Here is a 55,736-nt window from a genome sequence, read left to right on the forward strand (position 1 = left end):
GCAGTCGCGCTGCTTCATCCGGACGTACGTCTCGCTCGCGGGATCGTCGCTCATCAACACGGTCGCCAGCCCCGGCGTTACCCCCGCCGACTGGAGGCGTTCGACCGTCTCGGCGACCGTCTCGCGTACCTGCGCGGCGACCGCCTCGCCGTCGATTACGTCGGCGCGGTCAGCCCGCCGCTTGATGGCCTCGCTCACGGTTCAAGCGGCGGGCTGAGCGCACTTCAACCCTCGGATACGTGCATAGATAGGCTCCGGGGAAGGAGTGAGTACACAGGAACGTGTATTACTCCCCGGTCGCCCGGCGGATTCGCAGTCGGACGACGGTCCGGTCGTCCCGGCGATCGAAGCCGACGTCGCCGCCGACCGATTCGACGGCCCACCGGACGAGCCACAGGCCGAGCCCGCTGCCGTGCTGTAGCTGGGTGATGTCCCGGGTGCCGGTGACGGCTGCGCGTTCGGCCTCCGGAATGCCGGGCCCGTCGTCGATCACGAGCAGGTCGACCCACTCCTCGGGCGCCGCGTCGTACGGCTCGGCCCGGAGTTCGACGGTCGGCGTGTCACTGCCGTGGACCACGGCGTTCTCGACCAGCTCCTCCAGCGCGAGCCGCAGGTCCGACGTGGCCAACACGGCCAGATCGGCGTCGTCGGCCGCAGCGTCGATCGTCGCCCGGGGGAACCGATCGCGGGCGTCGTCGGCAACAGAGTCCAGCAGCTTCGGGAGTTCGGTCCGCGACCGCTCGTCCACCGGGTTCTCGATGATCCGACGGATCCGCTTGGCGGTGTTGCTGAGGCCGATCAGGCGGTCGGCGGCCTGGATGAGCGAGGTCGCTTCCTCCTCGATCACGGGGTCGTCGGTCCGGTCGATCACGTTCTCGGCCCGGCCGATCACCACGCCGAGATCGTTCCGAAGGTTGTGCCGGAGGAGCCGGTCGAGCACCTTCACGTGACGCTCTCGGCGCTCGATCTCCGTCACGTCGGTGTAGATGCCGAACGCTCTGACGGTGCCGTTCTCGGCGTAGGGGATCCCGCGGAACAGGAACGTCCGCGCGCCGTTTGCGGTCTCCCGGCGGACTTTCGCTCCGGTCACCTCACCCTCCCGGACCTGCTCGTTGATCTCTTCGGGCGGCGTGTTTCCGGCGACCGCCTCCCCGGGCGAGGTCAGCACTTCGTCGATCCGGCAGCCGGCGATCGCCCCGCGGTCGCAGTCGAACACCTCGCTGAAGGCGTCGTTCGCCGCGCGGATCACGGGCCCCTCGCCGACGTGCTCGGCGTCGACAACCGGGTCTGGGAGGTTCTCGAACAGCGTCCACAGCCGCTCGTGCTCCCGACGGATATCCGCCGTCTCGTCGCTCTCACGCAGGTTCCCATCCATCGCCCCGCTGCCATCGGAGACGACGGGAGCGTCGGTGGCTCGGGCCACGGAGAGCTGCTCGTCGAGCGCATCGACACCCCAGGCCGTGGCATCCTGGGGCAGGACGAAGTCGGCACCGGCCGCCGCGGCCACCCCGTCGGCCGTCGTGGTGGCGGGACAGTACGCGATCGGCGTCTCGGCGACCGTCGCACGCAGTCGGTCGAAATCGACGCCGGTGTCGTCGCCGACGAGGATCGCGACCGACGCCGCAGTGGTCGCGGCAGCGACGCCGTCCCCGGATTCGTCGTCCGAACCGTCCACCCGTGTCGATCCGCGAGACGGGTGACGACGGACGGTGGGTCAGACGACCCGATCCAGCGGAGGCTCTGACTCATCTACTGTCTCCAGTGGGTCCCGGTAAATAAAGGCGTCCGCTCTGTATCGCTACTCGTAAAGTGGGTGTTTCTCGGTCAGTTCGTCGACCGTCTCGGAGACGGCGGCCAGCACCGCCTCGTCCTCGGGCGCGTCGACCACGTCGGCGATGCAGTCGGCGACGGTCCGGCAGTCGCTGGCGGTGAACCCCCGCGTGGTGATCGCGGGCGTCCCGACGCGGATCCCGGAGGGGTTGAACGGCGAGCGCGTCTCGCCGGGCACCGTGTTGGCGTTGAGGACGATGCCGGTCTCCTCCAGCGCCCCCTCGACGTCCTTCCCGGTGGTGTCGGGTGGGACGGCCGGAGGTCCGCGAGCACGAGATGGGTGTCGGTGCCGCCCGAAACGAGGTCGAGCCCGCGCTCACGGAGTCGCTCCGCCATCGCTTCGGCGTTGGTCACGACCCGCGCGGCGTACTCCTCGAACTCGGGGGTGAGCGCCTCCTTGAAGCCGACGGCCTTGCCGGCGATGTTGTGCATCAGCGGGCCGCCCTGCATCCCCGGGATGACCGCCTTGTCGACGGCCTCGGCCCACTCCTCGCCACACATCACCATCCCGCCGCGGCCGGCACGGATGGTTTTGTGCGTGGAACCGGTGACGAAGTCGGCGATCCCGACCGGCGAATCGTGTTCACCCGCGGCAACGAGCCCGGTGATGTGGGCGATGTCCGCGAGATGAAGCGCGTCGACGGCCGCCGCGGCCGACTGGATGCGCTCCCACTCGACCTCGCGGGGGTAGGCGGAGTAGCCCGAGACGATCATGTCGGGGTCGAACTGCTCGGCCTGCTCGCGGAGCCCCTCGTAGTCGACGTAGCCCGTCTCGTCGTCGCACTCGTAATGCTGCACCTCGAAGTGCTCGCCGACGAAGTTCGCGTGGTGGCCGTGGCTGAGGTGGCCGCCGTGGGTCAGATCGAGACTCAGAATCTTGTCGCCGGGCTCCAGCGCGGCGATGTACACCGCCATGTTAGCCTGCGAGCCGGAGTGGGGCTGGACGTTGACGTGTTCGGCGCCCCAGAGCTCCTTCGCGCGGTCGATCGCCAACTCCTCGACGGTGTCGGCGTGTTCACAGCCGCCGTAGTAGCGCTGGCCGGGGTAGCCCTCGGCGTACTTGTTGGTGAGCGTGCTGCCCTGGGCGTCCATCACGGCCTCGGAGACGTGGTTCTCGCTGGCGATGAGCGTGAGCGTGTCCCGCTGCCGGTCGGTCTCGGCTTCGAGCGCGTCGGCGATCTCGGGGTCGACCCCCGGACGTGGTCGTGCTGCATACCCACACCGCGGACCACTTCCGGGTTAAGCCTGACTGTCGGCGTCCCACGTTGCTGGTGTATCGGTCCGCGCGAGCCGTGACACCAGGGGGCGAAGCGACGCGGATCCCGGCGGTTTCACCATCATCGGCAGGGGCAGGAGCGATCGCCGGTCGATTTGCCCCGACAGAGATTTAGCGGCTGACGGGTACCTTCCGGCAGACCGAACATGGAGGTCGAGTGCGACGACGACGGCGTTCGCGCCGTCGACGAAGCCAAAACGAGCGTTCGCGTCGCGGCCGACGGGTGGGCGCCGACAGCGACCGCGCCAGCGCTCGATCCGCCCGTCGACGCCGCCGTCACCGGCCGGACCGACCGACTCGAGTTCCCGCCGGCGTTCGCCTCCGTCACCGAGGTCGACACCGGGGAGTCGACGACGATTGGCGGCCGCGAGGGGCCGATCTCGTTTCCCGCGGGCGCCTACGAGATCCGGATCGCGGCGCCGGTCCGGGCGTACGTCCGCGTCAACGGCGAGTTCAGCCTCGCACAACCGGAGTTCGACCGACTGGTGCTCTCGTTCCCGGCGCCGACGGCGGTCTGTCTGGGGTTCCGCAGCCGGACCGGCACTCCGGAGTCGTCGGTGACCGTGCCGCCGACGCCGTCGGGGTGGCGACGGCACTGTCGACGTTTCCGGCGGCGTTTCAGTCGACGACGGCCGATCGGTCGTTCAGTTCGATGCGGACGCGCCCGCCGCGGCTCCGCTTCGGCGACCGCACCGAGATTCCCGACACCGTTCGGGAGCAGGTTCCCGACACCGGGATCGAACTCCGGCTCCCCCGATCTTTGTCGGCGCTGCTGCCGGCCGCCCCGCTCGCCCACTATCTCGGCGCCGAGGTGACCGTCGCCGACGGCGCCGAGCCGACGCTTCGAGCCGCGGACGAGCGGGTCGGCCTCGGCACGGGACGGGCGTACGAACAGCGGGTGGCATCGCTGCTGCGCCGGACGTTCTGGCTCGACTGCCTCGTCCGAACCGCGGGCCCCTACGACGCGAACACGATCGAGACCGACCTGCTCGACAGTCTCGCGATCGACGCCGATGCGCTCTACGACGCCAGTATCGCCGAGCGCCTGCTGGCGTACCGCGGGGTCGACCTCGACCCCGTCGAGGCGACGATGCCGGAGTGGCACCTCTCGCTGTACGTCGAGCCCAGCGAGGAGTACGTTCGGTGTCTCCCGTACCTGCTCGAGGACGTGCCGCAGCTGTTCACCCCGCGGAGCAGCCCGCTGAGCGACGAGGATCGGCTGGATAGCTCCCTGTCAGCGTTCTACCGGGACGGCGAGACGGCCCCCGAGCCGGTCGAACTCCGGAACGCCGACCTCGGCCCGAGCCGGTACCACGGCTGGCTCGCCGACGGCGTCGCGCTCGATACGTTCAAAACGCACCCGGCGGCGTACGAGAACCGGTCGATCTACCGGGAGCGATCCGACGAGGCGATCTCGGTGGTCGCGGTGCTCAACGAGTCCGAGATGAGCGAGGAACACTCCCGCGCCGCCGACATCTACCGGCGCCGGGCCGAACGGCTCAACATCGACATCGACGTGCGCGAGTGGCTGACGACGGCGGAGCTCGCCCGGACGATCGAGCGCCACCACGACCTGCTCCACTTCGTCGGCCACTGTGAGCCCTCGGGGCTGCGCTGTCCGGACGGCACGCTCTCCGTCTCCTCGGTCGATCGCTCGCGGGCGCAGACGTTCTTCCTGAACGCCTGTGGCTCCTACGAGGAGGGCCGGGAGCTGGTCCGGAAAGGCAGCGTCGCCGGCGCGGTCACGTTCGAGAAAGTGCTCGACAGCCACGCCGCGAAAGTCGGGACGATGTTCGCCCGGCTGGTGGTCCACGGCTACGCGATCGAACGCGCGCTCGAACTCGCCCGGCGGCGAGTGATCATGGGCAAAGATTACGCCGTCGTCGGCGACGGCACCCACGTTCTCGCCCAGACGGAGACGGTCGTCGGCGCCCAGGCCGAACTGGTTCACACCGACGACGGGTTCTCGCTGACCTACGGGATGCTGCCACCGGCGCGGGCCGGGGCGCGAGCGTACGTCAACCTCGACCGAGCGGACCGACCGATGCTACTTGGCAACGATCGAACGTTCGAGATGGACGCGACAACGCTCGTCCCGTTCCTCCGCCGCGGCGAGTTCCCCGTCATCTACCGCGGCGACATCCACTGGTCGTCAGCGCTCGCCGACGAACTCGCCGAGAGCCAGATCGACCACTAATCCTGGTCCGGGTCGGGGCCGAAGTCGACGGACCCCTCGGCGGTCGGCTCCGCCAGCGTCCCGTCGACCGCCATCGCCCCGTCCTGAAGCGCGAGAAACACCACTGCCGCCAGCAAGACGGCGACGAGTCGTGGGTGACGCGAGACGACTCCACCGATTCGAGCACTGGCTTCCGAAACCACGTTGTGTGGTGCCATAGTACGTGCACCGGGGCTATTGTAAAAAGAGTTACGTTAGATACACACAGCACGCAGCGACGTTGATTTCACGAATTAATAGAGAAGTAACTTCCGTTAGAAGGGCTGAGACGGCGATATTCCCGTTAATATTAAATACCGTGTGACGCATATACTCTACCAGTAATGAGTTCGAATTTACTCGGCGAGGAAATCGAGGATATCCTCCGGGAGAGCTTCGAAAACGCCGGCGACGAACTCCTGTTCGTCGATCCGTCGGCGGAAGCGATCGAAGCGCTGATCGCACTCGGCACCGAGTTCGAGGGCGAGCTCCCGACGGTGAAGGTACTAGCGGACGAACGCATGCTGAAAGACGTGATGGACGACTTCCTCGTCGCGAGCAACGCCGCCGACCTGGTCGAGGCTGGCAGCCTCGAGCTCCGGAACCTCGACGAGGAAACCGACAACGCGCTGCTGGTGACCGAGGATCGCACCGTCGCGATCGTCACCGCGGGCGACGCCGTCGCGGGGCTGGCGACCGACGACGAGGAGTTCGTCGCACTCGCCCACGACAACTACAGCGAGCGCTTCGATGCGGCCGAGACGTACAACCTCCGGACCCCGCGATCTCGCGCGTCCGTGAGACGATGGCGGCCGATATCGGCGATCAGTCCCGCGAGGACTTCGACACCGTGTTGAGCTCGCTCGAGACCGCCCGCGGCGACGGCGACGGGCTCGACGAGGTGACCATCTCGCTGCTGGTCGCCGCCAAGAACGACGTGCTGCTCTACGACATCAGCAAGTGGGGCGAGGACGTAGGGATCGCCTCGAAAGCGACGTTCTCCCGGACGAAGACCCGACTCGAGGAGCTCGGTCTGATCGACACCGAGAAGGTGCCCATCGACGTTGGCCGCCCGCGCCTGCGCCTGAAGCTGGGCGACGAGCGACTCCACGGCGCCGACGCCGAGGAGCTCGCGAGCGTCGCCCAGTCGATGATCGCCAGCTAAGCCGGCACCCGTTCCTTTTTGCGACGGGCGCTCCCTGCCCCACACATGGATATCGGACTCGTCGGGAGCGGCCCCGCCGCCGAGGCGATCGAGGCGGCGATGGCCGACCTCGACGCCCACATCGTCGACATCGGCAACGACGACTTCGCGGAGGTCGGGCTCTGTTTCGTCGTCGGCGCCGCCGGCGCGGACGCCTTCGGCACCGCCGCCGACAGCGCGCTCGATCGCTGGGTCGCCGTCGAGATCGGCGGCGTCGCCGGTCACACGATCGACCGGGTCGACGCCGCAGTGTCAGTGTTCTCCCCGGAGGCCGGCTGTTACCGCTGTCTCGAACAGCGGGTCGCCGCCACGACCGAGTCAAGCGACGAGAGCCCCTCCGCCCCGACGAGCGCCGTGCGATACGCGGGGGCACTGGCCGGGCGTCGGGCGACGCGGGTTCTCACCGGCGAGCGGTTGGGCGGGACGGTCGTGGAGGTCGGCGACGGCGCCGATACCCACCGCCGGTTCCAGCCGGTACCGTACTGTGGCTGTTCGCCCGGCCGCGACCGCACGCTCTCGCTGGCGTCCGCGGAGACGAGCCTCGACGACGCGGTCACCCGCGCCGAGGCGGCCGTCGACGGCCGCGTGGGGATGATCGAGCAGGTGGGCGAACAGGCGTCGTTCCCGCTGCCGTACTACCTCGCCGCGATCGCTGGGACCGAGGGGTTCTCCGACGCCGGCGCCGCCCCCTACGCCGCCGGCGCGGCCGTCGACTGGAACGAGGCGTACATGAAGGCGCTAGGGGAGGGGCTGGAGCGCTACGCCGCCGGCGTGTATCGCACCGCCGAGTTCCGCCGTGGGCCCGCGACGGCGCTCGACGACGCCGTCTTCCCGACCCGGTTCGTCACCACGGACGAGTTCGACCCGGACCCGAGCGCCGAGCGGCCGTGGGTGCCCGGCCTGGATCTAGCCAGCGAGGAGGGGGTGTGGCTCCCCGCAGAGGTCGTCCAGTACCCCCCGCCCGAGCGGCGTATCAAGCCGCCGATCACCACCGGGCTCGGCCTCGGTAGCTCGACCGTCGAAGCCGTAATCTCGGGCCTCTCGGAGGTGATCGAGCGCGACGCGACGATGCTCGGGTGGTACTCCGACTACGAACCGCTCGGCCTGTCAGTCGCCGACGACCGCTTTTGCGACCTCGAAAAGCGCGCCGCGGGCGAGGGGCTCTCGGTCTCGGTGACGCTGCTCACGCAGGATATCGACGTACCGGTCGTCGCCGCGACGGTCCACCGCGACGAGGGCGACTGGCCGCGGTTCGCCGCCGGGTCGGGCGCCGCGCTCGATCCCGTCGATGCCGCCACCGGCGCACTCGCGGAGGCGCTGCAGAACTGGACCGAACTCCGAGACATGGGTCCCGAGCAGGCGAACCAGGAGGGCGGCGCCATCGGCGAGTACGCCGACTTCCCGGCCCGGGCCCGGGAGCTCACCCACCCTGAGACGACCGTGCCGGCCGACTCGGTCGCCGACGACGCGGCGGGGCTGTCGGGCGAGGCCGCGCTCGACGCGCTGGTCGACCGCGTCGACGACACCGGGCTCACCCCTACGCCGCCCGGACGACGACTCGCGACGTGGCCGCCCTGGGGTTCGAAGGCGTTCGCGTGGTGATCCCGGAGGCCCAGCCCCTCTTTACCGGCGAGCCGTTCTTCGGCGACCGACTGGACCGCGTGGCGGCGTCGATGGGATTCGAGGCGAAGCCGGGGCGGGCGTACCACCCGTTCCCGTAACCAACCACGGCGCGCGACCTGTCGCGCGCTCCGCCGCGCGGCTACGGAGCGTGGTGCCGTGGTTGTGTGTAAAGAGACGTACTGCTCATGACCTGCCGCGCGCTCTACCGCCCGACAACGGAGCAAAATGCCGTGTTAATGTGTCACCCGAAGGATCGCTATAGCATCACGCCCTTTACGTCACCCTCGCCGGCCCGTCGAACTACCGCTCGCACGGGATCCTCGGCGCCGGCGAGGTTGTCCGAGTCACCGTCGAGCGTGAGCAGTTTGGCCGGTCGCCCTTCCTCGATCAGCCCGTACTCCTTCCCCGCGAGTTCGGCGCCGTTGTGAGTCGCCATCCGGAGCACCTCGGTCGCGCTCACGTCGGCGAGCTTGGCGGCGAACTCCATCTCCCGGAACATCGACGGCGAGTTGAGCATCACGTTGTCCGTGCCGAGCGCGACGGTCGTCCGCTCGACCAGTTCGCGGATCGGCGCCACGCCGACGTCGGTTACGAGGTTCGATCTGGGGCAGACGACGACCGGCAGCTGCTCGTTCTCGATCCGGTCGAGGTGTTCGTCTCTGGGGTGGACGACGTGGATCAGGAACGCCGGATCGAGATCCATCGCGGGTGTGAGATCGTGGGGATCGCGCTCACCGGCGTGGATGGCGAACGGTTTGCCCGCCTCGCGGCAGGCCTCGCGGAGATCGCCGAACTCGCCGTCGCGGGCGCCGCTGGCGCCGAACCCGTCGGCGGCACGCATCGCCGCGGCGCTCTCGCGGCCGAAGATCACGGGGTCGATGCGGCGGTCGGCCAGCGCGTCCCGGATCGCGTCGACGCCCTCCACGCCGCCCTCGCGGAACTCCAGGAACGCCGCGGTGCCGGAGTCCTCCATGAACTGGAGGCTGCGAGCCATCGCCCGCACCTTCTCCTCGCGGCTGGCCTGCCGGAGCAGGCGGTGTTTGAGCCCGTCCGGCGGCGCGACGAGTTCGTCCAGCGAGAGGCCGCCGCCGGCCTCCTTCGCGATCGAGTCGCCGATGTGGGTGTGCGCGTTGACGAACGCCGGGAGCACGATGTCGGTCGAGTCGGTCGCCGTCTCCTCGACGGCGGCGATCTCGCCGTCCTCGACGACGACGCGGCCCTCGGCGGGGTCGAACGACTCGCCCCGGAGGATCGTCCCTTCGAGCGTGGTAGCCATAGGCGAGCGTGGGGTCCGGGGGCCCATGAACGCGACGCCACGCGGTCGGCGCCCGGGGGCGAAGGGTAACGGCCTTCCGGACAGGGCGGCTACGGTCAGGTGGCCGATGACGACGGCACCGGGCCGAGCCGGACTCGGCATCCGGCGACGACGAGCCCTATGAGTGCCGAGGCCGACCGATTACCGACCCTTAGACAGGGGCGTTGAGGGCGCCGAAGAACACCTGCCAGGCGAGCAGTGACTTCGCGACGAGGCTGAGGACGATGTAGGTCTTCTCGCCGAACAGGTAGTCCTGCCACTTCCAACTCTCACGGTACTGCAGCACCATGTTGATCGCGAACAGGTTGAAGAACACGAACAAGCTGGCGTAGATCGCCAGCACGAAGTCCGGCGGGCCGCCGCCGTCGCTCCCGAGTACGGTGGCCACGATGGTGATGGCGATGACGACCCAGGGGACGAGGCCCGCAAAGGAGCCGATAACGTAGGCCGTCCAGTCGGTCGTCCCCGTGGTCTGGTTGTGCAGCTCCATCATGAGCCCCATCAGGTTCATCACGGCGACGAGCGAGAACAGCGCCAGGAGGGTCCCGAGGTCCCAGACGCCCGCGAGCATCGCGATGACGACGATCATCACCGACGCGCTGATCGAGTACTCGTACCAGCGATACGGGTTCATCCCGCGTTCCAGATACGCCACGTAGGAGTCGTACAGCACCGTCGCGATGAGGAGATGTGCGAGCGCCGACAGCAGCAGGAAGGCGGCGACGAGGTACGACAGTTGGACCGTGGTCCACGGTTCGAGGACGGGTGTGAGACGCTGGCTGCCTGCCTGGAACTCGAGGCTGGTGACGGTGACGGTCCACTTGAGCGGGGTGCTCAGGTAGATCATCAGCGCACCCTGAACGAAGTGCAGGAGGGCCATCACGGCGTTGAACTGGCGGAGCCGTCGATACTGTGTGGCGGATGTGGCCATACCCCATATTCGTCCCGGGTCGTTATGAGGATATGTTCTCTACCGACAGTTTCGCCGGAGCAATATCCGGAACCGGCCCTCGAACGGCGGTGTGGTGAGAGCGATCGGCCGAGTCGACGACCGGGGGTCAGTGCGTGCCCGGCCGCCGGGCGCCGTTACTGACGACGCCGCCCGGCCGCGAGGGCCCCGGCCCAGGCCGCCGAAACCGGGCCACAGAGCCTGATCTCTGCGGGATCAAGCCCGAACTGGTGTGCCAGCGGTCCCGGCGTGGCGCCGACGCCCAACACAGCCAGCGTCCGGTTTCGGGCCCGGATTTCGAATGCGAGATCGGCCGCCGTCAGCGCGCCGTGTAGGTGCCGGCGCTCGGTCCCCGGGACGCTCCGGAACGCCCGCACCGCGGCGACGAGCGACGGGAACTCGAGGAACAGTCGCTCGCCGGTCGACCGGAGAGTTGCCTCCACGCCGCCGACGGTCAGCGTGAGATCGGCGGCGACGGTGAGCGGTGGTGTCCCGCGATCGGCGCCGTCAGTCACGCTCGCGGGTGCTGATGCGGAGGGTGCCGTCGACCCGCCAGCGGGCGTGCTCGGCGTCGTCGCCGACCTTGCTGGGGACGTCGACCGCCATCTCCTCGAACTCGTACGTTATCTCGGCGCCGCGGCCAGTCAGTTTGTCGTAGAGCCCGACGGCGAGCTCCGGCCACGTCGACGTTTCCATCTCCTCGTCCGCGATTGTTGACTCGGACATACCTAACCTATCACTGCGCAGTAAAAATCAGTATTTTCCAGTTGTCGATCGGGTGGCAACTGTTGTGGACACGCTGGGGACCCGGCTGGACCTATTTCGCGTCGGCGCCAGCGGCCGTCGACGGCGCCTCCACTGTGCGGGCTGTCGCGGTGAACCCGGCGTCGCGGAGCCGGTCGACGAGCGGGGCGCCGATGCCCGAGGCGGGCGTGAGCACGCCGCCATCCAGCGGCGAGTCGACGTGGCCGCGGACGAGACAGACAGCGGACTCGCCGAGCATCCGTGCGGCCGCGCCGTAGCCCGGGTCGAGGTCGGTGCCGAACTCGGCCACGACGCTGAACGAGCCGTCCCGGGCCGTCCCACGGCCGTGAACGGACACCGTGAAGTGGCCGTTCTCGATCTGTTCGGTGCTCGGGCCCTCGCCGGGGGCAGGGAACAGGAACCGACGGACGGCCCGCCGCGCCGGACCTACGGACATCGCCGCCGTGAACAGCCCCAGACCGCCGGCGAGGAGCGTCGCACCCGCCGCGCCGCGCAGCCCGGATCCGGTGGCGACGACCTCCGTACAGCGGAACTCTCGGCCCCAAGGGTAGCCAAGCAGGGCGTTACTGCGCCGAACGACGCGTTCGTTCACCTGCGCCATCGGCGACGGCGCGGTCCAGACCGACCGGGTCGAGTCGTGCCGCGGCAAGCGGTCGCCGCCGGTGTCGACGCCGTCGCGCTCGCCGGCCGGCGCCAGCGAGTAGGGGTTCCGGAGCGTCTCCCGAGCCAGCGGATCGTTCGACGCGGCCTCGAACACCGCGGCCATGCTCGCCAGGGTGCCGCCGCTCACGCCGCCGCTGGCGTCGTCGACGGAGATGCGAACCGTCTCGCACGGCGCGTCGAACGCCTCGAGCGCGTAGGACTGTGCGAGCAGGGTGCCGATGTCCGCGGGCACGGAGTCGAACCCACAGCTGTGGACGATCCGCGTCCCGGCGTCGACCGCCGCCTCGTGGTAGCGGTCGATCATCTCGCGGATCCAGTTCACTTCCCCAGTCAGGTCGCAGTAGTCGGTTCCGGCTTCGACGCATGCCGCGACCAGAGGCGTGCCGTATCGCGTGTACGGCCCGACGGTCGTGCAGACGACCCGGGTACTGCGGGCGATTTCCTGGAGGCTCTCGGGCTCCGTCGCATCGCCGACGACCGTCGGGATCGCCTCCCACGCCTCGCTTTCGTCGGTGAGGTCGGCGGCGACCGACGCCAACCGGTTGGGATCTCGCCCGCCGAGCGCCAGCGAGAGCGTCTCCGGCCTGTACTGCTCCGTGAGGTATGCGGCCGTCAAGCGGCCGGCGAACCCAGTGGCACCCCACACGACGAGGTCGTACTGTCGGGCATCCGCTCCCATTCGTCACCGTTGGGTCCCCGGGAGCAAAACAGGCAGGGGCCCTTCGGAGTGAGCTGTCGCCGGTCGGTCCAGCAGGCGGCCGGCTATCGACGCCGGCGGTGGGGCGGGCAGCCCTACGGGAGTCGGTCGTCGACGCCGTCGGGGAGCACTTTCCGGAGGCCGGCGATGAACGGTCCGGGGTCGTCGAGCGCGAGGTAGTCGAAGCGCGGCTCGCGGGCGATCGAGGACGCGATCTCCCAGACGGTGCCGGGGACCGACGGTCGCTCGACGTGTGGCGACTCCTCGGTGAGCACGCTCGCGAGATACCCCATCTCGCCGCGGAGCATGTGGGTGCCGACGCCGACGTCGTACTCGCAGTCGATCTCGTCGGCACGGCCGGTCGCCGCCAGCCAGTAGTAGTACGGGTAGTCCGCCCCCGCCCACACCGTCGAGGGCAGCGACTGCCACATCCGAGGGTTGATCTCCGTGAGAACGTACTCGCCGGTGTCGGCGTCCCGCATGTACTCGATACAGGCGAGGCCGTGCCAGTCGAGTTCCGCCAGCAGCGCCCGGCCCACCCGTTCCAACTCGGGATCGGCAGTCGAGCGCCGGTAGACGCCGCCGCCGCCGGTGTAGGAGTTGCCCCGGATCTGTCGGTGCTGGAACGTCGCCAGGGGCTCGCCGTGGTCGTACAGCCCGGTGAACATGAACTCCTCGTCGTAGTGGACGAACTCCTGCACGATCGGGTCGTGGCCCATCGAGCGCCGGAGTTCGTCGGGATCCGGAGGGTCCTCGCGGACGACATGGTGGATCTCTTTCACCACGTCGATGTCGTCGGGCGTCAGGCCGTCGATGAAGGCGTCCGTCAGGACGTTGTACCGGGACTTGATCAGCAGATCGTCGTCCCAGTCGTCCACGTCGGCCAGCAGCCGGGTCTCGGGGACGGGCACGCCAGCCGACTCGGCGACGGCAGCCAGCTCGAGTCGGTCCTGGACGGTCGTCAGCTGGGCCATCGACGGCACCACCAGCGAGACGTGCTCGGCGAACGCGTCCTCGTAGCGCGAGAGCACGTAGCAGTCCTCCGGTCGGACCGGGATCACCGTCCGCACGTCCTCGCGTGCCGCGAGTTCGAGGAGTGCGTCGCGGTACGCCACCAGCCCCTCGCGAGGCGGCGGGAGCGACACGAACTCGTCACAGTAGCGGGAGGCAGCGGCGGGCACGCCCGACTTCTCGGAGGCGACGATCGAGCCGACCCCCTGCCGGGCGAGAGACCGGACACAGACGTAACTCGCCGCGTCGTGCCCCGTCGGAATCAGGGCACGTAGGCGGGTCCGGTGGCTGTCGGATAGCTCCATAGCGGCGGTCTTGCAGCCCCCGGCGATTAGTATACACGCACAACCAACCGAATGGACAGCATAACCTCGATCCAACCCCAATCAGCGAGCCGCGTCTCCCCGCAGATCACGAGACGGGTCGCCGAGAGCCGTCGACGCCGCCGGGGGCCGAGCGATCGCGCCCACCGCACGCCGCGCTGTCCGGGTGGGTAGTCGGCTGCGACTGCAAGGACCGCACGCCGACGGCCGCCGGGACGGGAAGCTGGCGACCGTTCCGGTGCCCGCCGGGGCGGTGGATACCGTGCTCGCGGCGCTGTACGGCGCCGGCCTCGACGAGACCACCTCCACCGTCGTCACGGACGTGCAGCGGGCCACCGTCCCGAACGTCGAAGAGATAACGGACCGGTACGTCGAGGGGCCGAGCGGCGACCGCGGCGTCTCGAACGATCAAGTCCGCGAGCGAGCGATCTGACGCCGGACACGGTGACGTATCTCGCCTTCGCTATCGCCAGCGCGGTCGTCGCCAGCGCAACGTCGACGACGAACAGCAACACCCACCCGAACGTGACGATCTCGACGAACGGTGGCCACCAGCGTTCGGCATCCATTTACGGCGCATCGGCGCTAGCGACCCAAAACGGTGCGTCCGGCGAACGTCGCCCTGAAAAAGCGCGCTGGCTACGTTACTGGCTCGGCGTCGCCGTCGCGGTGTCCTCTGTCGTCTCCGAGTAGGAGACCTCGGTGCCGGATGCGACCGGCTGGAGGAGGTACGAGCCCGTCTGGCCGCGTTTCACCGGCGTGAAGTCGGCGGTGAACGTCGTCCGCTGGTTCTCGCGGATCTCGAACGGCTCCTTGAACTGCAGCGGCGCCTCGCCGGGCGTCCCCACGTCGGCGTCACCGCCGTCGGAGAGCGTGGCGTCGACGCCCGACACGTCGAGCTGGAGGTACGCGTACGTGCCCGTCTCGAGTTCGCGTTCGTCGATGAGCGCGGTGTTGCCGTCCTGCAGCTGGACGAGGTCGGCCTCCTGGGGCTCGTCGTACTCGTAGTACGTACGTTCGTCGCTCCGGTCGATGTCCTCCTCGTCCTGCTGTTCGACCGCCTCGGTCGACTCGGTACTCTCGCTCGTGTCGGTGCCCTCGGGTGTATCAGTAGTCCCCTCGGTCTCTGTCCCCTCGCTCTCCTTCACCCAGAACCCCTGGACGGTGACGACGCAGCGCTCGAAGTCCGAGATGTCTCCCGGTGCGTCCTTCACTTTGGTCGCGAGCGTCCCCGTCGCCGACCCTCCCGAACAGCCGGCGAGCGCCGTCATGCCGGCGAGGCCGACTGCGGCCGCCGCTCGGAGGTAGGTTCGTCGTGATGTCGTTGTGTCGTGCATGCAGGCTGGACGAGTGGCCGGGGAGGGGTAAACCATCGAGATACTCGGCCGGGGTTTGGGGCGCGTTTAGCCCAGTTAACCACGGATTAAGCCGCAGAAACCGCCAGCAGCCGGGCGGGCCGACTGAACACACCGGTCGTCGCGGTTCGGCCCGCCTCGCACGCGCAGTTCGAGGCCGCGGTCGGTGGGCTCGGACCGCGTTCAGTACCCCTCGCCGAGCAGTTCGCGGGCGACGATGTTCTTCTGGATCTCGGTGGTCCCCTCGTAGATCTGGGTGATTTTCGCGTCGCGGTAGAGCCGCTCCACGTCGAAGTCGTCGACGAAGCCGGCGCCGCCGTGGATCTGGACCGCCTCGTCGGCGGCGTCGGTCGCCACGTCGGAGGCGAACTCCTTGGCCATCGACGCCAGCATGGTGAGGTCGTCCTCAGCGTGGTCGACGCTCCAGGCCGACTTGTACGTGAGCTGGCGGGCGGCTTCGGTTCGGGTGTGCATCTCCGAGAGCTTGTGCCGGATCGCCTGGAACTCCGAGATCGGGCGGCCGAACTGCTCGCGTTCCTCGGCGTAGGAGAGCGCCCGTTCGTTGGCGCCCTTGGCGATGCCGACCGCCTGGGCGGCGACCATCGTTCGGGTCTCGTCGAAGAACTGCATCAGCTGGGGGAACCCCATCCCGCGCTGGCCCACGAGGTTCTCCTCGGGCACGCGCACGTCGTCGAACCGGAGCTCCGCGGTGTCGCTCGCGCGGATCCCCAGCTTCCCGGTGATCTTCTCGCTCTCGAACCCGTCGCGGTCGCGCTCGATCAGGATCTGGGAGAAGCCGGTGTAGCGGTCGCCCACGTCGGGGTCGGTCTCGCACATCACGACGAAGTAGTCGCCGATCGAGCCGTTGGTGATCCACATCTTCGAGCCGTTCACCACCCACTCGTCGCCGTCCTTCTCGGCCCGCGTCGACAGCGAACTCACGTCCGACCCGGCGTGGGGCTCGCTGATCGCCGCGCCCATCACCGCCTCGCCCTGGGCAATCGGCGGGAGGTACTGCTCCTTCTGCTCCTCGGTGCCGAACTCCATGATCGCCTCGGCGCCGAAGCCCGCGCTGGTGACACAGAGCCCGATCCCGGGGTCGACCGCGAACAGCTCCTCGGTCACCAGCGCCATATCCAGCGTCGAGTAGCCGACGCCGCCGTACTCCATCGGGAAGTGGGCGCCCGTCAGCCCCATCTCGGCGGCTTTCTCGACGATCTCGGCGGGGTACTTCTCCTCGCGGTCGTACTCGTCGGCGACGGGCCTGATCTCGTTCTCGGCGAACCGGCGCACTTCCTCGCGAAGCTGCTCCTGCTCCTGGGTCAGTCCGTAGTCCATGCCCTATACAACGAGAAACACGTGAAGAATTTTTCGGCGAGCACGGCCGCCGAGCCGATATCCGGGACGGCAGCTCCCGACCGGGGCTCGGGTTGTGAGTCCGGTAAACCGGGGAAGGGCGAGCCACAGGAAATGTTTAGATGCGACAAAACAATTGATTCACCGAAGCTATTTTGAGTGTTCAGTTCCCCTCTCTACTCGACAATGAGTAACACGAACCGATCGTCGACGACGACACGACTCTCGCGACGAGCGGTCCTCGCCGCCGGCGCCGGAGCGTTCTCGGTCGGTCTCGCCGGCTGTACGAGCAGTGCGGGGAGCACCGCGGCGGCGGACGGGCCGGTCGTGACGGCGTCGTTTTTCAGCTTCTACGACTTCGCACGCGTCGTCGCCGACGGCACCCCGATCCAGGTCGAGAACCTCGTGCCGACGGGGCTCCACGGCCACGGCTGGCAGCCCAACGCGAGCATCACGCGAGAGATCATCGAGTCCGACGCGTTCCTCCACGTCGGCGAGGGGTTCCAGCCCTGGGCCGACCGGGCCATCCAGACGATGGACGACGACGGCGTCGACACGGCACTCATCAACGCCCGCGAAGGGGTGGAGCTGCTCGATCTCGCAGCCAGCCTCGACAGCGAGGAGGAGGGCGTCGGCGAACAGCAGGGGAAAGACCCCCACTTCTGGCTGGACCCCCAGCGCGCCAAGCGGGCGATCGACAACATCACCGAGGGGCTGGTCGACCTGCTGCCGGACGCCGAAGCCACGCTCCGGGAGAACGCCCAGCGCTACAAATCCGAGACCATCGACGACATCGACGCGTCCTACCAGGCGATCTTCGACGCCGCCGACCGGGACGTGGTCCAACTGGCGGCGCACAACGCGTTCCAGTACATCGGCGCGCGCTACGACGTGAGGATGCGGCCGATCGTGACGAACCTCGCCGCCAGCGGCGAAGTCGCCCCGAGGACATGCGGCAGGCCCAGGCGGTCATCGCCGAGAACGACATCCGCTACGTCGCCAACGGCGTGTTCGAGTCCCGCCGTCCCGCGAGACAGTTGATCGAGGAGACCCAGGCGGAGGCGTACTTCCCCGTCACTCCCTACGCCGGCGTCCGCGAGGGCTGGGTCGAGCAGAACTGGGGGTACGCGGAGATCGCGTACAACATCAACATGCCCACGTTCGAGGTCGTCCTCGGCAACAAATCGCCCGCGGAGGCCGGCCCCGATGGCTGGGCCGACCAGTGGAGGAACTTCGAATGACCGACGACACGGTCGTCGATCTCTCGGGCGTCGCGTTCGGCTACACGGCGACGCCGGTGGTCCGGGACATCTCACTCCAAATCGAGGCCGGCGAGTACGTCGCCATCGTGGGCCCGAACGGCTCGGGCAAGTCGACGTTGATGAAGCTGATGCTCGGCCTGCTCCAGCCCGATACGGGGACTGCTCGCCTGTTCGGCGAGCCGTCCCACGAGTTCGACGACGGCTCGCGGCTGGGCTACGTCGCCCAGCACGCCAGCGCGTCGAAGGAGATGCCCATCACCGTCAGAGAGGTCGTCAAGATGGGGCGGTTCCCGCACGTCGGCTTCGGCCTGCTCTCTGATTCGGACTGGGAACGCGTCGACAGGGCACTCGACACCGTGGGATGACTGCGTTCGCCGACCGCCGAGTGACCCAACTCTCCGGCGGGCAGCGCCAGCGGGCGTTCATCGCCCGGGCGCTGGCGAGCGAGGCCGACCTGCTCGTGCTCGACGAGCCGACCGTCGGCGTCGACGCCGAGTCCGTCGAGGCGTTCTACGACCTACTGAACGGGCTGAACGAGCAGGGGATCACCATCCTGCTGATCGAACACGACCTGAGCGCCGTCACGAACCACGCCGAGCGGGTGGTCTGTCTGAACAAGGAGGTGTACTTCGACGGCCCGACGAGTGCGTTCGTCGACAGCGACGCACTCACCCGGGCGTTCGGCCGTGCCGCCGGCGTCGTCGGGGGGCAAGAATGACCGCGGCCGCGCTACAGGCAGGGGCGCTCGACGCGCTGCTCTCGCCGCTGTACTGGTTCCTCGACGCCTGGTCGACGCTCCTGTCGTGGGTGGGGGAGCTGACCGGACTGGGGCTGCTCCAGTACGGCTTCATGCATCGTGCGATCCTCGTCGGCCTCTGTGTCGGGATCATCGCGCCGCTGATCGGGACGTTCCTCGTCCACCGCCAGCTGGCGCTGATCGGCGACGCGCTCGCACACACCGCGTTCGCGGGCGTCGCCGTCGGCCTGTTCCTCAACGCGGTCATCGATCTCGGGGTGAGCCCCTACCTGACGGCGGTCGTCGTGGCGATGATCGCGGCGTTGCTGATCGAGCTCATCTCGGAGACGACCGACGCGTACAACGACGTGTCGATGGCCATCGTGCTCTCGACGGGGTTCGCGCTGGGGACGACGCTCATCAGCATCAACGCCGGCGGCCTGACCGTCAGCGTCGATCAGTACCTGTTCGGCAACCTCTCGACGGTGACCAGCCAGAGCGCCGCGATCCTGCTGGTGCTGTTCGCCGTCGTCGTGGGTGTCGTCGCGGTGACCCGGAACCAACTCCTCTACGTCACGTTCGACGAGACCGCCGCCGAGGTGTCGGGGCTCTCCGTGAGTTGGTACAACCGAATCATGGTGATGCTGACCGCGCTGGTCGTCGTCGGCGCCATGCAGATCATGGGCGTGATCCTCGTCGCCGCGATGTTGGTCGTGCCCGTCGCCGGTGCGGCGCAGATCTCCCGGAGCTTCACCGAGTCGCTCCTGGTTTCGGTGGTGCTGGCGGAGCTGGCGGTGTTACTGGGGATCGCGATCTCCTACTACGCCGGTGCGACGGCTGGCGGCGTGGTGGTGCTCGCCGCAGTCGGGATCTACGTCCTCGCCGTGGTCGCCGGAAAGCTCCAGACCGCGGTCGGCGAGGAGGCGACCCCCGAGATGGGGAGCATCGACGCCGGCGCCGCCGCGGAACGGAGCCCGTCCGGCGGGCAGGTGCCGACTGACGACGCGGACTGACGATCGGGGTGCGCACGGCGATCCGCCCCTACCAGAAAAAGCGGAACAGGATGGTGAACGTGACGTAGGCGCCGACAGTCGACAGCACGGGCACCACGTTCTGCATGATCAGCACCCGGCCGGTCGTCGACGGGTCGAACAGGTCCGACGCCGCCGGGATGTCCTTCGGTTCCTCCTCGCCGATCCCGGGCACTTCCTCGCCCGCCTCCTCCGCGGCCAGTGCGCCGACGGAGACGCTGGGCGACTCCTCGCCGCGCACCCCGCCGGAGAGCGTGGCCGTCCGGGTCGCACGCCCCCAGCCGAGGCCGACGATGGAGGTGGTGGCGATGATGACGAACGAGGCCGGGATGCCGATCGCCGAGAGCCCGATCACGATGGTCGAGGAGACGATCGCGACGACGATCGCCGCCGTCAGCGGCAGGTCCGTGATGTCGTTGCCCAGCGTGTCGAGCGTTCGTCGTGCGATCGTGAACGCCCCCACGGCGACGGCGCCACAGCCGAGCAGGATCATCATCTCCATCTCGACGCCCGCGCCGACCAGCGGCGCGATAGCGTTGGCGATGTTCGACGTGCCCGAGGAGAACGCCATCAGACAGCCGATGAGGATGACGACGATCCCGCCGAACATCTCCCGTCGGGTCGTGTTGGGGCCGGGGACGGGGCGTGGAACGACGCCCGAGCGGTCGAGCTCCATCAGCGCGCCGTCGCTGCTGTCGATGGCGACCCACTGGTTGATCCGCGGGTAGAGGTAGCGACCGATCATCCCCGAGACCCAGAAGCCGACGATGGGCGCGACGATCCACCAGACGGCGATCTCACCCATGATGACCCAGTCGAGCGAGTCGGTCGCGACGCCGAGGCCGGCGATGGAGCCGACGGCCGTCATCGACGTCGACGCCGGGACGCCGAAGTAGTTGCCGACGAACAGCGCGCCCCCGATGAAAAAGAGGACGACGATGCTCGTCTCGATCGTGAACACGCTGGCGCTGGTAATGAGCTCCTCGCCCAGCTTGTCGACGACGCGGCGCCCGATCGTCCACGCGCCGACGAAGAAGAAGACCGCCATCAGCGCCGCGGCGCCGGTTTTGGAGATGGCGTCGGAGCCGACCGCCGGACCGAACGCTGGCCCGGTCGTCGAGCCGCCGATGTTGAATCCGACGAACAACGCGACCACGATACCGACGAGGAGAAGAACGCCGACCATACAGAGGGATATCGCGCCCCGCTCTTAAGCCGTTGGACCGAGCCACCAACGCGACGCCGCTCCGTGGGCGGTCAGCCCGATCGGGAGAGATGGGTATACCCGTCTGGAACTCGGGTACCAAGTATGTACGAAATCCGATCCCGCTGTCCTAGCCCGGGGTGGCGTCGATGAAACCGGCCCGCGTCGACTTCGTCGTCGACTTGGCCTACGGCGTGTCGATCTTCGTGGCCATCCTCCTGATACTCGAGCTCGGGACCGCCGTCGGGGTGGCGTTCGGGCTCGGCGTCCTGGTCTCCTACCTCATCCACATCGGCTGGAAGATGGCGCGGTTCGACCCCGACTGGATGACCCAAGAAGTGACCGAGAAAGTCAGCGACACCGTCACCGAGACCGTGAGCCAGGAAGTCGAGGAGACCGTCAGCAAGGAGGTCGACCAGGTGAGCGAGGAGGTCTCCGAGACTGTCACCGACACGGTGAGCGAGGAAGTGTCCGAGAAAGTCAGCGAAGAGGTCTCCGAGAAGGTGACCGAAGAGGTGACCGAGGAGGTCAGCCAGAAAGTGAGCGAGGAGGTCGAACAGACCGTCAGCAAGGAGGTCGACGAGGTCGCCGACAAAGTCTCCGAAGAGGTGACCGAGGAAGTGTCCGAGAAAGTCAGTGAGGAGGTCGAACAGACCGTCAGCAAGGAGGTCGACGAGGTCGCCGACAAGGTCTCCGAAGAGGTGACCGAGGAAGTGTCCGAGAAAGTCAGCCAGACGGTCGAGGAGGCCGACGAGGAAGCTGATGAGGAGAAGAACGGCGACCCGGACGACGAGGAGTAAAGTCACCGCGACTGCATCAACCCCCACCGCCGGCGGCCCCGAGGGGGCCGCCAGCGCGTGTTTTCTCGTTTCAAGGGGTTCGTCTCGGACATGATTAATAATCTTCATTATTTCGCGTGGATAATCTCCACCTGCAGTCGAGGTGAGCAACCATGGCGCTGCCAGAGAACCTGACCAGTTCCTGGACGCAAGGGCTCGATCTCCCGAGTCGACTGTTCGAAACCGGTAGCACCGACTACGAACTGTTCGAGGAGGACGGGGAGTTCGTCCTCAGCGTCGAGATGCCCGGGTTCGATCCCGAGAGCATCACCGTCTCCTGGGACGAGGGTGTGCTGAACATCGCCGCGGAGCACGAGGACACCCAGCGTGGCCGGCGTCGCACCTACCACCGTCGGTTCCGCTTCCCCAAGTCCATCGACGACGAGGAGATCGCTGCCGAGTACAACAACGGCATCCTCGAAGTTCGGCTGCCGATCCTGGCGGATGCGGCCGTCAGCGGCACCGAGATCGAGGTGCAGAGCTGAGGTCGGTCGTCGCGGTTCCGGTTCGCGGTCCGTTTTTTGATGTACGGCGCCACAGTCGTGACGGTGGCGGTCGACGTCCCCGGTACCGAACTGTGCGACTGAGACACACGACAGTTTCATAGGTATCTGTCCGATAGAGAAGGACACGATGATGCTCCCGACCCACGCGCTGTTCGGGATGCTCCTCGCGCTGCCAGTCGCCGTGCTCTCGCCCGAGCACGGGCCTGTCGCGCTGGGAGCCGGACTTGCCGGCGGGATACTGCCGGATCTGGACCTGTACGTGGGCCACCGGAAGACGCTGCACTACCCGGTCGGCTACAGCCTGCTCGCCGGCGTCGCCGGAGTGGCCGCGGTCGTCAGCCCCACGGCGGCGACGGTCGGCGTCGCGCTGCTGCTCGCGGCGGCGGCGAGTCACAGCCTCGTCGACGTGTTCGGCGGCGGGCTGGAGCTCCGCCCGTGGGAGGCGACCTCCGAGCGCGCCGTCTACGACCACTATCGCGGGCGCTGGATCGCCCCCGGCGGTGGGTTCGCTACGACGGGGCCCCCGAGGATCTGCTGCTCTCGGTCGGGCTCGCCGTCCCGCTCTGGCTCCACGTCGGCTCGCCGTTCCGGCCAGTCGTGATCGCCGCCCTCGGCGTCGGCGCCGTCTACGTCGTCTCGCGCCGGGTGCTCCCGCAGATCGCCTCCCGGCTCGTGACCGAGGTGCTCCCCGGCCGCGTGTCGCCGTCGCTGCTGGCCCGTGTGCCGGAACGGTACCTCGAGGACGCCGACCGCGACGCCGGGACGTGACGGTTCAGAAGTTACTTCCCGCTGGTGTGACCGCACTCTGGTAGATCGATGGGCTCCCTGATCGTCGGCGTCGTCCTCGTCGTCGCAGCGCTGGTCGCGGCCCTCTACGTTGGCTACCGGCAGGAGAACACGGCCGCTGTCGTCAACACCGCTGCCGCCGTCGCACTCGTGTTCGTTTCTGCCGGGGCGCCGGTCGCGCTCGGCGACGGCCAACCGAGCCGGGTCGCGGCGCTCACGCTCTGGGTCGCGGTTGCCGGGTTCCTCCACGCGCTCGGCATGCTGGGACGCTACGACTCCGTCTGGTGGTGGGACCACCTCACGCACACGTTCTCGGCGGCGCTGGCGGCGGCACTGCTGTACGCGGCGCTGCTCGTGATCGGCTGGCACAACGCAGTCGCCCTGACGCTGCTCGGCATACTCTTCCTCGGCGTGCTCTGGGAGGTCGGCGAACTGGTCGCCCGCGAAGTCGCCGACTGGTACGACATCGAACCGGTGCTGGTCCACTACGGCTGGCGGGACACGGCGCTCGATCTCGTGTTCGACGTGGTCGGTGCGGCGCTGGTCGTCGCACTCGACCTGCGGCTGTTCGTCCCGCTCGTCGAGTGGCTGGCGAGTGCCGGCTGAGTCGACCGATTGCCGGGATTCGTCGATACCGGTCACGCGGATCGTCGAACACGACGACGAAAGGGGGTCCGTTATCCGTCCGGAGTGCGAGCCTGCGAGTAACGCCTAAATTATGTCCGGAGAGTACGATCTCGTTATCGTCGGGGCGGCATCAGTGGGGCGTCGTTGTTGTACACGACCGCGAAGTTCACCGACATCGACTCGATCGCGCTGATCGAGAAGGAACCGGAGATCGGCGCGATCAACACCCACCACACGAACAACTCCCAGACGCTGCACTTCGGCGACATCGAGACGAACTACACCCTCGAGAAGGCCGAGGAGGTCAAGGAGGGTGCCGAACTGCTCGCGGGCTACCTAGAGAACCACGACCCCGACCGCGAGATGCACGCAAAGCGCAGCAAGATGGTGCTCGGCGTCGGCGACGAGGAGGTCGAGAGCCTCGAACAGCGCTACGAGGAGGAGGGGTTCGGCGACCTGTTCCCCAAGCTCCGACCGATCGAGCGCGAGGAGATCGCCGAACTCGAACCCAAAGTCGTCGAGGGGCGCGACCCCGACACCGAGATGCTCGCGCTGCAGACGCCGGACGGCTACGTCGTCGACTACGGCGCGACCGCGGGGTCGTTCGTCGAGGCCGTCGAAGACGACGCCGGCGTCGACGTGTACACCGGGACGGAAGTCACCGACATCACCCCCACGCTCGAGGGGCACACGATCGCGACCGACAGCGCCGGCCGCTTCGACACCGACGCCACCGTCGTCGCCGCCGGCTCCCACAGCCTCCAGATGGCCAAGGAGCTTGGCTACGGCCAGGACAAGGTGCTGCTGCCCGTCGCGGGTAGCTTCTTCCTCGCGGACGACCTACTGAACGGGAAGGTGTACACCCTCCAGATGAAGAAGCTCCCCTTCGCCGCGGTCCACGGCGACGCCGACGTGCACGACGGCTCCGTCACCCGGTTCGGCCCGACGGCGAAGCTCGTCCCGGCGCTCGAACGCGGCCGGATCTCCACGGTCGGCGACTTTCTCGACGTGTTCGGCCTGAACGTGGCGTCGTTCCTGAGCTACGCCAACATCCTCGCCGACCGCATCCTCCTCCCCTACGTCCTGCGCAACCTCGTGTACGACGTGCCCGAGATCGGCCCGCGACAGTTCCTGCCCCACGTCCAGAAAGTCGTCCCCAGCGTCGAACTCGACGACATCGAGCGCGCGAAAGGGTACGGCGGCGTGCGCCCCCAGATCGTGGACACGAAGAACAAGTCACTGGACATGGGCGAGGCCAAGATCGTCGGCGACGACGTGATCTTCAACATCACGCCCTCGCCCGGCGCCTCGACCTGCCTGAAGAACGCGATGCGCGACACGCACACGATCGTCGACTTCCTCGGCGACGCCGAGTTCGACGAGGACGCGTTCCGCGAGGACACGATCGGCGAGTTCCCGCGGGCCGAGTAGCTACCCCGTCCGGCTGTTCTCCGCCGGCGTCACGTCGTACCGCTTCAGGAACTGTTGGACCGACTCGTCGGTGCCGACGAGCGTGAGCTCCTCCGCCCCCGAGAGCTCGCGCCCGGGGTCCACGCCGGTTGTCTCGCCGGCCGCGTTCTCGACGGCGACCACCCGGCAGCCCGTGTCCGCGATCCCCGAGTCGGCGATCGTCGAGCCCGCGAACGGCGTCGCCGGCACGCGGATCAGCCGCACCTGGCCCCCGGGTTCGAGCACCTCCTCGCCACGGAGCGCCTGTGCTACCATCCGGGCGCTCACCCGCGGCACCGAGAGCACGTAGTCGGCGCCCGCGCTCAGCGCCTTCCGGGTCGCGTCGGTGTCGGTTACCCGGACCAGGATCTCGATGTCGGTGTTCATCTCCTGTGCGAGCACCGCCGAAAGCAGCGCGTCAGAGTCGTCGGGCAGGCCGATCACGATCGCGTCGGCGTCGTCGATGCCCGCCGCCCGCAGCGTGTCGCGGGTGCTCGCGTCGCCGACCACGTCGACGCCGTCGCGCTCGGCCACGTCGACGGTGACCGTCTCGATCCCGGCGGCCGTGACCAGGTCGTCGACGGCCTGGCCGACTTCGCCGAACCCGGCGATGACGATCCGGTCGTGGCTGCCGAACTGCCGGGGGTCCGAGTGAACTCGCTCAGTTTCTCCAGGCTCTCCGTGCGACCCGAGACCAGCAGGACGGTGTTATCTCGGATCACCGCGTCGGGATCCGGCGGCAGCTGGAGCTCGCCGTCGATCCACGCGCCGATGATGGTGACGCCGGTCCGCTCGCGCAGCCGCGAGTCGCGGATGCGGTTCCCGACCAGTTCGCTCCCGTGGGAGACCGGGAGCTCGGCCACCTCGATGTCGCCGCCGACCTCGACGGAGTCCCGGATCTCGGCGGTGAACGACTCGACGGCTTTCTCCGCGAGCCGCCGGCCGAGCACGGCGTGGGGCGAGAGCACGGTGTCGGCGCCCGTCGAGCGCAGCACGCGCTCCATCTCGCTGTCGTCGGTCAGCGCGATCACGTCGACGTCGTCGCGGACCGACCGGACCGTCAGGATCGTGTTCACGGTCGCGTCGCCGGCGTCGGTGATCACCGCCCGGGCGGTGTCGATGCTCGCCCGCTCGAACGCCTCGGCGTCCTGCGGCGAGCCGTGGATCGCCGCGTAGCCGTCGTCGGCGAGCGCCTTCGCCTCGGCCTCGTCGGAGGAGATGAGCACGTAGTCTACGTCCAACTCCCGGAGCTCGTCCAGCAGCACCGCCGAATCACGGCTGTACTCGCAGATGATCACGTGGTCGCGCTTGGGCGAGAGCCGGCTGTCGAGGTCGACCTCCGCGCCCGTGAACAGCGGGATGATCACCAGCCGGAGCGTGAAGAAGCCGACCGCGATCCCGCTCAGTTGGATGAACACGACGAAAAGGTTCATCAGGGGGTGCGTCCACGGCGAGTCGGCGCCGTACCCCGTCGTCGTCATCGTCTCGACGACCGTCGTCAACGCGTTGAACACCGTGTACTCCGGCCCCTCGCCCTCCAGGGTCCGCATCCCGTAGAAGTAGACGACCGTGAGGAACAGCACCATCCCCACCAGCCCCAGCGCGTAGTAGGCGACGAGCCGGTGGCGCCGCGAGAGATCCGAGAACGAGTCCGGGAGCGAGACCATTCAGATGCTGACTCACGTCGCCTTGCGTGAAAAAGGGTCGCTCGTGTCGACCCCTCTCATCGCCCGGTGGACCGCGGGCCGGCCTCGCGGCGTTTAACTCCGGCCGGCCACAACCCCCGGCGATGGCAGACGACTACGGCGGCATCCTCGGCGCCTTCCCCTACGCGTTCCGGCGGAGCGACTCGCGGCTGTTCCGGTCGTACGTCGTCGTCGCGGGGCTCGCGACGCTGCTGCTCGCGCTGACCTGTGTGCTCGCGATCGTCGTCGTGTTCGGACAGACCGCGGGTGCTCGCGGCGGGAGCTTCACGCTCTCGCGGTCGTTCATCGCGCTGCTGGGGCTGCTCGCGGTGCTGCCCGTGGTCGCGCCCGTGCTGCTGGCCGCGCGGACGCGCCGCCGCGGGCTGGCCGACGACGACGGGTTCGAGCCGCCGCGGAACTACGAGCCGCTGCTTTCGGTCGCCGGCTACCTGTTCCTGCTCGCGCTGTATCTCGGGCTGATCGCGTCGATGCCGGAGACGTTCACGCTCGACGGCGAGACGGTTACCCGGCCCTCGCCCTCGGGGCTGTTCGCCCCCGTCGTCGCCGCGCTCTACGCGATCCCGTCGGCGGCCTCGCCGCTGCTCCCGGCCGCCGCCGCAGCGGCGATCCTCGTCGTCCACCGGTGGCTGCGCTGAGCCGGCCCCTCGACCGCACCAGCCGCCGGCCCGGGACGAAATCCGGAAATGGCTCGGGCGCCCAGTCGGGGTATGAGCGACGCCGAGATCGACGGCGAGACCGAGGGGACGTTCCTCGTCACCCACGCCGACGACGACAGCGCAGTGTTGCGGGACGTCGAGCGCGGACAGGTGCACACGCTCTCCTCGAACCCCGGGCTCTCGGAGGACGACGCCGTCGAGGGCGTCGTCGCCCCGGAGCCGCCGCTGGAGGTGACCGTGGAGCTGATCGAGGTCGAGGAGCGCCGGCAGCTCTCCATCGGCGAGAGCCGCGAGCCGCCGACCCAGCACGAGCGGGAGATCGCCGCCGCGCAGTCGGTCGGCGAGCTCACCAGGGAGGAACGGGCGGGGATCGGCGAACTCCACGTCATCACCGTTCCCGAAGACGAGACCGAGGCGGCCGTCGATGATGTGCTCGAGGACCGCGAGACGACGCTGAGCCGCGCCGCCCGCCTCGGCGTGAACCGCGTCGAGATCCGCTCGGAGCCGGGCGTCGTCAGCGTGCGCTACCTGCCGTAGCCGCACGCCCGCTGTCCGTCAGCAGATCCGGTTGACTAACGCCTCGTCGGCGCCGAACCGGCGGTAGTTCTCCCCGATTATTCCCGCCCAGCGCTCGGCCTTCTTCGGTGTCGAGCCGGCCATGTGGGGCGTGAGCAGCACGTTCGAGAGGTTCCACAGCGGCGAGTCAGCGGGCAACGGTTCGGTCTCGAACACGTCCAGCGCGGCGCCGCGGATCCAGCCGTACTGCAGCGCCCGGACCAGCGCGTCCTCGTCGACGACCTCGCCGCGGGCGACGTTCACGAGCACGGCGTCGCCGTCGAGCAGGCGGAGTTCGTCGGCGCCGATGAGGCCCTCGGTCTCCGGAGTCAGCGGGCAGGCGAGCACGAGGTGGTCCGCGCGCCGACAGAGTTCGGTGTGGCCGTCCGGGCCGAAACACTCGTCAACCGCCTCGGGCGCTGTATCGGGGTCGCGCTTGGTCCCGAGCACCTCCATCCCGAACGCCGAGCCGAGTTTGGCGACGCGGGTCCCGATGGCGCCGACGCCGACGATGCCGAGGGTCTTGCCGTGGAGTTCCCCACCCTCGACGCGCTCCCAGCTGGTTCGCTCCTTCTGTGCCATCGCGTCGAGGAAGCCGCGCTCGAACGCCAGCATCCCGCCGAGCACCTGCTCGCCGATGGGCTCCGCGTGAACCCCGGAGGCGTTAGTGAGCGCGATGCCGCGCTCCTGCAGCGCCTCCTGTGGGTAGCTGTCGACGCCGGCCGAGAGCGCCTGCACCCACTCGATGTCGGCGTCGGCGAGCAGGTCGGCGTCGAGGCGCCCGGTGATCAACGCGTCGGCCGCGGGCAACAGATCCGCGGTCTCCTCGGGCGTCGCCGCCGTCAGGAGGTCGGCGTCCGGAATCTCCGCCCGCAGCGCGTCGAGGAGCGCCTCACTGGTCTCCGGTGGCACAGTGTGGGTCAACAGAAGCGTCGGGTCGGTCATACGCGGCAGTTCCGACGGCCGGGAGAAAAGCGCTCGCCTCGGGGCAGTCGAAGTTACGCCTCGTCCTCGAACGCCAGCGCCACCGAGTTGATGCAGAACCGCTTCCCGGTCGGCTCCGGGCCACCGTCAGACCGGCTTCGCCGGCCTGACTGGGTCACGCTCGCGTTCGCTCGCGTGACCGTCGTCGAACACGTGGCCCAGGTGGCCCTACGCCTCGTCCTCGAACTCCAGCGCCACCGAGTTGATGCAGAACCGCTTCCCGGTCGGCTCGGGACCGTCGTCGAACACGTGGCCGAGGTGGCCCTCACAGTTGGCACAGACGACCTCGGTCCGGGTCATCCCGTGGCGGGTGTCCTGCTGTGTCTCGACGGCGTCGTCCTCGGCGGCGTAGAAGCTCGGCCAGCCACAGCCGGCGTCGAACTTGGTGCCCGAGTCGAACAGCACCTCGCCACAGCCCTTGCAGCGGTAGACGCCGTCGTCGTCGCGGTCGACGTGCTCGCCGCTGAACCGGGCCTCGGTGCCCCGTTCCCGGAGGATCTCGTACTCCTCGTCGGTGAGTTCCTCGCGCCACTCCGCGTCGGACTTCTCCGTAACCGGGTCGCTCTCGCTCATACGTCGTGTTGGGGCTGGACGGGGCTAACGCTTCCGCCGCTTTCGGCCGCATCAAACGCCCGGGAGACCTATCGACAGAGCGCCCGCACGTCGTGGAGGTCGTCGACGACGTGGTCGGGCTGGACCGACAGTTCGTGGTGGCGACGGTGCGGTCGGCGGATGAACGCCGAGTCGACCCCGGCGTTGAACGCCGCCGTCACGTCGCTCTCCCGGTCGCCGACGTACAGTGCGTTCTCGGCGTCCAGATCCGACAGCGCCTGCTCGAGGAAATGTGGGTCGGGCTTCTTCCGCCGGAGATCGGCGATCGTCGGCTTGCGCCCGTAGGCGGTGTCGAACAGCCCCGACACGCCGTAGTGATCGAGCAGGAAGTCGACCGTCTCCTGTTGGTTGGAACTCACCACCCCCATCGGGAGGTCCAGATCCGACAGCGTCGACACGTCGTCGAACAGCGGCTTCCCGCCGGCGTGGACGTGCTCGCGCTGGGCCTCGTGGGAGGCCCGATCGCGAACCCGCCAGAACTCCTCGACGGAGAGGTTGTACAGCGAACAGATCTCCGACAGCGATTCCGGGGTCACACCGACGACGACCTCCTCCACGTGCTCGGGGTCGGGGTCGTCGACGCCTGCCTGCTCGAACGCACGCCAGGCCGCCTCCTGCAGCACGTCGTAGTCGGTGGTGTCCACCAGAACGCCGTCGTTGTCGAACACGACCGCGTCGTAGCTCATACGTATCAGAGGCGCACGCGCCTGAAAAAGGTTGTGCGCCGGGAAATCGGTCGCGCTCAGTCGTCACACCCCGCGCTTGCCCGCCAGCGCTCAGTCGTCACATCCCCGCGCTTGCCCGCCAGCGCTCAGTCGTCGGCGGCCGCCTCCGCCTCGCCGTCCTCGTGAATCCGTTCGCCCTCGTGAAGCCGCGACGCGATGGAGTACGTCTGCTCGCGCTCGCGCCGGGTCGGGTAGTGCGCCGCGAGGTAGCGCGCGACGGCCGTCGCGAGCACGCGACGCTCGGCCGGATCCTCGCGCAGGTCGAACTGCCGGAGCCCGGCCTCCAGCGCCTGGAACGTGTGGAATCCGGTGTCCTCCTGTAGCAGCGCGTTGCCGAGTTCGGCCTTCAGGCGCTCGGGGTCGCCGCCGGCGTCCAGGAAGTTCGCGGCATGGGTCCCCGCCGCGTTCACCTCGCCCTCCATCTCGAAGCAGTGGCGGAGCTCCTGGAGCTCCGTCTCCGGATCGGCGTCGGCGTCGACGGCCGGCTCGGGCGCCGGCGGCGTGTTGAGGAACCGGTCGAGGTAGACGTTCGTCGCCGCGTCGTACACGCCGCGGTAGAGTTCGGTCGTGGGCGCGCGCTGGGCCGCGCGGTGGACCGCGTTGGCGAACGTGAACGTGTGATGGACGGTGTTCCAGTCGTTGAACTCGTTGGCCGTCGAGAACTGCGCGACGCGCTTGCCCGCGGCGAACGTGACGGCACGAGCCAGTTGCTCGACGGTCGCGCCGTTTCGGATCGCGTCGTCGAGAGCGCGGTACACCGGTTCCGGCTCCTCACTGTGGAGTCGGTCGGTGAAGTCCTCGGGTTCGGTCCACTCCTCGCCCGTCCCTTCGGCGACCATCTCGTCGAGGCGGTCGAACGACTCGGCGCTGCGGCCCGCCAAGTCGTCGGGCTGGCGCCACGAGGAGAGCTCCTCGCTGCGCTGGGCGGTGGCGAGCCCGCGCACCAGCGACGCCAACACGTCGGCGCTCTCGGGGTGGTCCCAGCCGACGTGGTCCAGCGCCTCGGTCGCCTTGTTCAGGTGGTCGAAGCGGTGGCCGGTGTCGAGGTAGCGGTGGTCCGTCGCCGCCGCAGTCAGCATCTCCGTGAGCTGTTCGGGCGAACAGCCGCTGGCGACCGCCGTCCGGAGCACGCGCTCGGCGCCGTCGGCGTCCCGGACCTCGACGTTCTCCCGGAACCAGGACTTCAGCCGGCTGTAGGGCACGTCCGTCGCCTCGAACGCCTCCTGATCGAACTTCGGCGGCTGGTCGGCACAGTCGCTGGCGACCTGCACGAGCCCCTGGTACAGCGCGCGCTCCCGGTCGGCATCGTCGAGGTCGGGCAGTCGGTTCAGCAGCGCCGTCAGGATCGTCAGGCCGGAGCTCCAGCCACCCTCGCGGTACTTCGTGCCGAAGACGACCGCCGTCTCGAACGGGGCCTCTGGGTCGACGCCGGCCCGGTGCAGCCCGATCGCGGACTTCGCCAGCACCAGCCGGAGGTTCTGTTCGAGCCCGTCCTCCAGTCGCTCGGCCCAGTGGACCGCCGCCGGCTCGTCGCGTTGGGGGTCCGGGTCGACGTACACCGAGCCGTCGACGACCCTGACGGGGTAGCTCTCCACGTCGTCGGCCCACGGGTCGAACGTGTCGCCACAGGTGAGTTCGAAGCGTGCGTGGTGCCACTCACAGGTCAGCACGCCCTCGTCGACGCTCCCCTCCGAGAGGGGAAACCCCATGTGCGGACAGCGGTTGTTGACCGCGCGGAACTCGCCCTCGTGGTGGAACACGACGATGGGAATTCCGTCGGCGCTGGCGACAGTGCGGCCCTCCTCCCGGAGAGTGGCTGCGTCGGCGACCTCGACGTACTCGTCGGGGATCGTGTCAACGTTGGACATACACACACGTTGTGCCGAGAGCGACTAAAGCGTATGCTGAAGAATGTTTTACCGAGTCGGCGCGGCGGCGACACAACGGCGGCGTAGGGGCACGGCAACGCTCCGGCGTCGACGATCGCGGCGCGAAAACAGGTGCGAGATCGACTCAGTCCGAGGCGACTGCCGGCGTTCGACAGTCGGCCATGTCGAGCACGTCGTCGAAGAAGTCGAGGGAGTCGTGCGGGCCGGGGTTGGCCTCGGGGTGGTACTGGCGGGTGAGCACGTCGATGTCGACGCCCTCCAGCCCCTCCGCGGTGCCGTCGTTGACGTTGACCTGCGTGACCGCGAGCTCGCCCGGGTCGGCGACGCTGTAGCCGTGGTTCTGGGTCGTCATGATCACGCGGTCGGTTTCGAGGTCACGCACCGGCTGGTTCAGGCCGCGGTGGCCGAACTCCATCTTCTCGGTCTCGCCGCCCAGCGATCGGGCGACGACCTGCTGGCCGAGACAGATGCCCGCGATCGGCGTCTCGCCCGCGAACTCGTCGACGACCTCGCCGGCCGCTTCGAAGTTCGCCGGGTCGCCCGGGCCGTTCGAGACGAACACCACGTCCGGCTCGCGCGCGGCGACCTCGCCGGGCGTCGAGTCGTACGGCATGACGTGCACCTCGGCGCCACGGGCGGTCAGCGAGTCGACGATGGACTGCTTGGCGCCGCAGTCGAGCAGGGCGACGCGGGGGCCAGTCCCCTCGTACACCTGCGTCTCGTCGACGCTGACCTGCGCGCCGATGTCGACGTGGTCGCTCATCCCGACACACTGGTCAAGCTGCTCGCGGGCCTGTTCGGGCGTCGCGTCCGGGCCGGCGGCGACGCCACAGCGCATCGCCCCCTGCTCGCGGACCGCGGTCACCAGCTCCCGGGTGTCGACGGCGTCGACGGCCGGCACGCCCTCGCTGGCCAGCCAGTCGGCCACGTCGTCGGTGAACTCCCGGGCGACCGCGACCCGGGGCGTGACGCCGTCGGACTCGAAGCGCTCCTCGCGGACCCCGTAGTTCCCGATGAGGGGGTACGAGAACGTCAGTACTTGCTCGGTGTAGGAGGGGTCGGTCAGACTCTCCTCGTACCCGGTGTAGGCGGTGGTGAACACCAGCTCGCCCCGGCTCGTGCCGGGAGCACGCGAGCGTCCCTCCACGACACGACCGTCGGCCAGCGCGATGTACGCGCTCATTACGAGAAACGTACTCATCTATCCTAATAACTGTGTCGTTCGAAGATTTCTTACGAAATTCGTAACCGGTATCCCGGACGAGCGACACGGGCCTGTATGGACGAACTCGATCGGGAGATCCTGAACATCCTCCGGCGGGACGCACGGACTCCCTACACCGAGATCGCCGAGCAGGTGGGGACGAGCGAGGGGACAGTGCGAAACCGCGTGGAGGGGATGGTCGAGGACGGCGTCATCGAACGGTTCACCGTCACCACCCGAACCGGCAACGTGAAGGCGATGATCGAGATCTCGGTCGCGATGGACGTGAACACCGACGAAGTGGGCAAGCGCCTCGCGGACTGGGAGGAGGTCGACTTCGTCTGGCAGGTCTCCGGCGAGGACGACATCGTGCTCGTCGTCGACTGCGTCGACACGCGCGCGGTGAACGAGCTCATCTCCCGCGCCCGCGAGCAGGAGGAGGTCGAGGAGAGCACGACGCGGCTGATCCTGGACGAACGCCTCGGGACCTAAAACCCTCCGACGGGTCGAGAACGTGCCACGGCGGGAGGCCTTTTCCCGCCGAGTCCCCGAGCGGGGAGTGCATGACCGACGCGCTATTCATCGTCAGCGAAGAGGGGTACTGGGCCGAGGAGTGTATCGAGCCGCTCACCACGCTCGGCGACGCCGGCGTCGACGTGACGGTCGCGACGCCGACGGGGAGTCCGCCGGTCGTCGACGAGCGCTCGCTCGACCCGGATGACCTCGGCGAAGACGAAGCCGACCGCCTCCGGGAGATCCACGAGACCGACGAGCGACTCAACGACCCCATCGCGCTGGCCGACGCAGAGCCCGGGAGCTACGACGCGGTCGTGTTCCCCGGCGGCCACGGGACGGTGTGGGACATCAATCAGGACAGACACGCCCGCGCCGCGCTCCGGACGGCCGTCGAAGGCGAGACGGGCAAAGCGCTAGTCGTCTGCCACGCGGCGGGGCTCCTGGCGTTCACCCGCGACAGCGACGGCGAGATCCTGGCCGCGGGCCGCGACGTGACTGGCTTCCCGAACGCGTGGGAGGAGGGGATCGTCGACGAACAGGACCTCTTCGAGGGGCGGAAACTCCCCTACTGGGTCGAGGACGAGGTGACGGCCGTCGGCGCCAACTGGGACGCCGAACTCGACGCCGACACCTCCGTCACCGTCGACGGCGATCTGGTCACCGCCCGGGGGCCGGGCTCCTCGGCCGCGGCGGCGACGACGCTGCTCGACGAACTGGGGATCGAGGCGTAACTTCGGTGCCGCCCGGATAGCCCGCTCAGCATCGAAGCGACCTTACCCCGGTGGCCGATGAGTCGCGTATGAGCACCGAGGACGCCAACGCGGGCGGCGGCACCGAGCCCCACCCCAACGCAGCGCAGGACGTCGTCGCCGTCGACGGGGACGACGAACAGACCGGACTCGTCAACCGCCTCGACGCCCACACGGGCGAGGGGCAGCGCCACCGCGCCTTCACCGCCCTCGTGTTCGACGAGGACGGGCGGATCCTGCTCGCTCAGCGCGCGTCGAACAAGCGCCTCTGGGACACCTCCTGGGACGGCACTGTCGCCTCCCACCCCGTCGAGGGGCAGAGTCAGGTCGACGCGACCGAGCAGCGACTGGAGGAGGAACTGGGCATCACGCCCGACCAGTACGACGACCTCCGCGTCACCGACCGCTTCGAGTACAAGCAGCGCTACGAGCGCCAGGGGCTGGAGTGGGAGGTCTGTGCCGTGCTCAAGGTCACGCTGACCGACACGGAGCTCGATCCCGACACCGAGGAGATCGAGGGACTGCTCTGGGCGGACTACGACCTGCTGTACGAGAACCCCGAGTGGTACCGCCAGCTGCGGCTCTGTCCGTGGTTCGAGATCGCGATGCGCCGGGATCAGGAAGGCAACACGGTTGCGGACGGGAGCGTCGGGTTCGAGCGGTAAGTGAGCCGCGGCGCGCGGCCGGCGCCGACGACGGTCGGCGCCACGGCACCTCATGCCGCGGCCCTCTGGGAAGTCATCCACGGCGCGCGGCCGGCGCCGACGACGGTCGGCGCCACGGCGCCTCTTGCCGCCGCGATCCGAGAACCGACTGCCTACTCCTTCATCGCCCACACACCGACGACTCCCAGCAACAGCGCCGGGATGAAGGGCAGCGCCAGCATCGCCACCAGGAACGGGACGTGGTCCGCGAGCAGCGTCGGGTAGACGTAGATCACCCCCGGGATCACCAGCGTCGCCAGCGTAATGGCGCCGACGAGGATCCAACCGGTCGGGCCGTCCGCCTCGCTTTCCGCGTCGTCGGCCGCGTCGACGCCGTCGACGCCTCCGGGCGTGTGCACGTACCCGCCGTCGTCGCCGCTCTCAGAGCTCACTATCGGGCTTTAGCACCACTTTCCCAAAGCCCTCTCGATCCTCGAGCATCGCGTGGCCCCGGGCGGCCTCGGACATCGGCACCACCTGGCGGATCCGCGGCTCGAACGTCCCGTCCCAGACGAGCGAGAGCACGTCGTCCACCTCGCCCGGCGTGGCCATCGTCGACCCCAGCACGGAGAGCTGGTTCCAGAAGATCCGGTTCACGTTCGTGTGGGGCTGCCCGCCCGCGGTGGCGCCGCAGGTGACCAGCTTCCCGCCTTTCGCCAGCGACGCCAGCGAGTCCGACCACGACTCGCCGGCGACGTGGTCGACCACCACGTCGACGCCGCGCTTACCCGTCAGCTCCCGGATCTCGTCAGCGTAGTTCTTCTCGGTGTAGTCGATCACGTGGTCGGCGCCGCAGTCCGCCGCGTAGCCGAGTTTCTCCTCACTGGAGGCGGTCGCGTACACCTCGCCGCCGACGTGGTCGGCGATCTGGACCGCGGCGTGACCGACGCCGCCGGAGGCGCCGAGCACGAGCACCGAGTCGGTCGGCGACAGGTCGGCCCGGCTGACGAGCATCCGCCACGCGGTCTGGAACACCAGCGCCGACGAGCCGGCGACCTCCCACGCAACATCCTCGGGCACGGGGACGAGGTTGTCCGCGGGTACGGTGGCGTACTCGGCGTGGACGCCGGGGCGGTGCTCGCCGATGATCTGGTAGCGCACGCACATCGACGGCTCGCCGTCGCGGCAGAACTCGCAGTGTCCGCAGGCGACGCCCGCCGAGACGGCCACGCGGTCGTTGCGCTCGAAGCGGTCGACGTTCTCGCCCACGTCGACGACGACGCCCGCCGCGTCGCTGCCGGGCGTGTGGGGCATCTCGAGGTCGACGCCGGGCATCCCGCGCCGCGTCCACACGTCGAGATGGTTCAGCGCCGCCGCCTTCACGTCGATCGTGACCTCGTCCGGGCCGGGGTCCGGATCGGCCACCTCGTCGTACGCGATCACGTCGTGGCCGCCGTGGCCGTGGAACTTGACTGCCTTCATGGCCCCAGTTGGTGGGGGCCGACAAAACGGTGGCTGGTCACGGGGGCCGAATCGGGATCGTCGGCACCTCAGCGGAACAGCACAGTCGGCCCGCGTTCGACCGATTCGACCGACTCCCCCTCCTCGATCGCGGGCAGCCGAACCGTCGCGGCCGTCCCGTCGCCGCCGTCGCGGGACGAGATCTTGAACGAACCGCCGTACTGCGTGACGATCCAGTTGACGAGCCAGAGCCCGAGCCCGGAGCCGTGTTCGAGCGCCGTCTCGCTGCCCGTCGTGACCACGCGCTGCTCCATCTCCTCGATCCCGGGGCCGTCGTCCGTGATGCCGATCTCGATCCAGCCGTCGTCGTCGCGGACCGTCACGTCGACGTGGGGCGTCGATCCGGGGTTGTGCTTGACGGCGTTGGTCAGCAGCTCCGCGATCGCGACGTCGAGTTCAGTGCCGGCACAGACCCACCGGTCGGTCTCGATGCGGGCGTCGAACGCCGCGTCGGGGTACTCCTTGCGGTGGGTGGCTATCACGTCCATCACCATCTCTCCCGGGGCGAGCCGTTCGGGATCGCGGGGTGCCGGACGTACCGCTCGAGTTCACGGGCGTGTTCGCTGAGGTCACTCAGTTCTCGGGAGATGCGTTCGATCCGGGCGCCGGCGTCGCGAGCGCCGTCGGCGTCGCCGTCGCGGATCGCGGTCGCCCAGCCCCGGATCGCGTTCATGTCGTTGCGCAGGTTGTGCCGGAGCACGCGGTTGAGCAGCTCGATCAGCTTCTCGGTGCGCCGGCGCTCGGTAACGTCACTCTGGAAGCCGAGGTAGTGGGTCAAATCGCCCGCCTCGTCGAACACGGGGTTGATCTGGACGCGGTTCCAGAACGGGGTGCCGTCGCGACGGTAGTTGACGAGTTCGACAGTCGCCGCCGCCTCGGCGTCGATCGCCGCCCGGAACTGTTCGACCGCCGCCGGGTCCGTCGCCGGCCCCTGCAGCATCCGACAGTTCCGGCCGAGCACCGTCTCGGCGTCGTAGCCAGTGACCCGTTCGAACCCCTTGTTGACGTAGACGAGCGGCTGCGCTGGCTGCGCCATGTCGGCGATAGAGATGCCGACCACCGCCTCGTTCATCGCCCGGTCTTTGATGCGGAGCTCCCGTTCCCGCTCTTTCCGGTCCGTGATGTCCCGTCCGACGCCTTGGATACCGACGACCTCGCCGCCCTCGGTGATCGGCGTGGCGTTGACCTCCAACACCACCACGTCCCCGTCGTGGTCGACGAAGTCTAACTCCACTCGCCGCCGATCCACGCCGTCGAGCAGGTCGGCGTACGCCGAGAGCGCCACCGACGCGGCCGGCCCCGTCACGAACTCGTAGAAGGGCTCCCCGTCAGGTCCGCGGGTGCGTACCCGAGGGTGGGCTCGACGGCCGAGGAGACGTAGGTGAACTCGGCGTCGTGGCCGACTCTGAACAGGATGTCGAAGCTGTTCTCGGCGATACCCTCGAACCGCTGTTTCTCCCGTCGGAGATGGTCGTTCCGGGCTTCGATCTCCTGGTCGTGTCGGCGGCGCTGGATCGCAGTGCTCACGAGCGTGGACAGGAGTTCGAGGAACAGCTCGTCGGCCTCGGGAAACGGCTGGGCCCGCTCGGCCTCGTCCGCGAAGCAGACCGTCCCGTAGAGCTCTTCGTCGACGACGACTTTCGCGCCGATGTACGTGCCGAGATCGAACACGTCGATCGCGCGCTCGGAGATCGAGGAGTCGTTCGCGTCCTGTACGGCCAGCACGCCCTCCACGTCGACGGTCCGCCGGCAGTACGCGTCCTCGAGGGGACAGGTCTCTCCGGGCTGGATGAGTTCGTGATCGCCGACGGCTTGCACGATCTCCTGGCTGCCGTCGTCGATCCGAGTCAGAAACCCCAACGGTAGATCGAAGTACTCAGTCCCGATCTGCAGTGCGCGGTCGACCTTCGTCTCGACGTCCGTGTCGAGATCGGTGAAGACCTCATAGAGCCGCTCGCGCGGCGAGGTCGAATCCATATACTGAGTTAGTGTGCGCGCAATTAACTTAACGGATTGTGTACCGTCAGCGGCGACAGCCGGGGGCGAGTGCGCGCCGACGAAGGCGGGTCGCGCGAATGCTGGCTCACGGTGTCGGCCGTCGACTGCCGCGAGCGACCGGAGTTTTGTAGCCCGCGACCTGACGGATGCACATGAGCGACGAGCACTCTCACGACGACACGGACCACGAACACGGCGACCACCACCAGCCCGGCACGCACGACCACCACAGCCACGACCGCGACGAGCTCGGGGTCGCCGTCCTCACCGTCTCCTCCTCCCGGACGCTCGACGACGACGCCGGCGGCGACCGGATCGTCGACGCGATGGAGACCGCGGGCCACGAGGTCACCACCCGCGACCTCGTCCCGGACGACTACGACAAAGTGCAGGCCACCGTCCAGCGGTTCGTCGACCGCGGCGACGTGGACATCGTGATCACCACCGGCGGTACCGGCGTCACTCCCGACGACGTGACCGTCGAAGCCATCGACCCGCTGCTGGCGAAGGAACTGCCCGGCTTCGGCGAGCTGTTCCGCCGGCGCTCCTACGAGGAGATCGGCACGATGGTCGTCGCGACGCGGGCGACCGCCGGCGTCGCCGACGGCGTCCCCGTCTTCGCCATCCCGGGCAGCGAAAACGCCGCCGCGCTGGGCGCCGAACTGATCGTCTCGAGTGCGGGCCACCTCGCGGGGTTGGCGGGCCGGGACGACGAACACGATCACGAGGACGACGGTGGGCACGACCACGAGAGCGACGGTGCGCACGGCCAGGGCGGTGAGCACACCCACGACCACGGCGACGACGCGGGCAACCACCACGACCACTGACCTGCTCGGGACGGACCGACAGAATCACGTTCCATCTAAGAGAATCCCCTCCAAGAATGTTCGATAAGGTGCTCGTCGCGAACCGCGGCGAAATCGCGGTGCGAGTCATGCGCGCCTGCGAGGAACTGGGCGTCGACACAGTCGCCGTCTACTCCGAGGCGGACAAACACGGCGGTCACGTGCGCTACGCCGACGAGGCGTACAACGTCGGCCCCGCCCGCGCGGCCGACTCCTACCTCGACCACGAGGCGGTCATCGAGGCCGCCGAGAAAGCCGGCGCCGACGCGATCCACCCCGGCTACGGCTTCCTCGCGGAGAACGCCGAGTTCGCGGGCAAGGTCGAAGCCCACGACGAGATCACGTGGGTCGGCCCGGCCGCGGACGCGATGGAGCAGCTCGGCGAGAAGACCAAGGCCCGGAAGACGATGCGCGAGGCGGACGTGCCGATCGTCCCCGGGACGACCGACCCCGCCGAGAGCGCCGAGGAAGTGAAGGCGTTCGGCGAGGAGTACGGCTACCCCATCGCGATCAAGGCCGAGGGCGGCGGCGGCGGCCGCGGGATGAAGATCGTCGAAGGGCCGGAGGAGGCCGAAGACCAGCTCGAGAGCGCGAAACGCGAGGGCGAGGCGTACTTCGACAACGCCAACGTCTACCTCGAGCGCTACCTCGAGAACCCCGGCACATCGAGGTGCAGATCCTCGCCGACGAGCACGGCAACGTCCGCCACCTCGGCGAGCGTGACTGCTCGCTCCAGCGCCGCCACCAGAAGGTGATCGAGGAAGGCCCGAGCCCCGCACTCACCGACGAGCTCCGCGAGGAGATCGGCGCGGCCGCCCGCCGCGGCGCCGACGCCGCCGGCTACTACAACGCCGGCACCTTCGAGTTCCTCGTCGAGGAGGAGGACCGCGACGCCGAGAGCGGCGAACTGCTCGGCCCCGACGCGAACTTCTACTTCCTCGAGGTCAACACCCGGATTCAGGTCGAACACACCGTCACCGAGGAGCTCACCGGCATCGACATCGTGAAGTGGCAGCTCCGGGTCGCCGCCGGCGAGGAGCTCACGTTCGAGCAGGAGGACGTGGATCTCTCGGGCCACGCGATGGAGTTCCGGATCAACGCCGAGCACGCCGACGAGGAGTTCCAGCCCGCAAGCGGCGGGACGCTCACCACCTACGACCCGCCGGGCGGTATCGGCGTCCGCCTCGACGACGCGCTCTCGGAGGGCGACGAGCTGGTGACCGACTACGACTCGATGATCGCGAAGCTGATCGTCCACGCGGGTGACCGCGAGGAGTGTATCGCCCGGTCGCAGCGAGCGTTCGCGGAGTACGACATCGAGGGCGTCGTCACCATCTCCCCGTTCCACCGCCTGATGCTCGAGGACGACGCGTTCGTCGCCGGAACGCACACGACGAAGTATCTCGACGAGGAGCTCGACCCCACCCGGATCGACGACGCCGTCGAGACGTGGGGCACCGAGGAGACGAGCGGCGACGCCGAGGACGGCGAGACCACCGAGCGGCAGTTCACCGTCGAAGTCAACGGCAAGCGCTTCGAGGTGAACCTCGAGGAGGAGGGCGCCCCGCGATCCCGACGCCCCAGACGAGCAGCGGCGGCCAGGATCGACCCCCACAAGCCGGCAGCAGCGGCGGCAGCAGCGACGACGGCGGGTCCGGCGGCGACGCCCCCGAGGTGCCGGAGGGCGGCGAGTCCGTCGCCGTCGACATGCAGGGGACCGTCCTGTCGGTCGAGGTCGAGGAGGGCGACGAGGTCGCGCCGGGCGACACCGTCGCGGTGCTGGAGGCGATGAAGATGGAGAACGACATCGACGCCGAGCGCGGCGGCACCGTCTCGCAGGTGCTCGTCTCCGAGGGCGAGAGCGTCGATATGGGCGACGTGCTGGTCGTATTGGAGTAACACCTCGCCCAAAAGCCGTCGTCGCCCCCTCTGGGGGCTCCTCGGCCTCGCCTTCGGCGAGTGAATCGGCGACCTTCCGGGTCCTTCGGACCGTCACCAGAAATCGAAGATTTCTGGTTGGCGAACGAGAGCAGAGCTCTCGTTAACGCTCGGTCGCCGAACGTTTGTTGTAAGTAGTCTACCTATTTGTAACACGCGTCCAGCGAACCGGCTAAGTGATTAAATAATTGATCTATCGGTCAACTACTGCTCGTTCGGCGCCAGTTCGACCTGCGTCAGCGTCCGATCCAGCGCACACGTCTCGTGGGGCGGGTCGCCGACGACCTCCTCGATCTGGTACTCTTCGTCGAAATCGGCACCCAGTGGCTCACAGAGCGGGTGCGAGGGGCAGTCCGAGTGCGGACACGCCCCCGCCAGCTTGGCCTTGCTCCCGGAGTAGGCCGACTTCGAGGGGACGTTCGCGGGGACGCTGGTCGGTTCGACTTCGACGGCCCGGACGCCGCCGTCGTGGACCGCACAGTCGAGTACCTGCGTGTTCTCCCGCACGCCGGTCACCTCGTAGCGAGTCCCCGTTTCGAGGTTGAGACACTGGCTGCGGTAGGGGCAGCCCTCGCAGGCTGAGGACTCGCCCTGGTAGACGAACTCCGCTCCCGGGTCGGCAAGCCGGGCGCCGACGAGCGTAACGGTAGTCATACGTGAACGTAGCCTCGCGGCGGGGTTAAGGCTCCCGCCCCGTCAGCCCGGGGGCCGGCTCAGGCCCCGCCAGTCCGCTCGTCCAGTTCCGCGAGGTACCGCTCCCGGGGCTCCTGGTACGCGCCGCGGTAGTCGATCTCGCCGGCCGCGAACCGTTCGGCCACGTCGACGGCGGCGGCGACGGCGGCGTCGCGGCTCTCGCGCGTCTCGTTCGTCAGTTCGATCTCGGGTTCGGCGAACAGCGTGGCGTGCCACTCCTCGGTCGCGTACTGGCCGGCGCCGGGGCGGTTGGCCCGCGACCCGTTCGTGACGTAGATCGTCGGGAGACACGCCGCGGGGAACTCGTCGGCGTCGAACACGTCCGGCCGGTACGCGAGGATGATCCGCCCGTCGCGCTGTTCGGTCCAGACGGTCCACGACTCCGGGAGGTCCTCCAGGCCCATGCCCGACTGTCGGGGCGCAGGGTGGATATGCCTCTCGCTCTCCGGCACCCGCTACCCGAACTGCAAAGCGGCGACCGCCCCGAGAGCCGGCATGGAGACAGCGATCTGGTGGGTGCGCGAGGACGCCCGCCTGCACGACAACGCCGCGCTCGTCGCCGCGGCCGAGGCCGACGCACTCCTCCCGGTGGTCGTCGTCGACCCCCGGCAGTACGGGACCCAGCCCTACGGCGGTCCGCAGTCGTTCACCTTCGAGAAGACCGGCGCCTACCGCGCGCAGTTCCAGCGGGAGACGGTCGCGGATCTTCGGCAGTCGCTCGACGAACGGGGCTCGGGGCTCCTCGTCCGCGAGGGCCGTCCGGGCGAGGTGGTGCCCGAAATCGCCACGGCGGTCGACGCCGACACGGTCCACTTCCAGGCGCTCCCGGCGCCGGAGGAACGGGACGCCGCGGCCGCGGTCGTGAGCGCGCTCGCCGACGCGGGGGTGCAGACGGCGAGTCACTGGACGACCACACTCCACCACGTCGCCGACCTTCCCGACGGCGTTGACGGCATCGACGACACGTTCACGCCGTTCCGACAGTCAGTCGAACAGGAGAGCCGCGTCCGGGAGCCGCTCCCCGAACCGGCGCTCCCGCCCACGCCCGCGCTCGACCGACTCGACGGGGGTTACGGCTCGCTCCCGACGCTCGCGGAGCTCGGGCTCGAACCGCCCGCGTACGACGACCGCGGCGTGCTCGCGTTCGAGGGCGGCGAGACTGCGGCGCTCGACCGAGTTCAGGAGTACGTCTGGGAGGGCGACCACCTCCGGGCGTACAAACAGACCAGAAACGGCCTGCTCGGGCCGAACTACTCCTCCAAGTTCTCGCCGTGGCTCGCAGCCGGCTGCCTCTCCCCGCGGTACGTGAAGCGGGAGGTGGACCGGTACGAGGCCGAGCGCGTCTCGAACGACTCGACGTACTGGCTCGTGTTCGAGCTCCGCTGGCGGGACTTCATGGCGTTCCAGACCGCCAAACACGGCGCGACGTTCTTCACCCGGGGCGGGATCAGGGAGCGCGAGGACGTCGACTGGGCCGACCCCGGAAGTGATCCGACAGCCCGCGAGCAGTTCGAGCGCTGGACGGCCGGCGAGACCGGGATCCCGTTCGTCGACGCCACCATGCGCGAACTGAACGAGACGGGCTACATGAGCAACCGCGGCCGGCAGAACGCCGCCTCCTTCCTCGCGAACAGCCTCCGGATCGACTGGCGCCGCGGCGCGGCGTACTTCGAAACGAAGCTGGTCGACTACGACGCCGGCTCGAACTACGGGAACTGGGCGTACGTCGCCGGCGTCGGCAACGACAGCCGGAACAGCTACTTCGACATCGTCGAACAGGCCCGAAACTACGACGGCGACGGCGAGTACGTCCGCCACTGGCTCCCCGAACTCCAGGGGCTGCCGCCCGGCTACGTCCACGAGCCGTGGGAGATGGACCGCGGGGAGCAGCGCGCCTACGGCGTGGTGCTCGGCGAGGACTACCCCGAGCCGATGGTCGATCTCGCGGCGAGCTACGAGGAGTTCCGCTAGCCCGCGTCGCCGCCACGAGACGAGCGCGAGCCCCAGCGTGAAACGCCACGCGACGGTGCCAAGGGATCGCGCCTCGGCCCGGGTTGTCCGCGTGAGAACCGCTCGGCCGCGGAGTGAACGACGGTGGGTCCAGATCGCTCCACGTCCCGATTCAGCATCCGCTTGTGACTGTTCGGTTCGTCAGTTCGCGCAGAAATGCTCGGTCGGGGATTTGAACCCCGGTCATCGGCTCGAAAGGCCGAAATGATTGGCCGGACTACACCAACCGAGCGCATTCGAATATGCTCGGTCGGGTCGTATAAACCCTACTCTTTCTACCGCCCGAGGGAGAGGCTGTCGTGATCTACTTGCCTTCGAACTCCGGCTCCTCGTCACCCATGAACGCGGTGACGCCCTCCATCAGGTCGTCGGTGTTCATCAGGTGGCCGAACGCCTGGCTCTCGACTTCGAGACCGGCGTCGGTGTCGTCGCGCCCCGCGAGCATCGCGCGCTTGGTGTAGCGCTGCGCGATCGGCGGACCGGCCGCGAGGTCGCGGGCCAGCTCCCAGCCGCGGTCGAGCAGCTCCTCGCCGTCGGTGACCTCGTTGATGAAGCCGTACTCCGCGAGCTCCTCGGCGTCGTAGCGCTCGGCGGTGAAGATGATCTCCTTCGCCCGCCCCTCGCCGACGATGTGGCGCAGGCGCTGGGTGCCGCCCCACCCCGGCAGGAGGCCGAGGTTGTGTTCCGGCTGGCCGAGCTCGCTCCGGCGGCTGGCGATCCGGAGGTCCGCGCCGGTCGCGAGCTCCATCCCGCCGCCGAGGCAGTAGCCGTCGATGGCGGCGACGACCGGCGCGTCGAGCGACTCCAGCTTGCCGAACGTCTCCTGGCCGAGCTTCGAGAGTTCGACCGCGTGCAGCGGGTCGCCGCCGCCGGCGGCCATCGACTGCACGTCGGCGCCGGCGGAGAACGCGCGGTCGCCCTCGCCCGTGAGCAGCACCGCGCGCACGTCCCCGTGGGCGTCGAGCTCGTCGATGGCGGTGTCGAGCTCGTGGAGCAGCTCCTCGCTGATCGTGTTCATCCGGTGGGGGCGGGCGAGTTCGATGTGCCCCACGTGGCCGTCGACGGCGACGTTCAGGGACTCGTACTCCGTCCCGTCGTCACCGTTCTCGGCGCTCCCGTAGAACCCCTCGCCGGCGTCGGCGAGCTCACGCAGCGTTTCCTCGGCCTCGTAGCGCTCCTCGCCGGTCGCCTCGTGGAGGTCGTCCAGCGTCTCGACCAGCGCGTCGAGCCCGTACTCGTCGGCCATCTTCGCGGGGCCGTCGGGCCAGCCGCCGCCGAGCTTGACCGCCTCGTCGATGGCGTCGGGGTCGGCGACGTCGCCGCCGACGAGCCCGGCGACCTCGTTGGCCAGCAGGGCGAGCAGGCGCTCCTGGATACCCTCGCTGACCGCGTCCGTCGGGATCTGGGCGCCGTCGCCGTCCTCGTAGTCGTAGAAGCCCCGGCCGGTTTTCTTCCCCAGCTCCTCGGCCTCGACTTTCTCGGCCAGCAGCGGGCAGGGTCGGTACGCGTCGCCGAGCTCCTGGTGCATGTACTCGAGCACGTGGTAGCCCACGTCGATGCCGACCTGGTCGGCGAGCTCGAACGAGCCCATCGGCAGCCCGATACCGTACTTCGTGGTGGAGTCGACCGCCTCGATGGTGGCGTCGCCGGACTCGACCAGCCACGCGGCCTCGTTCATCAGCGGCACGAGCACGCGGTTGACGATGAAGCCGGGCGAGTCCTTCCGGACCCGAACGGGGGTCTTGCCCATCGACTCCGCCAGTTCCTCGATCGTGTCGAGGGTGTCGTCGGCGGTGTCGGCGCCGGAGATGACCTCGACCAGCTGCATCCGCACCGGCGGGTTGAAGAAATGCATCCCGCAGAACTGCTCGGGGCGGTCGCTGACCTCCGCCAGGTCCGTGATCGAGAGGCTCGAGGTGTTCGTCGCGAAGATCGCCTCCGGCGGCGCGTACTCGACGACCTCGCGGTACACCTCCTTCTTGATGTCCATCTTCTCGGGGACGGCCTCGATCACTACGTCGGCGTCGCCGACGGCCGCCTCGAGTTCGACGACCGGCGTCACGCGATCGAGCGCGCCGTCGGCCTCGTCCCGACTGATCTGGTCTTTCTCGGCCAGTTTGTCGAGGCTCCACTCGATCTGTTCGTAGCCGTTCTGGACGAACTCCTCGTTGATGTCCCGCATCGTCACGTGGTAGCCCGCCAGCGCGGCGACCTCGGCGATACCGTGGCCCATGTTGCCTGCGCCGAGCACCGCGATCCGTTCGATTTCGTCGGGATCCATGCGCGATTGGTCGGCCGGACGGCGGTTGAACGTTTCCCTCTCCCGTGTCAGGAACGGGCTCGGAGTTGCTCCGCGTGGTCACCGCGGCCGATACCTCTTACCACCCGAGGACGGACGTACGAACGGATGGAGATCGAGGCGCCGACGATGGACGACGCCGACAGGCTGGCGGAGCTGTGGGTAGATCTCGCGCGCAGCCAGCGCGCACACGGCTCACACCTGCTGGCCGAGCCCAACCGCGAGACGGTGCGGGAGGGGTTGGCTCGCGCGATCGTCACCCAGAACGTGCTGGTCGCCCGGACCGACGACGACCTCGCGGGGTTCGTCGAGTTCGCGCCCGAGACCGACAGCTACCGCCAGGACGTCGCGCGTGGCGTGATCGAGAACATCTACGTGCGGCCGTCCCACCGGGACACCGGACTCGGCGCCGACCTGCTCGCGGCCGCCGAAGCCCGCCTGCTCGACGCCGGCATCGATCGCGTCACGCTGGAGGTGCTCGCGGACAACGAGGCGGCCCGGCGCTTCTACGCGCGCCAGGGCTACGAACCCCACCGCGTGGAGTTGGAGAAGGCGCCCGAAAGCGACACGCACTCAAAGGAGGACTGAGTAGCGTCGGCTGCGCCTGGAGAGCATGGGTGGTTCATGCACTCGACTTGTAATCGAGACTTCCCGGGTTCGACTCCCGGTCCAGGCTTCCTGCGAGGAGCGAACGCGACGAGCGGAAGCCGTTCGGGAGTCGAAGCCTGCAGGTGGCGCACAGCGAGGAACGAGCGAGCACCTCCTGCTCTGGTTCGACTCCCGGTCCAGGCTCTTCTCGTCGAGCGAAGCGAGACGTGAAGAGCCGTCGCCGCCGTCGGAACGCATTTCCACGACCAGCGAGAATCCCCGCCTGAATGGCCTACGAACCGTGGCAAGCGCTGTTCGCCGGCACGTTCCTCCTCCTCTCCGGGGGATTCACGTGGTCGCCCCGTATCAGTCCGCCCGGAAGGCGGCGATGGAGGACGGCAACGAGGACGCAGTCGCCGACGAGTGGGAGATCGACGCGACCCAGATCATCGGCGGGATCACCGCGCTGGTCGGACTGGCGATCCTGGTCCGCGCGGTAGTGCCGTTCTGAGTCGGGGTGGGAGCCACAGGAGTTACTTACTAGGCTCCGTAGTGGCCGCCAATGCCGGATGGCGATTCTGCCGACGAGAGCGTTCGGGAGGCGATCGACCAGTCCGAGCACGGAGCCCCCGCAGCGGGGGCGGTGCTCCGCGACCAGTTCGAGACCCACGAGGTGTTCCAGCGGATCATCGCCGCCGCCGACGAGGAGGCGACCACGGGGCAGCGCGAACTGTTCTTCAGTAGCCTCGCCGCGGGGTTCTCGATCACCGTCACGTTCATGCTGTACGCGTCGCTGACGGCGTCGACGGACAGCCACCCGATCCTCAGCGCGCTGCTGTACCCGCTGGGGTTCGTGTTCATCATCCTCGGCGGCTACCAGCTGTACACCGAGAACACGCTACCGCCGGTGGTGCTGGTGCTGGAGCGACTGATGAGCCTGCCGCGGCTGCTGAAGATCTGGGGGATCGTCATCGTCGGGAACTTCGCCGGCGGCGGGTTCGGCGCGCTCGTGCTCGCCCGCACCGGTGTCCTCTCGCCGGACGCGGTGGACGCCGCGACGTACATCGCGAAGAAAGGCGTCAACACCGACTTCTGGCCGCTGTTTTTCAAGGCCGCGTTCGCCGGCCTGATCGTCGCCGGCGTCGTCTGGCTGGTGTACGCCGTCCGCGACAGTTTCACGCGGCTGGTGATCGTCTACCTCGCCTTCCTCGCGGTGCCCCTGGGGAACCTGTATCACTCCGTCGTCTCCTTCACCGAGCTGGCGTTTCTGGTGTTTTCGGGCGAGCCCGTCTTCCTCTCGGGGCTCGTCTGGTTCGTGTTCCCCGTGCTGCTCGGCAACACCGTCGGCGGCGTGCTGCTGGTCACGGTGGTCAACTACTTCCAGACCACCGAGGAGCGGCTGGATATCGCCCGCCGCGACGGGTTCGACCGGGAGCTCACCGCCCGCGAACTGCTGCTCGGAGGGATGGCCGGGCGCTCCTACGTCCACAAGATGATCCACGAGGAACGAGAGTAGCGCGCAGCACCGAACCAATCAGTGCGGGACAACGATTATCCCGGGTGCGTGAGAGCGTGTCAGTATGGCGTACGCACTCTGGCAGTACGTGGTCGCCGGCGCGTTCCTCGTGATCGCTGGGGTATCCAGGTCGTCTCCCCCGGAATGGAGCCGAATCCGGAGAAAGAGAACGCCGCCCGCGTCACCCGCGGGATCGGCGCGATCGTGATGGCCGTCGGCGTCGCCGTGCTCGGGCTCGGCGCGTGGCGGCTGTTGTAGCACCCCGATACTGTTTTGTAGCTGTGGTAGCTACTTTCCGGTCGTAATGGGTGAAGTCTGCTCGACGTGCGGGCTGCCTGAGGAACTCTGCGTCTGCGAAGACGTTGCGAAAGAGTCCCAGCAGATCAGCATCCGCATCGACGAGCGCAGGTACGGCAAGGAGGTAACGATCATCGAGGGGTTCGATCCGAAAGACGTGGACATGGACAGCCTGTCCTCCGACCTGAAGTCCAAGTTCGCGTGTGGCGGCACCGTCGAGGACGGCGCCATCGAACTCCAGGGGAACCACAGCGGCCGCGTGGAGGATTTCCTCCGCGAGAAAGGCTTCAACGTGGCCTGACCTCCTGTGCCGGCCTGGTTCTCTCGTCGCGGGACGGGGAACTATGTCGGATCCACACTGAGTAGCACTGTGTTCAGAGCCGCGGCTGTCGCGTTCGTCCTCTTGCTCGTCGGCGCGCAGCCGGCGGTGGCTGTCGCCGGCGCGCCGGCCGTCGACGGCCCCGTCGCCGACGCCAGCGCCGCCGACACCGCGTCGGCGACGCTCGCGATCGACACCGCCCTCTCGTTGACCCCCGAGCAGCCGGGTTCGGTCGGCGTCGTCCAGACGTTCGACACGCCCGAGGCGCTGACCGAACTCCGGGTCACGCTCGACGCCCGGTCGACGGTGACGGCGGCCGAGGGGTTCAGCAAGGCCGGGGGCGACACCTGGGAGTGGGACGGTGAGACCGCCGAGCCGCGGCTCCGCTACGACCTGGCAGTCAACCGAACGACCGACCGCGAGGGGCCGATGGCGGGGAGCGGGTCGTACCTCTACGCCGACGTGGGCGAGTGGGCGCTGATCCAGCAGCCGAACACCGGGCTCGAGTGGCGCACCACCGCCTCGATCAACCTCGACCGGACGACTCGCGTCGACGGCGCGGGCGCCGTCGGCAGCGCCACCGCCTTCCTCGGCCCCCACGAGGAGTACACGCGCGAGGTCGCGGGGCAGGAGATCCGGCTGATCGTCCCCGCGGCCGCCGATCTCGCGGACCCCCCGAAGCGATCCTCGACGGCCTCGGGAACGCCTCCCGCGAACTCAACGTCGGCGACCGGGACGCGATGGTGTTCGCCGTCGCGGCGCCGACCGACAAGGTCGGCTGGGCGGTACAGGGGGTCCAGGTCGGCGACACCGACTTCTGGGCCCGGGCGAACCGACCGATCGACAGCGCCGGGAGCACGTGGCTCCACGAGTACGTCCACACCCGGCAGTCGTTCCAAACCACCGAGAGCGGGCAGTGGATCACCGAGGCCACCGCGACGTGGTACGCCGCGCTGCTGAGTCACCAGCAGGAGGGCGTCGGCTTCCCGGGCCTCTCGGAGTATCTGGAGCGCGGCACTCGGAGCCCGCAGGCGGAGTCAGTGCTCGCCGAGCCGAGCGACTGGGCGAACAACGCCCACTACTGGAAGGGGGCGCTGGTCAGCGGCGAGCTCGACCGGCGGCTCAGGCTGGCGACCGACGGCGGCGCCACGCTCCAGCGCGTGCTCGCGGCGCTGAACGACCACGGCAGCGTCAGCAACGAGGACATCCTCGCGGCCGTGGCCGAGGCGGGCACGGCGGCCGAACGCGACGCCGCCGAGCGACTGACCACCACCAGCGACGCGCCGGCCGTGTGGGACAGCGAGGCCCACCGCGACGCGTTCGGCGGCGACGCGGCGCTTCTGCGCGTCGGCTTCGACCCGGCGACGGACCTGCGGGCAACCGGCCCGTACCGCAACGCGACGACCGCCGCACCCGTCACGCTCGCAGCCGGCGAGCGGCTCTCGGTCCGCACCGCCGTCGAGAACCTCGGCGGCGCGACCGGCGAGTACACCGTCACACTCCGGGTCGGCGACGCCGTCGTCGCGACCACGAACGGGACGCTCGCCCCGGACGGCCGGACGAACGCGTCGCTCGCCCACCGGTTCGCGGAGCCGGGGCGGTACACCGTCTCGATCGCCGGCGAGCGCTTCACCGTCAGGGTTCGCCAGCCGGCGACCCCGAGCGTGACCGACCTCAGCGTCGAGCCAACGACGGTGGCACGTGGCGACGAGGTGACGGTGACCGCAACGGTGACCAACGACGACTCGGTGCCCGGCAACACGACGGTCGCGTTCACCCGCGGCGGCGAGACGGTGGCGACCCGGACCGTCGCAGTCGGGCCGAACGATCGCGAGACGGTCAGCGCGACGGTCGAGCTGACCGAGCCCGGACAGCAGCGCGTCGGCGCCAACGGGGAGTCCCTCGCGGTGTCGGTCGAGTCGACCAGTCGAACGAGCGTCCCCGGCTTCGGCGTGCCGGCCGCCGTCGGCGCGATCGCCGGTGTGCTCGCCGTGGGACGGCTGCGCTCGGGTCGGTAGGCGAACGACCGCGACTCAGAACGGCGCCGGCCCCTCGTCCGGCTCCGACCCGCCGCTGTCGTCGCCGGACTCGATCGGCCCCTCCCACGCGCTCAGCCCGCCAGCCATGCTCTCGACGGTGGCGTCGGCGGTCCCCTCGTAGGACTCGATGAGCTTCGCGGCCTGTACGCTGGATTTCCCGTGCGGGCAGACCGTCACCACGTGGTCGGCGTCGGCGAGTTCGGCGACGCGGTCGGGGAGCTGTTGGAACGGGACGTTCAGGCTGCCGGGGATGTGGCCCCGCTGGAACGCCGCCGGGTTGCGGATGTCGACGACCGTCGGCGACGCGCCGTCGGCCAGCAGTTCGGCGACCGTCTCGGGCGAAATCTCGTCCATACACGCGGTAACGGAGCTGGTGGGTTGAAGCCCACGAACCGTCGTCGGCCCGACCCGCATCCAGAGAACAGCCTACAGCAGCCCCTTGGCGTCGGCCAGCGACAGCCCCTGGAGTGTGGCGTCGTTGATCGCCCCAGAGCGAACCGTCGACATCGCCTCCTCGATCGGCACCGCCCGCGGCGTGAGGAACTCGTTGGCGTCGAGGTTCTGCTCGGTGGGTTCGAGCCCCTCCGCGAACACGTACGCCCGCTTGTGTCTGAGCAGCCCGGTCGCGACCCAGACCTCCTCCAGCACCGACAGCGAGTCCGCGCGGAACCCGGTCTCCTCCTCCAGTTCGCGCTCGGCCGCGGCGGTGTAGGACTCGCCGGCCTCGACGACGCCGGCGGGGAGTTCGAGCTGTTCGTGCCGGATCGTCGGCCGGTACTGCTCGACGAACAGCACGTGATCGTCGGTGACGGCGGTGACCACCACCGCGGTCGGGAGTTCGGCCCAGTAGTAGCGCTTCCGGCTCCCGTCGGGCTGTTCGACCAGGTCGTAGCCGCCGACGAACCAGCCGGTCTCGTACTCCGGGACGCTCTCGATCACCTGCCAGCCGGGGGCGACTCCGGGAGCGACTCGTGGCGGCGGCCGTCCTCGGGCGGGTACGCGGTCATCTACTCGCCCGCACCGTCCTCGAACAGCGGGCGGTAGATCCGGCCGAACGCCTGTCGCCGCAGGGTGGCGACGGCGGCGTCTTCCTCGGACTGGAACGTCGCCGCCACGGCCGTCCCTGTGGCGGGCGAGGCGTGCCAGACCACGCGGTCGACGTGCTCGGAACCGTTCACGTGGACATCGTACTCGGGGTGGTCCTCGCGCCAGGTCTCCCAGGCCTCGCGGTCGCCGACGGTGACGGTCAACAGCGACGCGAACAGGGCGTCGCGGGCCGTCTCGACGACCTCGCCGGTGACGCGCTCGTCGTACTCCTCGCGGTCGAACGACATCGCCTTGGCCGTCTCGCGCACGACCGTCTGGGCGGCGGGGCCGACGGAGTCAAACGCCTCGGCGGCGTCAGCCTCGGTCTCGGGGAGAACACACCTTCCGTTCGCATACCGCACTGTCCGAGCGGCGCCGGCTTACCGGTGGCGATGCGGCGCGATCACGCGTCGTCGGCGGCGTCGGCGCCGTCGTCGGCATCGTCGCCGCTGTCTGCCAGGTTCTCACGGCGCTTCCGGGTCATTTCGCGGGCCTCCGCGACGGCCTGCTCGGCCGCCTCGTCGATGAACCCCGAGTCAGGAACCTCGCCGGGGTCGGCGAGCTCCTCGGTCGGGTGCGTGCCCGCGTGTTCGTGCTCGTGGTCGTCACCCGCCGCGGTCGGGATGTCGACCGCGGCGTCCTCGGCGGTCGCCTCGTCGTAGTCGATCGCCTCGGCGTCGTCGACGACCTCGGCCGCCAGCTCCGGCGGGGTGTACTCGCCCCACTCGGCGACGCGGTCGTCGAGCCAGGCCTCGTGGTCCTCGCCGTGGAGCATCGCGGTCATCGCGAGGTGGTTCGCCAAGTGTTCGTCGTCCTGCTGGGGCGAGCCACAGACCGGACAGCGGTATCCCATACCGGGGAGTCGACCCGGAGGGGCAAAACAGATGTGTTCACTGCCGCTCGGCGGCGGGGCGCCGGGCGTTTCGACGCTCGCACCAAATCGCCTAACCGAACAGCACGCCAACGACGCGTATGGATCGACGGACGTTCATCAGATCGACTGGCGCCGCCACCGCAATCGGTGCAACAGCAGGCTGTCTCGGCGCCGTCGGGTTGGGCGGCAACCCCGACGTGACGCTGTCCGAGCCCGACCGACCGTTCGAGAGCGAGGACGTGCCCTACCCCGCGTGGGGCGAGCAGGTCGCCGACGTGACGCTTCCCGCACCGCTAGCCGGCGGCTCGCTGTCGCTTCAGGACCCCGGGAAACCGACCCTGCTCACGTTTTTCTACTCCCACTGTCAGACGGTCTGTCCCGTCCTCATCAGCACGCTCCGGAACGTCCAGGCCCACGCACAGTCGAACGACTACGCCGACGACGTGACGTTCGCGCCGGTGACGTTCGACCCCGCGCGGGACACCGCCGACCGACTCGAGACGTACGCCGAGGAGATGAACGTCACCACCGCCGAGGACGGCTGGCAGTTCCTCCGGCCGGAGTCCAAATCGCGGGCGAAGACGGTCGTTCAGGAGGAGTTCGGCGTCGACTTCCGCCGCACCGAGCCCGAGGACATGGATATGTACATGTTCGCCCACACCTCGCTGACGCTGCTCGTCAACGCCGACGGCTACGTCGAGCGGGCGTACCAGACCTCCTCCCCCGACCAACAGACGATCATCGACGACCTGACCACGCTGCGAGAGGCATGAACCGACGGCGGGCACTCGCTGCACTCGCCGGCGTCGGCCTGACCGGGGGAGCCTCTGGGCCGCCAGCAGTGGCCTGCTGGGGGGACGACCGACGACCTGCCGATCCGCGTCGAGACGCTCGACGCCCCCGGCTCCGAGGCGGGGGCGACGCTCGTGCCGACCCCGGAGCGCGTGACGGTCGTCGACCTGTTCGCGACCTGGTGTGCGCCCTGTGACGAGCAGGTCGACATCCTGGACTCGGTTCGCGGGGAGTACGACGGCGTCAGCTTCGTCTCCGTGACGAACGAGCGCCCCAGCGAGTCGCTGACGCGGGCGGACATCGCCGACTGGTGGGCCGAGAACGACGGCGCCTGGACGGTCGGGATCGACCCCGGGAGTGAGCTCATGGCCGCCTTCGGCGCCGACGGCCTGCCGTACGTCGCGATCGTCGACGCCGAGGGGCGGTGCAGTTCGAACACGGGGGACTCGTCGACGCCGACACGCTCCGGACCGAACTGGACGCCGTGACCGATGCTTGACCCGGGAACGATCGGCGTGCTCGGGTTCGCCGCCGGCGCTGGCGTCACGACGTTTTTCGCCCCCTGTGCGTTCCCGCTGCTCCCCGGCTACGTCGGCTACTACCTGCGCGAGAGCGACCAGCGCGTGGCCGCGGTCCCGGCCGCGGCGACGGCGTCGGCGGGGACGCTGGCCGCGCTCGCGCTCGTTGGCGGGCTCGTGCTCGCGCTCGGCCGGTCGCTGACGCGAGCACTCCCGCTGTTCGAGCCGGTCGTCGGGGTCGCGCTGGTGGTGTTCGGCGTCCTCACGCTGCGTGGCGGGGAGCTCGGCGTCGACGTTCGGCTGCCGAGCCGGCCGGACACACTGCTCGGGTTCGGCGTGTTCGGCGCGGTGTACGGGATCGCCGCCGCGGGCTGTGTCGTCCCGCTGTTCCTCGGCGTCGTCGCGCAGGCGCTCGCACTCGACGGCGCCGCGAGCGGGCTCGCACTCGGGACGTACGCCCTCGGCGTCGCCGCGCCGCTGGCTGGCGTGACGCTGCTCGCCGGTGCCGGCGTCGACGTCTGGCGCTCCGTCGGCGGGTACACCGGCCGCATCAAACAGGCTGCGGGCGTAGTGATGATCGTCGCCGGACTCGGCCAGCTCTATCTCGCCGCCGACCTGCTCGGCGTGCTCTAACCCTGCCACGCCGCAAGATCGAGCACCATCACGAAGGCGTCCTCCCCGTCGTCGTAGTAGCCGGGCACCCGCCGGACGCGCTCGAACCCCACGTCTTCGTACAGCGACTGGGCAACGTCGTTGCGCTCCCGCACTTCGAGTTTGACGACGCTGGCGCCGTTGACGGCCATCGTGAACAGCACGCGCCGGAGCAGCGTCCGCCCGACTCCCTCGCCCTGTGCCTGGGGGTGGACGGCGATATCCTTCAGGTGGCCCAGATCCCGGCCCTGGGTCGAACTCACGTCGGCGACCGCGTAGCCGACGACGGCGCCGTCCCGGAGCGCGACCAGGAAGCCGGGAGTGCCGAGGAACCGCTCGAAGGACGCGAACGGCCACGGCTGGGAGAACACCGCCTTCTCGATGCGGAACACCGCGAGCAGGTCCGCACGCTCCGCCTCGCGGACGACGAGGTCCCCAGCGTCCGACGCCTCCGGGGTGGAAGTCACGCGTCCGTGTAGGCCGGTTG

Annotated in this window: 49 protein-coding genes, 2 tRNA genes and 12 pseudogenes (2 of these 63 cut by a window edge); 29 read left to right on the top strand and 34 right to left on the bottom strand. The window is 68.9% G+C overall.

Annotated elements, in window-relative coordinates:
* The 3 genes and pseudogenes from SY89_RS12530 to glyA form a co-directional block, all read right to left on the bottom strand.
* Positions 1 to 198: the 5' end (the start) of a bifunctional 5,10-methylenetetrahydrofolate dehydrogenase/5,10-methenyltetrahydrofolate cyclohydrolase gene (locus SY89_RS12530; protein WP_080506701.1), read on the bottom strand. It extends 720 nt beyond the left edge of the window; only the first 198 of its 918 coding nucleotides appear in the window; its start codon is at positions 196 to 198; the stop codon falls past the left edge of the window.
* Between the two features lie 88 nt (positions 199 to 286).
* A complete protein-coding gene (locus SY89_RS12535; protein WP_054584472.1) occupies positions 287 to 1,675 on the bottom strand; it encodes a sensor histidine kinase in 1,389 nt (462 codons plus the stop codon).
* 123 nt (positions 1,676 to 1,798) lie between these two features.
* Positions 1,799 to 3,044, bottom strand: a pseudogene (gene glyA, locus SY89_RS12540) (serine hydroxymethyltransferase).
* Between the two features lie 714 nt (positions 3,045 to 3,758).
* Here glyA and SY89_RS12550 point away from each other — a divergent pair.
* The gene (locus SY89_RS12550) at positions 3,759 to 5,303 is read left to right on the top strand and encodes a hypothetical protein (protein WP_144427220.1); all 1,545 of its coding nucleotides are present in this window, start codon (positions 3,759 to 3,761) and stop codon (positions 5,301 to 5,303) included.
* On the opposite strand, the gene SY89_RS12555 is transcribed toward SY89_RS12550, so the two are convergent.
* Positions 5,300 to 5,500, bottom strand: coding sequence for a hypothetical protein (locus SY89_RS12555; protein ID WP_054584475.1), 201 nt, complete (start codon positions 5,498 to 5,500; stop codon positions 5,300 to 5,302). The genes SY89_RS12550 and SY89_RS12555 overlap by 4 nt on opposite strands.
* Positions 5,501 to 5,665: 165 nt before the next feature.
* Here SY89_RS12555 and tbsP point away from each other — a divergent pair.
* Positions 5,666 to 6,486, top strand: a pseudogene (gene tbsP, locus SY89_RS12560) (transcriptional regulator TbsP).
* A 45-nt stretch (positions 6,487 to 6,531) separates the two neighbouring features.
* Positions 6,532 to 8,246, top strand: a pseudogene (locus tag SY89_RS12565) (YcaO-like family protein).
* Positions 8,247 to 8,404: 158 nt separating this feature from the next.
* Here the strand turns inward: SY89_RS12565 and SY89_RS12570 are convergent.
* The 6 genes from SY89_RS12570 to SY89_RS12595 form a co-directional block, all read right to left on the bottom strand.
* A complete protein-coding gene (locus tag SY89_RS12570; protein WP_054584476.1) occupies positions 8,405 to 9,424 on the bottom strand; it encodes an amidohydrolase family protein in 1,020 nt (339 codons plus the stop codon).
* A 190-nt stretch (positions 9,425 to 9,614) separates the two neighbouring features.
* Entirely contained in the window at positions 9,615 to 10,394 is a 780-nt protein-coding gene (gene heR, locus SY89_RS12575; protein WP_189319165.1) for a heliorhodopsin HeR, read from the bottom strand.
* Positions 10,395 to 10,549: 155 nt separating this feature from the next.
* Positions 10,550 to 10,927, bottom strand: a complete 378-nt coding sequence (locus SY89_RS12580; protein ID WP_054584477.1) for a hypothetical protein — start codon at positions 10,925 to 10,927, stop codon at positions 10,550 to 10,552.
* The gene (locus SY89_RS12585; RefSeq protein ID WP_054584478.1) at positions 10,920 to 11,138 is read right to left on the bottom strand and encodes a hypothetical protein; all 219 of its coding nucleotides are present in this window, start codon (positions 11,136 to 11,138) and stop codon (positions 10,920 to 10,922) included. Before SY89_RS12585 ends, SY89_RS12580 begins: the two co-directional genes overlap by 8 nt.
* 91 nt (positions 11,139 to 11,229) lie before the next feature.
* Positions 11,230 to 12,519, bottom strand: a complete 1,290-nt coding sequence (locus tag SY89_RS12590; RefSeq protein WP_054584479.1) for a saccharopine dehydrogenase family protein — start codon at positions 12,517 to 12,519, stop codon at positions 11,230 to 11,232.
* A gap of 113 nt (positions 12,520 to 12,632) precedes the next feature.
* Complete coding sequence (locus SY89_RS12595; RefSeq protein WP_054584480.1) at positions 12,633 to 13,853, bottom strand: carboxylate--amine ligase; 1,221 nt, start codon at positions 13,851 to 13,853, stop codon at positions 12,633 to 12,635.
* A 184-nt stretch (positions 13,854 to 14,037) separates the two neighbouring features.
* On the opposite strand from SY89_RS12595, the gene SY89_RS12600 reads away from it, so the two are divergent.
* Complete coding sequence (locus SY89_RS12600; protein ID WP_054584481.1) at positions 14,038 to 14,304, top strand: hypothetical protein; 267 nt, start codon at positions 14,038 to 14,040, stop codon at positions 14,302 to 14,304.
* 211 nt (positions 14,305 to 14,515) lie between these two features.
* On the opposite strand, the gene SY89_RS12605 is transcribed toward SY89_RS12600, so the two are convergent.
* Together SY89_RS12605 and SY89_RS12610 are read right to left on the bottom strand one after the other, a co-directional pair.
* Positions 14,516 to 15,208, bottom strand: coding sequence for a DUF4382 domain-containing protein (locus tag SY89_RS12605; RefSeq protein ID WP_054584482.1), 693 nt, complete (start codon positions 15,206 to 15,208; stop codon positions 14,516 to 14,518).
* 201 nt (positions 15,209 to 15,409) lie between these two features.
* Entirely contained in the window at positions 15,410 to 16,564 is a 1,155-nt protein-coding gene (locus SY89_RS12610) for an acyl-CoA dehydrogenase family protein (RefSeq protein WP_054584483.1), read from the bottom strand.
* A 204-nt stretch (positions 16,565 to 16,768) separates the two neighbouring features.
* Here SY89_RS12610 and SY89_RS12615 point away from each other — a divergent pair.
* The 3 genes and pseudogenes from SY89_RS12615 (at position 16,769) to SY89_RS12625 (ending at position 19,593) form a co-directional block, all read left to right on the top strand.
* Positions 16,769 to 17,823 (top strand): annotated as a pseudogene (locus SY89_RS12615) (metal ABC transporter substrate-binding protein).
* Positions 17,820 to 18,562, top strand: a pseudogene (locus tag SY89_RS12620) (metal ABC transporter ATP-binding protein). Before SY89_RS12615 ends, SY89_RS12620 begins: the two co-directional pseudogenes overlap by 4 nt.
* The gene (locus SY89_RS12625; protein ID WP_054584484.1) at positions 18,559 to 19,593 is read left to right on the top strand and encodes a metal ABC transporter permease; all 1,035 of its coding nucleotides are present in this window, start codon (positions 18,559 to 18,561) and stop codon (positions 19,591 to 19,593) included. Before SY89_RS12620 ends, SY89_RS12625 begins: the two are co-directional and overlap by 4 nt.
* A gap of 28 nt (positions 19,594 to 19,621) precedes the next feature.
* On the opposite strand, the gene SY89_RS12630 is transcribed toward SY89_RS12625, so the two are convergent.
* Positions 19,622 to 20,797 carry an inorganic phosphate transporter gene (locus SY89_RS12630; protein ID WP_054584485.1) on the bottom strand — a complete coding sequence of 392 codons (1,176 nt, stop codon included), beginning with the start codon at positions 20,795 to 20,797 and terminating at the stop codon, positions 19,622 to 19,624.
* Between the two features lie 167 nt (positions 20,798 to 20,964).
* On the opposite strand from SY89_RS12630, the gene SY89_RS12635 reads away from it, so the two are divergent.
* From SY89_RS12635 to SY89_RS12655, 5 genes and pseudogenes are all read left to right on the top strand, one after another.
* A complete protein-coding gene (locus SY89_RS12635) occupies positions 20,965 to 21,615 on the top strand; it encodes a magnesium transporter (RefSeq protein ID WP_054584728.1) in 651 nt (216 codons plus the stop codon).
* Between the two features lie 152 nt (positions 21,616 to 21,767).
* A complete protein-coding gene (locus SY89_RS12640; protein WP_054584486.1) occupies positions 21,768 to 22,139 on the top strand; it encodes an Hsp20/alpha crystallin family protein in 372 nt (123 codons plus the stop codon).
* Between the two features lie 148 nt (positions 22,140 to 22,287).
* Positions 22,288 to 22,928, top strand: a pseudogene (locus tag SY89_RS12645) (metal-dependent hydrolase).
* 48 nt (positions 22,929 to 22,976) lie between these two features.
* Complete coding sequence (locus tag SY89_RS17360) at positions 22,977 to 23,552, top strand: hypothetical protein (RefSeq protein ID WP_054584487.1); 576 nt, start codon at positions 22,977 to 22,979, stop codon at positions 23,550 to 23,552.
* A gap of 112 nt (positions 23,553 to 23,664) precedes the next feature.
* Positions 23,665 to 25,004, top strand: a pseudogene (locus tag SY89_RS12655) (FAD-dependent oxidoreductase).
* Here SY89_RS12655 and SY89_RS18640 read toward each other — a convergent pair.
* Together SY89_RS18640 and SY89_RS18645 are read right to left on the bottom strand one after the other, a co-directional pair.
* A complete protein-coding gene (locus tag SY89_RS18640; protein ID WP_321163916.1) occupies positions 25,005 to 25,640 on the bottom strand; it encodes a potassium channel family protein in 636 nt (211 codons plus the stop codon).
* A 95-nt stretch (positions 25,641 to 25,735) separates the two neighbouring features.
* Positions 25,736 to 26,689, bottom strand: a pseudogene (locus SY89_RS18645) (potassium channel family protein); the annotation flags it as partial.
* Between the two features lie 122 nt (positions 26,690 to 26,811).
* Here SY89_RS18645 and SY89_RS12665 point away from each other — a divergent pair.
* Both SY89_RS12665 and SY89_RS12670 read left to right on the top strand, forming a co-directional pair.
* Positions 26,812 to 27,363 (top strand): hypothetical protein, encoded by a 552-nt coding sequence (locus tag SY89_RS12665; RefSeq protein ID WP_054584488.1) that lies wholly within the window; start codon positions 26,812 to 26,814, stop codon positions 27,361 to 27,363.
* A gap of 72 nt (positions 27,364 to 27,435) precedes the next feature.
* The gene (locus SY89_RS12670; RefSeq protein WP_054584489.1) at positions 27,436 to 27,921 is read left to right on the top strand and encodes a DUF5812 family protein; all 486 of its coding nucleotides are present in this window, start codon (positions 27,436 to 27,438) and stop codon (positions 27,919 to 27,921) included.
* An 18-nt stretch (positions 27,922 to 27,939) separates the two neighbouring features.
* On the opposite strand, the gene SY89_RS12675 is transcribed toward SY89_RS12670, so the two are convergent.
* The 5 genes from SY89_RS12675 to carA all read right to left on the bottom strand — a co-directional run bounded on the left by SY89_RS12675 (position 27,940) and on the right by carA (position 33,332).
* The gene (locus SY89_RS12675) at positions 27,940 to 28,884 is read right to left on the bottom strand and encodes a D-2-hydroxyacid dehydrogenase (RefSeq protein ID WP_054584490.1); all 945 of its coding nucleotides are present in this window, start codon (positions 28,882 to 28,884) and stop codon (positions 27,940 to 27,942) included.
* A gap of 207 nt (positions 28,885 to 29,091) precedes the next feature.
* Entirely contained in the window at positions 29,092 to 29,496 is a 405-nt protein-coding gene (gene msrB, locus SY89_RS12680) for a peptide-methionine (R)-S-oxide reductase MsrB (protein WP_054584491.1), read from the bottom strand.
* A 68-nt stretch (positions 29,497 to 29,564) separates the two neighbouring features.
* Positions 29,565 to 30,221 (bottom strand): HAD family hydrolase, encoded by a 657-nt coding sequence (locus SY89_RS12685; protein ID WP_054584492.1) that lies wholly within the window; start codon positions 30,219 to 30,221, stop codon positions 29,565 to 29,567.
* A 125-nt stretch (positions 30,222 to 30,346) separates the two neighbouring features.
* The gene (locus SY89_RS12690; RefSeq protein WP_054584493.1) at positions 30,347 to 32,128 is read right to left on the bottom strand and encodes a Rieske (2Fe-2S) protein; all 1,782 of its coding nucleotides are present in this window, start codon (positions 32,126 to 32,128) and stop codon (positions 30,347 to 30,349) included.
* A 145-nt stretch (positions 32,129 to 32,273) separates the two neighbouring features.
* Positions 32,274 to 33,332 (bottom strand): glutamine-hydrolyzing carbamoyl-phosphate synthase small subunit, encoded by a 1,059-nt coding sequence (gene carA / locus SY89_RS12695; protein ID WP_054584494.1) that lies wholly within the window; start codon positions 33,330 to 33,332, stop codon positions 32,274 to 32,276.
* Positions 33,333 to 33,428: 96 nt separating this feature from the next.
* Here carA and SY89_RS12700 point away from each other — a divergent pair, with 96 nt between their 5' ends.
* The 3 genes from SY89_RS12700 (at position 33,429) to SY89_RS12710 (ending at position 35,283) form a co-directional block, all read left to right on the top strand.
* Positions 33,429 to 33,845 (top strand): Lrp/AsnC family transcriptional regulator, encoded by a 417-nt coding sequence (locus tag SY89_RS12700; RefSeq protein ID WP_054584495.1) that lies wholly within the window; start codon positions 33,429 to 33,431, stop codon positions 33,843 to 33,845.
* A 71-nt stretch (positions 33,846 to 33,916) separates the two neighbouring features.
* The gene (locus tag SY89_RS12705) at positions 33,917 to 34,600 is read left to right on the top strand and encodes a type 1 glutamine amidotransferase domain-containing protein (protein WP_054584496.1); all 684 of its coding nucleotides are present in this window, start codon (positions 33,917 to 33,919) and stop codon (positions 34,598 to 34,600) included.
* Positions 34,601 to 34,668: 68 nt separating this feature from the next.
* Complete coding sequence (locus SY89_RS12710; protein WP_054584497.1) at positions 34,669 to 35,283, top strand: NUDIX hydrolase; 615 nt, start codon at positions 34,669 to 34,671, stop codon at positions 35,281 to 35,283.
* Between the two features lie 152 nt (positions 35,284 to 35,435).
* Here SY89_RS12710 and SY89_RS12715 read toward each other — a convergent pair whose 3' ends face one another.
* The 5 genes from SY89_RS12715 to SY89_RS18660 all read right to left on the bottom strand — a co-directional run bounded on the left by SY89_RS12715 (position 35,436) and on the right by SY89_RS18660 (position 38,760).
* Positions 35,436 to 35,714, bottom strand: coding sequence for a hypothetical protein (locus SY89_RS12715; RefSeq protein WP_054584498.1), 279 nt, complete (start codon positions 35,712 to 35,714; stop codon positions 35,436 to 35,438).
* Positions 35,704 to 36,744: a zinc-binding dehydrogenase gene (locus tag SY89_RS12720; protein WP_054584499.1), complete on the bottom strand. Its 1,041-nt coding sequence runs from the start codon at positions 36,742 to 36,744 to the stop codon at positions 35,704 to 35,706. The genes SY89_RS12715 and SY89_RS12720 overlap by 11 nt, the downstream gene beginning before the upstream one ends.
* A 68-nt stretch (positions 36,745 to 36,812) precedes the next feature.
* Positions 36,813 to 37,271: a sensor histidine kinase gene (locus tag SY89_RS18650; RefSeq protein ID WP_239685622.1), complete on the bottom strand. Its 459-nt coding sequence runs from the start codon at positions 37,269 to 37,271 to the stop codon at positions 36,813 to 36,815.
* Positions 37,271 to 38,089, bottom strand: coding sequence for a PAS domain S-box protein (locus tag SY89_RS18655; protein WP_275575409.1), 819 nt, complete (start codon positions 38,087 to 38,089; stop codon positions 37,271 to 37,273). Before SY89_RS18655 ends, SY89_RS18650 begins: the two co-directional genes overlap by 1 nt.
* Entirely contained in the window at positions 38,086 to 38,760 is a 675-nt protein-coding gene (locus SY89_RS18660) for a GAF domain-containing protein (RefSeq protein WP_275575410.1), read from the bottom strand. Before SY89_RS18660 ends, SY89_RS18655 begins: the two co-directional genes overlap by 4 nt.
* Positions 38,761 to 38,933: 173 nt before the next feature.
* Here SY89_RS18660 and SY89_RS12730 point away from each other — a divergent pair, with 173 nt between their 5' ends.
* Positions 38,934 to 39,611, top strand: a complete 678-nt coding sequence (locus SY89_RS12730) for a MogA/MoaB family molybdenum cofactor biosynthesis protein (RefSeq protein WP_080506702.1) — start codon at positions 38,934 to 38,936, stop codon at positions 39,609 to 39,611.
* A 56-nt stretch (positions 39,612 to 39,667) separates the two neighbouring features.
* Positions 39,668 to 41,528: pseudogene (locus tag SY89_RS12735) on the top strand (acetyl-CoA carboxylase biotin carboxylase subunit).
* A 243-nt stretch (positions 41,529 to 41,771) separates the two neighbouring features.
* On the opposite strand, the gene SY89_RS12740 reads toward SY89_RS12735, so the two are convergent.
* Together SY89_RS12740 and SY89_RS12745 are read right to left on the bottom strand one after the other, a co-directional pair.
* Positions 41,772 to 42,221 (bottom strand): UPF0179 family protein, encoded by a 450-nt coding sequence (locus SY89_RS12740; RefSeq protein WP_054584500.1) that lies wholly within the window; start codon positions 42,219 to 42,221, stop codon positions 41,772 to 41,774.
* A gap of 59 nt (positions 42,222 to 42,280) precedes the next feature.
* Entirely contained in the window at positions 42,281 to 42,664 is a 384-nt protein-coding gene (locus SY89_RS12745; protein WP_054584501.1) for a DUF5820 family protein, read from the bottom strand.
* 91 nt (positions 42,665 to 42,755) lie between these two features.
* Here SY89_RS12745 and SY89_RS12750 point away from each other — a divergent pair, with 91 nt between their 5' ends.
* Entirely contained in the window at positions 42,756 to 44,231 is a 1,476-nt protein-coding gene (locus SY89_RS12750; protein ID WP_054584502.1) for a DASH family cryptochrome, read from the top strand.
* Positions 44,232 to 44,427: 196 nt separating this feature from the next.
* Here the strand turns inward: SY89_RS12750 and SY89_RS12755 are convergent.
* Both SY89_RS12755 and SY89_RS12760 read right to left on the bottom strand, forming a co-directional pair.
* A tRNA-Glu gene (locus SY89_RS12755) sits at positions 44,428 to 44,502 on the bottom strand.
* A gap of 72 nt (positions 44,503 to 44,574) precedes the next feature.
* A complete protein-coding gene (locus SY89_RS12760; RefSeq protein WP_054584503.1) occupies positions 44,575 to 46,551 on the bottom strand; it encodes a 3-hydroxyacyl-CoA dehydrogenase/enoyl-CoA hydratase family protein in 1,977 nt (658 codons plus the stop codon).
* A gap of 126 nt (positions 46,552 to 46,677) precedes the next feature.
* On the opposite strand from SY89_RS12760, the gene SY89_RS12765 reads away from it, so the two are divergent.
* From SY89_RS12765 to SY89_RS12790, 6 genes and pseudogenes are all read left to right on the top strand, one after another.
* On the top strand, positions 46,678 to 47,157 hold the full coding sequence (locus tag SY89_RS12765) for a GNAT family N-acetyltransferase (RefSeq protein WP_054584504.1): 480 nt from the start codon (positions 46,678 to 46,680) through the stop codon (positions 47,155 to 47,157).
* Positions 47,158 to 47,171: 14 nt separating this feature from the next.
* Positions 47,172 to 47,245, top strand: a tRNA-Thr gene (locus SY89_RS12770).
* Between the two features lie 264 nt (positions 47,246 to 47,509).
* A complete protein-coding gene (locus tag SY89_RS17365; protein WP_189319166.1) occupies positions 47,510 to 47,668 on the top strand; it encodes a hypothetical protein in 159 nt (52 codons plus the stop codon).
* 51 nt (positions 47,669 to 47,719) lie between these two features.
* A pseudogene (locus SY89_RS12775) lies at positions 47,720 to 48,643 on the top strand (formate/nitrite transporter family protein); the annotation flags it as partial.
* Between the two features lie 334 nt (positions 48,644 to 48,977).
* Positions 48,978 to 49,271, top strand: a complete 294-nt coding sequence (yciH, locus tag SY89_RS12780) for a stress response translation initiation inhibitor YciH (RefSeq protein ID WP_054584506.1) — start codon at positions 48,978 to 48,980, stop codon at positions 49,269 to 49,271.
* A 758-nt stretch (positions 49,272 to 50,029) separates the two neighbouring features.
* On the top strand, positions 50,030 to 51,307 hold the full coding sequence (locus SY89_RS12790; RefSeq protein WP_054584508.1) for a hypothetical protein: 1,278 nt from the start codon (positions 50,030 to 50,032) through the stop codon (positions 51,305 to 51,307).
* A 15-nt stretch (positions 51,308 to 51,322) separates the two neighbouring features.
* On the opposite strand, the gene SY89_RS12795 is transcribed toward SY89_RS12790, so the two are convergent.
* The 4 genes and pseudogenes from SY89_RS12795 to SY89_RS12810 all read right to left on the bottom strand — a co-directional run bounded on the left by SY89_RS12795 (position 51,323) and on the right by SY89_RS12810 (position 53,267).
* Positions 51,323 to 51,682 carry a rhodanese-like domain-containing protein gene (locus SY89_RS12795; protein ID WP_054584509.1) on the bottom strand — a complete coding sequence of 120 codons (360 nt, stop codon included), beginning with the start codon at positions 51,680 to 51,682 and terminating at the stop codon, positions 51,323 to 51,325.
* 72 nt (positions 51,683 to 51,754) lie between these two features.
* A pseudogene (locus SY89_RS12800) lies at positions 51,755 to 52,335 on the bottom strand (NUDIX hydrolase).
* A pseudogene (locus SY89_RS18665) lies at positions 52,336 to 52,769 on the bottom strand (DUF5809 family protein).
* Between the two features lie 48 nt (positions 52,770 to 52,817).
* Positions 52,818 to 53,267, bottom strand: a complete 450-nt coding sequence (locus tag SY89_RS12810; protein ID WP_054584510.1) for a DUF5810 domain-containing protein — start codon at positions 53,265 to 53,267, stop codon at positions 52,818 to 52,820.
* Positions 53,268 to 53,386: 119 nt separating this feature from the next.
* On the opposite strand from SY89_RS12810, the gene SY89_RS12815 reads away from it, so the two are divergent.
* The 3 genes from SY89_RS12815 (at position 53,387) to SY89_RS12825 (ending at position 55,231) form a co-directional block, all read left to right on the top strand.
* A complete protein-coding gene (locus SY89_RS12815) occupies positions 53,387 to 54,061 on the top strand; it encodes an SCO family protein (RefSeq protein WP_054584511.1) in 675 nt (224 codons plus the stop codon).
* A gap of 153 nt (positions 54,062 to 54,214) precedes the next feature.
* Entirely contained in the window at positions 54,215 to 54,568 is a 354-nt protein-coding gene (locus SY89_RS12820; RefSeq protein WP_239685625.1) for a TlpA family protein disulfide reductase, read from the top strand.
* A 3-nt stretch (positions 54,569 to 54,571) separates the two neighbouring features.
* Positions 54,572 to 55,231 (top strand): cytochrome c biogenesis CcdA family protein, encoded by a 660-nt coding sequence (locus SY89_RS12825; protein ID WP_054584512.1) that lies wholly within the window; start codon positions 54,572 to 54,574, stop codon positions 55,229 to 55,231.
* Here the strand turns inward: SY89_RS12825 and rimI are convergent.
* Positions 55,228 to 55,736 carry the 3' portion of a ribosomal protein S18-alanine N-acetyltransferase gene (rimI, locus tag SY89_RS12830; protein WP_054584513.1) on the bottom strand. Its footprint extends 7 nt past the window's final position, so the window shows 509 of its 516 coding nt (coding positions 8-516); its start codon lies beyond the right edge, outside the window; the stop codon is at positions 55,228 to 55,230. The two genes, SY89_RS12825 and rimI, sit on opposite strands and share 4 nt — an antisense overlap.

This window comes from Halolamina pelagica (assembly GCF_001307315.1).
In the GTDB taxonomy this organism is placed as follows: Archaea; Halobacteriota; Halobacteria; order Halobacteriales; family Haloferacaceae; genus Halolamina; species Halolamina pelagica_B.

Bases quoted from the DNA above. Each gene is read 5' to 3' on its own strand.
- SY89_RS12550 (WP_144427220.1), top strand. From the start codon at position 3,759: ATGCGGACGCGCCCGCCGCGGCTCCGCTTCGGCGACCGCACCGAGATT.
- SY89_RS12555 (WP_054584475.1), bottom strand. From the start codon at position 5,500: ATGGCACCACACAACGTGGTTTCGGAAGCCAGTGCTCGAATCGGTGGA.
- SY89_RS12570 (WP_054584476.1), bottom strand. From the start codon at position 9,424: ATGGCTACCACGCTCGAAGGGACGATCCTCCGGGGCGAGTCGTTCGAC.
- heR (WP_189319165.1), bottom strand. From the start codon at position 10,394: ATGGCCACATCCGCCACACAGTATCGACGGCTCCGCCAGTTCAACGCC.
- SY89_RS12585 (WP_054584478.1), bottom strand. From the start codon at position 11,138: ATGTCCGAGTCAACAATCGCGGACGAGGAGATGGAAACGTCGACGTGG.
- SY89_RS12590 (WP_054584479.1), bottom strand. From the start codon at position 12,519: ATGGGAGCGGATGCCCGACAGTACGACCTCGTCGTGTGGGGTGCCACT.
- SY89_RS12595 (WP_054584480.1), bottom strand. From the start codon at position 13,853: ATGGAGCTATCCGACAGCCACCGGACCCGCCTACGTGCCCTGATTCCG.
- SY89_RS12605 (WP_054584482.1), bottom strand. From the start codon at position 15,208: ATGCACGACACAACGACATCACGACGAACCTACCTCCGAGCGGCGGCC.
- SY89_RS12610 (WP_054584483.1), bottom strand. From the start codon at position 16,564: ATGGACTACGGACTGACCCAGGAGCAGGAGCAGCTTCGCGAGGAAGTG.
- SY89_RS12625 (WP_054584484.1), top strand. From the start codon at position 18,559: ATGACCGCGGCCGCGCTACAGGCAGGGGCGCTCGACGCGCTGCTCTCG.
- SY89_RS12630 (WP_054584485.1), bottom strand. From the start codon at position 20,797: ATGGTCGGCGTTCTTCTCCTCGTCGGTATCGTGGTCGCGTTGTTCGTC.
- SY89_RS12635 (WP_054584728.1), top strand. From the start codon at position 20,965: ATGAAACCGGCCCGCGTCGACTTCGTCGTCGACTTGGCCTACGGCGTG.
- SY89_RS12640 (WP_054584486.1), top strand. From the start codon at position 21,768: ATGGCGCTGCCAGAGAACCTGACCAGTTCCTGGACGCAAGGGCTCGAT.
- SY89_RS17360 (WP_054584487.1), top strand. From the start codon at position 22,977: ATGGGCTCCCTGATCGTCGGCGTCGTCCTCGTCGTCGCAGCGCTGGTC.
- SY89_RS12665 (WP_054584488.1), top strand. From the start codon at position 26,812: ATGGCAGACGACTACGGCGGCATCCTCGGCGCCTTCCCCTACGCGTTC.
- SY89_RS12670 (WP_054584489.1), top strand. From the start codon at position 27,436: ATGAGCGACGCCGAGATCGACGGCGAGACCGAGGGGACGTTCCTCGTC.
- SY89_RS12675 (WP_054584490.1), bottom strand. From the start codon at position 28,884: ATGACCGACCCGACGCTTCTGTTGACCCACACTGTGCCACCGGAGACC.
- msrB (WP_054584491.1), bottom strand. From the start codon at position 29,496: ATGAGCGAGAGCGACCCGGTTACGGAGAAGTCCGACGCGGAGTGGCGC.
- SY89_RS12685 (WP_054584492.1), bottom strand. From the start codon at position 30,221: ATGAGCTACGACGCGGTCGTGTTCGACAACGACGGCGTTCTGGTGGAC.
- SY89_RS12690 (WP_054584493.1), bottom strand. From the start codon at position 32,128: ATGTCCAACGTTGACACGATCCCCGACGAGTACGTCGAGGTCGCCGAC.
- carA (WP_054584494.1), bottom strand. From the start codon at position 33,332: ATGAGCGCGTACATCGCGCTGGCCGACGGTCGTGTCGTGGAGGGACGC.
- SY89_RS12700 (WP_054584495.1), top strand. From the start codon at position 33,429: ATGGACGAACTCGATCGGGAGATCCTGAACATCCTCCGGCGGGACGCA.
- SY89_RS12705 (WP_054584496.1), top strand. From the start codon at position 33,917: ATGACCGACGCGCTATTCATCGTCAGCGAAGAGGGGTACTGGGCCGAG.
- SY89_RS12710 (WP_054584497.1), top strand. From the start codon at position 34,669: ATGAGCACCGAGGACGCCAACGCGGGCGGCGGCACCGAGCCCCACCCC.
- SY89_RS12720 (WP_054584499.1), bottom strand. From the start codon at position 36,744: ATGAAGGCAGTCAAGTTCCACGGCCACGGCGGCCACGACGTGATCGCG.
- SY89_RS18650 (WP_239685622.1), bottom strand. From the start codon at position 37,271: ATGGACGTGATAGCCACCCACCGCAAGGAGTACCCCGACGCGGCGTTC.
- SY89_RS18660 (WP_275575410.1), bottom strand. From the start codon at position 38,760: ATGGATTCGACCTCGCCGCGCGAGCGGCTCTATGAGGTCTTCACCGAT.
- SY89_RS12730 (WP_080506702.1), top strand. From the start codon at position 38,934: ATGAGCGACGAGCACTCTCACGACGACACGGACCACGAACACGGCGAC.
- SY89_RS12740 (WP_054584500.1), bottom strand. From the start codon at position 42,221: ATGACTACCGTTACGCTCGTCGGCGCCCGGCTTGCCGACCCGGGAGCG.
- SY89_RS12745 (WP_054584501.1), bottom strand. From the start codon at position 42,664: ATGGGCCTGGAGGACCTCCCGGAGTCGTGGACCGTCTGGACCGAACAG.
- SY89_RS12750 (WP_054584502.1), top strand. From the start codon at position 42,756: ATGGAGACAGCGATCTGGTGGGTGCGCGAGGACGCCCGCCTGCACGAC.
- SY89_RS12760 (WP_054584503.1), bottom strand. From the start codon at position 46,551: ATGGATCCCGACGAAATCGAACGGATCGCGGTGCTCGGCGCAGGCAAC.
- SY89_RS12765 (WP_054584504.1), top strand. From the start codon at position 46,678: ATGGAGATCGAGGCGCCGACGATGGACGACGCCGACAGGCTGGCGGAG.
- yciH (WP_054584506.1), top strand. From the start codon at position 48,978: ATGGGTGAAGTCTGCTCGACGTGCGGGCTGCCTGAGGAACTCTGCGTC.
- SY89_RS12790 (WP_054584508.1), top strand. From the start codon at position 50,030: ATGGTGTTCGCCGTCGCGGCGCCGACCGACAAGGTCGGCTGGGCGGTA.
- SY89_RS12795 (WP_054584509.1), bottom strand. From the start codon at position 51,682: ATGGACGAGATTTCGCCCGAGACGGTCGCCGAACTGCTGGCCGACGGC.
- SY89_RS12810 (WP_054584510.1), bottom strand. From the start codon at position 53,267: ATGGGATACCGCTGTCCGGTCTGTGGCTCGCCCCAGCAGGACGACGAA.
- SY89_RS12815 (WP_054584511.1), top strand. From the start codon at position 53,387: ATGGATCGACGGACGTTCATCAGATCGACTGGCGCCGCCACCGCAATC.
- SY89_RS12825 (WP_054584512.1), top strand. From the start codon at position 54,572: ATGCTTGACCCGGGAACGATCGGCGTGCTCGGGTTCGCCGCCGGCGCT.